This is a genomic window from Streptomyces sp. NK15101 (assembly GCF_020400725.1).
GTDB lineage: Bacteria > Actinomycetota > Actinomycetes > Streptomycetales > Streptomycetaceae > Streptomyces.
On the sequence record NZ_JAINVG010000048.1, the window covers coordinates 1 to 57,013 of the forward strand.

48 protein-coding genes, 1 tRNA gene and 2 pseudogenes are annotated in these 57,013 nt (G+C 72.4%); 25 read left to right on the forward strand and 26 right to left on the reverse strand.

Translation table 11 applies throughout. The annotated features are described in order from the left end of the window. The 4 genes and pseudogenes from K7G60_RS24000 to K7G60_RS24015 all read left to right on the forward strand — a co-directional run. Nucleotides 1–1,125, forward strand: a pseudogene (locus tag K7G60_RS24000) (tachylectin-related carbohydrate-binding protein); the annotation flags it as partial. 96 nt (nucleotides 1,126–1,221) lie between these two features. Then, a complete protein-coding gene (locus K7G60_RS24005) occupies nucleotides 1,222–2,865 on the forward strand; it encodes a penicillin-binding transpeptidase domain-containing protein (protein ID WP_225803007.1) in 1,644 nt (547 codons plus the stop codon). Between the two features lie 57 nt (nucleotides 2,866–2,922). After that, complete coding sequence (locus K7G60_RS24010; protein WP_225803008.1) at nucleotides 2,923–3,420, forward strand: YbaK/EbsC family protein; 498 nt, start codon at nucleotides 2,923–2,925, stop codon at nucleotides 3,418–3,420. Further along, a complete protein-coding gene (locus K7G60_RS24015) occupies nucleotides 3,417–4,268 on the forward strand; it encodes an EamA family transporter (protein ID WP_225803009.1) in 852 nt (283 codons plus the stop codon). Before K7G60_RS24010 ends, K7G60_RS24015 begins: the two co-directional genes overlap by 4 nt. Before the next feature lie 10 nt (nucleotides 4,269–4,278). Here K7G60_RS24015 and K7G60_RS24020 read toward each other — a convergent pair whose 3' ends face one another. Then, entirely contained in the window at nucleotides 4,279–5,061 is a 783-nt protein-coding gene (locus K7G60_RS24020; RefSeq protein WP_225803010.1) for an SDR family NAD(P)-dependent oxidoreductase, read from the reverse strand. 95 nt (nucleotides 5,062–5,156) lie between these two features. On the opposite strand from K7G60_RS24020, the gene K7G60_RS24025 reads away from it, so the two are divergent. Continuing rightward, a complete protein-coding gene (locus K7G60_RS24025; protein WP_225803011.1) occupies nucleotides 5,157–5,774 on the forward strand; it encodes a LysE family translocator in 618 nt (205 codons plus the stop codon). A 9-nt stretch (nucleotides 5,775–5,783) separates the two neighbouring features. Here the strand turns inward: K7G60_RS24025 and K7G60_RS24030 are convergent, their stop codons facing one another. From K7G60_RS24030 to K7G60_RS24055, 6 genes are all read right to left on the reverse strand, one after another. After that, nucleotides 5,784–6,290 carry a YbaK/EbsC family protein gene (locus K7G60_RS24030; protein ID WP_225803012.1) on the reverse strand — a complete coding sequence of 169 codons (507 nt, stop codon included), beginning with the start codon at nucleotides 6,288–6,290 and terminating at the stop codon, nucleotides 5,784–5,786. A 111-nt stretch (nucleotides 6,291–6,401) separates the two neighbouring features. After that, the gene (locus K7G60_RS24035) at nucleotides 6,402–7,607 is read right to left on the reverse strand and encodes a serine hydrolase domain-containing protein (protein WP_374115669.1); all 1,206 of its coding nucleotides are present in this window, start codon (nucleotides 7,605–7,607) and stop codon (nucleotides 6,402–6,404) included. Nucleotides 7,608–7,663: 56 nt separating this feature from the next. Beyond that, nucleotides 7,664–8,164 carry a hypothetical protein gene (locus K7G60_RS24040; RefSeq protein WP_225803013.1) on the reverse strand — a complete coding sequence of 167 codons (501 nt, stop codon included), beginning with the start codon at nucleotides 8,162–8,164 and terminating at the stop codon, nucleotides 7,664–7,666. Nucleotides 8,165–8,303: 139 nt separating this feature from the next. Then, complete coding sequence (locus tag K7G60_RS24045; protein ID WP_225803014.1) at nucleotides 8,304–9,044, reverse strand: energy-coupling factor ABC transporter ATP-binding protein; 741 nt, start codon at nucleotides 9,042–9,044, stop codon at nucleotides 8,304–8,306. Next, complete coding sequence (cbiQ, locus tag K7G60_RS24050) at nucleotides 9,041–9,802, reverse strand: cobalt ECF transporter T component CbiQ (protein ID WP_225803015.1); 762 nt, start codon at nucleotides 9,800–9,802, stop codon at nucleotides 9,041–9,043. Before cbiQ ends, K7G60_RS24045 begins: the two co-directional genes overlap by 4 nt. Nucleotide 9,803: 1 nt before the next feature. Further along, nucleotides 9,804–10,829: an energy-coupling factor ABC transporter permease gene (locus K7G60_RS24055; protein ID WP_225803016.1), complete on the reverse strand. Its 1,026-nt coding sequence runs from the start codon at nucleotides 10,827–10,829 to the stop codon at nucleotides 9,804–9,806. A gap of 244 nt (nucleotides 10,830–11,073) precedes the next feature. On the opposite strand from K7G60_RS24055, the gene K7G60_RS24060 reads away from it, so the two are divergent. Further along, nucleotides 11,074–11,436, forward strand: a complete 363-nt coding sequence (locus K7G60_RS24060) for an SsgA family sporulation/cell division regulator (protein ID WP_225803017.1) — start codon at nucleotides 11,074–11,076, stop codon at nucleotides 11,434–11,436. Nucleotides 11,437–11,463: 27 nt separating this feature from the next. On the opposite strand, the gene K7G60_RS24065 is transcribed toward K7G60_RS24060, so the two are convergent. Then, entirely contained in the window at nucleotides 11,464–13,623 is a 2,160-nt protein-coding gene (locus K7G60_RS24065) for an MMPL family transporter (RefSeq protein WP_225803018.1), read from the reverse strand. Nucleotides 13,624–13,728: 105 nt separating this feature from the next. Further along, nucleotides 13,729–14,301 carry a TetR/AcrR family transcriptional regulator gene (locus K7G60_RS24070; RefSeq protein ID WP_225803019.1) on the reverse strand — a complete coding sequence of 191 codons (573 nt, stop codon included), beginning with the start codon at nucleotides 14,299–14,301 and terminating at the stop codon, nucleotides 13,729–13,731. Between the two features lie 161 nt (nucleotides 14,302–14,462). Between K7G60_RS24070 and K7G60_RS24075 the strand changes: the two genes are divergently transcribed. After that, entirely contained in the window at nucleotides 14,463–17,768 is a 3,306-nt protein-coding gene (locus K7G60_RS24075; RefSeq protein WP_225803020.1) for a S41 family peptidase, read from the forward strand. Here K7G60_RS24075 and K7G60_RS24080 read toward each other — a convergent pair. Next, nucleotides 17,765–18,265 (reverse strand): GNAT family N-acetyltransferase, encoded by a 501-nt coding sequence (locus K7G60_RS24080; RefSeq protein WP_225803021.1) that lies wholly within the window; start codon nucleotides 18,263–18,265, stop codon nucleotides 17,765–17,767. The genes K7G60_RS24075 and K7G60_RS24080 overlap by 4 nt on opposite strands. 115 nt (nucleotides 18,266–18,380) lie before the next feature. Between K7G60_RS24080 and K7G60_RS24085 the strand changes: the two genes are divergently transcribed. Then, nucleotides 18,381–20,531 (forward strand): FG-GAP-like repeat-containing protein, encoded by a 2,151-nt coding sequence (locus K7G60_RS24085; RefSeq protein ID WP_225803022.1) that lies wholly within the window; start codon nucleotides 18,381–18,383, stop codon nucleotides 20,529–20,531. A 55-nt stretch (nucleotides 20,532–20,586) separates the two neighbouring features. On the opposite strand, the gene K7G60_RS24090 is transcribed toward K7G60_RS24085, so the two are convergent. From K7G60_RS24090 to K7G60_RS24105, 4 genes are all read right to left on the reverse strand, one after another. Further along, nucleotides 20,587–20,772, reverse strand: a complete 186-nt coding sequence (locus K7G60_RS24090; protein WP_225803023.1) for a hypothetical protein — start codon at nucleotides 20,770–20,772, stop codon at nucleotides 20,587–20,589. Nucleotides 20,773–20,882: 110 nt separating this feature from the next. Beyond that, nucleotides 20,883–21,773 (reverse strand): SDR family oxidoreductase, encoded by an 891-nt coding sequence (locus tag K7G60_RS24095; protein ID WP_225803024.1) that lies wholly within the window; start codon nucleotides 21,771–21,773, stop codon nucleotides 20,883–20,885. After that, complete coding sequence (locus tag K7G60_RS24100; protein ID WP_374115670.1) at nucleotides 21,770–22,693, reverse strand: alpha/beta fold hydrolase; 924 nt, start codon at nucleotides 22,691–22,693, stop codon at nucleotides 21,770–21,772. Before K7G60_RS24100 ends, K7G60_RS24095 begins: the two co-directional genes overlap by 4 nt. Beyond that, nucleotides 22,690–24,213 (reverse strand): NAD(P)/FAD-dependent oxidoreductase, encoded by a 1,524-nt coding sequence (locus K7G60_RS24105; protein ID WP_225803025.1) that lies wholly within the window; start codon nucleotides 24,211–24,213, stop codon nucleotides 22,690–22,692. Before K7G60_RS24105 ends, K7G60_RS24100 begins: the two co-directional genes overlap by 4 nt. A gap of 234 nt (nucleotides 24,214–24,447) precedes the next feature. On the opposite strand from K7G60_RS24105, the gene K7G60_RS24110 reads away from it, so the two are divergent. The 6 genes from K7G60_RS24110 to K7G60_RS24135 all read left to right on the forward strand — a co-directional run bounded on the left by K7G60_RS24110 (nucleotide 24,448) and on the right by K7G60_RS24135 (nucleotide 29,877). Continuing rightward, nucleotides 24,448–25,068 (forward strand): MerR family transcriptional regulator, encoded by a 621-nt coding sequence (locus K7G60_RS24110; RefSeq protein ID WP_225803050.1) that lies wholly within the window; start codon nucleotides 24,448–24,450, stop codon nucleotides 25,066–25,068. A 189-nt stretch (nucleotides 25,069–25,257) separates the two neighbouring features. Further along, entirely contained in the window at nucleotides 25,258–25,848 is a 591-nt protein-coding gene (locus tag K7G60_RS24115) for a hypothetical protein (RefSeq protein WP_225803026.1), read from the forward strand. Nucleotides 25,849–25,851: 3 nt separating this feature from the next. After that, nucleotides 25,852–27,195, forward strand: coding sequence for a peptidoglycan-binding domain-containing protein (locus K7G60_RS24120; protein WP_225803027.1), 1,344 nt, complete (start codon nucleotides 25,852–25,854; stop codon nucleotides 27,193–27,195). Further along, nucleotides 27,192–27,908, forward strand: coding sequence for an ABC transporter ATP-binding protein (locus K7G60_RS24125; RefSeq protein ID WP_225803028.1), 717 nt, complete (start codon nucleotides 27,192–27,194; stop codon nucleotides 27,906–27,908). The genes K7G60_RS24120 and K7G60_RS24125 overlap by 4 nt, the downstream gene beginning before the upstream one ends. Further along, entirely contained in the window at nucleotides 27,905–29,137 is a 1,233-nt protein-coding gene (locus tag K7G60_RS24130; RefSeq protein ID WP_225803029.1) for an ABC transporter permease, read from the forward strand. Before K7G60_RS24125 ends, K7G60_RS24130 begins: the two co-directional genes overlap by 4 nt. Before the next feature lie 374 nt (nucleotides 29,138–29,511). Beyond that, complete coding sequence (locus K7G60_RS24135; RefSeq protein WP_225803030.1) at nucleotides 29,512–29,877, forward strand: SH3 domain-containing protein; 366 nt, start codon at nucleotides 29,512–29,514, stop codon at nucleotides 29,875–29,877. Here the strand turns inward: K7G60_RS24135 and K7G60_RS24140 are convergent. Together K7G60_RS24140 and K7G60_RS24145 are read right to left on the reverse strand one after the other, a co-directional pair. Beyond that, entirely contained in the window at nucleotides 29,853–31,550 is a 1,698-nt protein-coding gene (locus tag K7G60_RS24140) for a cell wall metabolism sensor histidine kinase WalK (RefSeq protein WP_225803031.1), read from the reverse strand. The genes K7G60_RS24135 and K7G60_RS24140 overlap by 25 nt on opposite strands. Further along, nucleotides 31,547–32,248, reverse strand: coding sequence for a response regulator transcription factor (locus K7G60_RS24145; RefSeq protein ID WP_225803032.1), 702 nt, complete (start codon nucleotides 32,246–32,248; stop codon nucleotides 31,547–31,549). Before K7G60_RS24145 ends, K7G60_RS24140 begins: the two co-directional genes overlap by 4 nt. 197 nt (nucleotides 32,249–32,445) lie before the next feature. On the opposite strand from K7G60_RS24145, the gene K7G60_RS24150 reads away from it, so the two are divergent. Next, entirely contained in the window at nucleotides 32,446–33,981 is a 1,536-nt protein-coding gene (locus K7G60_RS24150) for a recombinase family protein (protein WP_225803033.1), read from the forward strand. A gap of 281 nt (nucleotides 33,982–34,262) precedes the next feature. On the opposite strand, the gene K7G60_RS24155 is transcribed toward K7G60_RS24150, so the two are convergent. Beyond that, entirely contained in the window at nucleotides 34,263–35,066 is an 804-nt protein-coding gene (locus K7G60_RS24155) for an exodeoxyribonuclease III (RefSeq protein WP_225803034.1), read from the reverse strand. A 50-nt stretch (nucleotides 35,067–35,116) separates the two neighbouring features. Between K7G60_RS24155 and K7G60_RS24160 the strand changes: the two genes are divergently transcribed. Together K7G60_RS24160 and K7G60_RS24165 are read left to right on the forward strand one after the other, a co-directional pair. After that, entirely contained in the window at nucleotides 35,117–35,596 is a 480-nt protein-coding gene (locus K7G60_RS24160) for a GNAT family N-acetyltransferase (RefSeq protein ID WP_225803035.1), read from the forward strand. 140 nt (nucleotides 35,597–35,736) lie between these two features. Further along, nucleotides 35,737–37,065 carry a hypothetical protein gene (locus tag K7G60_RS24165; RefSeq protein ID WP_225803036.1) on the forward strand — a complete coding sequence of 443 codons (1,329 nt, stop codon included), beginning with the start codon at nucleotides 35,737–35,739 and terminating at the stop codon, nucleotides 37,063–37,065. 140 nt (nucleotides 37,066–37,205) lie between these two features. Here K7G60_RS24165 and K7G60_RS24170 read toward each other — a convergent pair. The 7 genes from K7G60_RS24170 to galU form a co-directional block, all read right to left on the reverse strand. Then, nucleotides 37,206–37,279 (reverse strand) — tRNA-Ala (locus tag K7G60_RS24170). Between the two features lie 96 nt (nucleotides 37,280–37,375). Beyond that, nucleotides 37,376–38,410, reverse strand: coding sequence for a gephyrin-like molybdotransferase receptor GlpR (gene glpR, locus K7G60_RS24175; protein WP_225803037.1), 1,035 nt, complete (start codon nucleotides 38,408–38,410; stop codon nucleotides 37,376–37,378). A gap of 137 nt (nucleotides 38,411–38,547) precedes the next feature. Then, entirely contained in the window at nucleotides 38,548–39,141 is a 594-nt protein-coding gene (locus K7G60_RS24180) for a GNAT family N-acetyltransferase (RefSeq protein ID WP_225803051.1), read from the reverse strand. Nucleotides 39,142–39,155: 14 nt separating this feature from the next. Continuing rightward, a complete protein-coding gene (locus K7G60_RS24185) occupies nucleotides 39,156–39,722 on the reverse strand; it encodes a molybdenum cofactor biosynthesis protein B (protein ID WP_225803038.1) in 567 nt (188 codons plus the stop codon). After that, nucleotides 39,719–40,204, reverse strand: a complete 486-nt coding sequence (moaC, locus tag K7G60_RS24190) for a cyclic pyranopterin monophosphate synthase MoaC (protein ID WP_030690225.1) — start codon at nucleotides 40,202–40,204, stop codon at nucleotides 39,719–39,721. The genes K7G60_RS24185 and moaC overlap by 4 nt, the downstream gene beginning before the upstream one ends. Nucleotides 40,205–40,265: 61 nt before the next feature. Next, nucleotides 40,266–41,633 carry a gephyrin-like molybdotransferase Glp gene (glp, locus tag K7G60_RS24195; RefSeq protein ID WP_374115671.1) on the reverse strand — a complete coding sequence of 456 codons (1,368 nt, stop codon included), beginning with the start codon at nucleotides 41,631–41,633 and terminating at the stop codon, nucleotides 40,266–40,268. Nucleotides 41,634–41,637: 4 nt separating this feature from the next. Next, nucleotides 41,638–42,549 carry a UTP--glucose-1-phosphate uridylyltransferase GalU gene (gene galU, locus K7G60_RS24200; protein ID WP_225803039.1) on the reverse strand — a complete coding sequence of 304 codons (912 nt, stop codon included), beginning with the start codon at nucleotides 42,547–42,549 and terminating at the stop codon, nucleotides 41,638–41,640. 104 nt (nucleotides 42,550–42,653) lie between these two features. Here galU and K7G60_RS24205 point away from each other — a divergent pair, with 104 nt between their 5' ends. Next, entirely contained in the window at nucleotides 42,654–43,247 is a 594-nt protein-coding gene (locus K7G60_RS24205) for a 5-formyltetrahydrofolate cyclo-ligase (protein ID WP_225803040.1), read from the forward strand. Here K7G60_RS24205 and K7G60_RS24210 read toward each other — a convergent pair whose 3' ends face one another. Beyond that, entirely contained in the window at nucleotides 43,248–46,013 is a 2,766-nt protein-coding gene (locus K7G60_RS24210) for a penicillin acylase family protein (RefSeq protein WP_225803041.1), read from the reverse strand. Between the two features lie 214 nt (nucleotides 46,014–46,227). On the opposite strand from K7G60_RS24210, the gene K7G60_RS24215 reads away from it, so the two are divergent. The 4 genes and pseudogenes from K7G60_RS24215 to K7G60_RS24230 all read left to right on the forward strand — a co-directional run. Then, nucleotides 46,228–47,790, forward strand: a complete 1,563-nt coding sequence (locus tag K7G60_RS24215; protein WP_225803053.1) for a potassium/proton antiporter — start codon at nucleotides 46,228–46,230, stop codon at nucleotides 47,788–47,790. A 258-nt stretch (nucleotides 47,791–48,048) separates the two neighbouring features. After that, complete coding sequence (locus tag K7G60_RS24220; RefSeq protein WP_225803042.1) at nucleotides 48,049–49,329, forward strand: MFS transporter; 1,281 nt, start codon at nucleotides 48,049–48,051, stop codon at nucleotides 49,327–49,329. A 68-nt stretch (nucleotides 49,330–49,397) separates the two neighbouring features. Next, a complete protein-coding gene (locus K7G60_RS24225; protein ID WP_225803043.1) occupies nucleotides 49,398–49,736 on the forward strand; it encodes an FmdB family zinc ribbon protein in 339 nt (112 codons plus the stop codon). A gap of 81 nt (nucleotides 49,737–49,817) precedes the next feature. Then, nucleotides 49,818–50,606, forward strand: a pseudogene (locus tag K7G60_RS24230) (S-methyl-5'-thioadenosine phosphorylase); the annotation flags it as partial. A 54-nt stretch (nucleotides 50,607–50,660) separates the two neighbouring features. On the opposite strand, the gene icmF reads toward K7G60_RS24230, so the two are convergent. Continuing rightward, a complete protein-coding gene (icmF, locus tag K7G60_RS24235; protein WP_225803044.1) occupies nucleotides 50,661–53,891 on the reverse strand; it encodes a fused isobutyryl-CoA mutase/GTPase IcmF in 3,231 nt (1,076 codons plus the stop codon). Nucleotides 53,892–54,210: 319 nt separating this feature from the next. Here icmF and K7G60_RS24240 point away from each other — a divergent pair, with 319 nt between their 5' ends. From K7G60_RS24240 to K7G60_RS24250, 3 genes are all read left to right on the forward strand, one after another. Then, nucleotides 54,211–55,176, forward strand: coding sequence for a MetQ/NlpA family ABC transporter substrate-binding protein (locus K7G60_RS24240; protein WP_225803045.1), 966 nt, complete (start codon nucleotides 54,211–54,213; stop codon nucleotides 55,174–55,176). Nucleotides 55,177–55,247: 71 nt separating this feature from the next. Further along, nucleotides 55,248–56,267 carry a methionine ABC transporter ATP-binding protein gene (locus tag K7G60_RS24245; protein WP_225803046.1) on the forward strand — a complete coding sequence of 340 codons (1,020 nt, stop codon included), beginning with the start codon at nucleotides 55,248–55,250 and terminating at the stop codon, nucleotides 56,265–56,267. Then, entirely contained in the window at nucleotides 56,264–56,926 is a 663-nt protein-coding gene (locus tag K7G60_RS24250) for a methionine ABC transporter permease (RefSeq protein ID WP_225803047.1), read from the forward strand. Before K7G60_RS24245 ends, K7G60_RS24250 begins: the two co-directional genes overlap by 4 nt. The last annotated feature ends 87 nt before the right edge of the window (nucleotides 56,927–57,013 follow it).

Here is a 57,013-nt window from a genome sequence, read left to right on the forward strand (position 1 = left end):
ACCGCCACGCTGCCGGCGGGCGTCAAGGGGCCGGTGACCGCCTCCTTCGAGCTGGACACCTGGCTGAAGGAGGGCGAGGCGGGCAGCTCGCCGGTGAGCGAGGACGTGATCCGCTCCACCTGCTCGGTCAACGGCGTCTCGTACGGGGAGTGCGCTTGGCACATGCCCTACTTCCCGCCCGAGCTGAACGATCCGCCCACCAGCCCCTCCCTCGACCTTCCCGCGGTGCCGGCCGCCGAGACCCTCACCTACACCGTCACCCTGGACGCCGACCGGACCGCTGCGGTCCTGGGCAGCCTGGAGGCCAAGGTCCGGCTGTGGGACAGCACGGGCGCGTCCGTGGCCCAGGGCAGGCTCGGCCTCGACTTCGTCCCCGGGACGCCCCCCGCGAGCCGGCGCGGCGCCCTGCACGCGCGGGACAGGGACGGCGTGCTGTGGCGGTACGAGGGCACCGGCGACGTCACCCGGCCGTTCGCGACGCGCAAGCGCGTCGGCGGCGGCTGGAACGGCTACACCGCCGTCGTCCCGCTCACGAGCCCCACGGCCGACGGCCGGGGCGACCTCGTCGCCCGCGACAAGGCGGGTGTCCTCTGGTACTACCAGGGCACCGGCAAGCCCGACGCCCCGTTCGCGCCGCGGCAGCGGATCGGCGGCGGCTGGAACAGCTATACGGCCCTCGTCGGCGTCGGCGACGGCAGTCTGGTCGCCCGGGACAGGGACGGCGTGCTGTGGCGGTACAAGAGGGAGTACAACACCCTGTACGGACCGCGCCAGCGCGTCGGCGGCGGCTGGAACACGTACACCGCCCTGACCATGTCGGGCGCCCACGACGGGGCCCTGGGCCGCGACAAGGACGGCGTGCTGTGGAAGTACAACTACTGGGGCTCCTACCCCTCCCCGCCCTTCCAGCAGCGCCAGCGCGTCGGCGGCGGCTGGAACACGTACACGGCGGTCGCGGGCACCGCCGAACTCGGCCGTGACGAGTACCCCGACCTCGTCGCACGGGACAGGGACGGCAAGCTCTGGCTCTACCAGGGCGTGCGCAACCCCCTGTCCGGCCTCGTCCCCGGCTCCTCCCGCTCCCTCGTCGGCGGCGGCTGGAACACCTACGACCTGATGTTCTGAGCGGCCCGCGTCTGACAGATGTGGCGGAAGTGACTCGACACGCCCCGACGGCCGCTGATTCACTCGTGGGTCCACCTGGGGAGGGGAGGCGCAGTCATGCGCAGTGGGGCCAAGGTCGCGATCGTCGGGGGCGTGTTCGTCGTCGTGGCGAGCGGCGTCGGGTACGGGGGCTACAACCTCTGGAACGGGATCACGGGCGGCGACTCGGGCGTCGGCACCTACGACGAGGCCGCGCCGAGAACCGGGCCCCTCACCGCCGACGAGGTCACGACGGCCGCGAAGGACTTCCTGGCCGCCTGGGCCGCCGGGGAGCCGGAACGGGCGGCCCAGCTGACGAACGACCCGGTCGCGGCGGGCCCGGCGGTCGCCGGCTACCGGGAGGGCGCGAAGGTCTCGAAGGCGGTCATCACCCCGGGGGCGGCCGTCGGGACGAAGGTGCCGTTCACCGTGAAGGCGACGGTCACCTACGAGGACGTGTCCAAGGACTGGTCGTACGCCTCCGAGCTGACCGTGGTGCGCGGACAGACCACCGGCCGCCCGCTCGTGAAGTGGCAGCCGGCCGTGCTCCACCCGCGGCTGACGACGGCCGGGACCCTGCGGACGGGCGTCTCGAAGACCGCGTCCGTGAAGGCCGTCGACCGGAACGGCGTGGAGCTGACGGCGGAGAAGTACCCCTCGCTCGGGCCGGTCCTGAACGAGCTGCGCAGCCGGTACGCGTCGAAGGCGGGCGGCACGGCCGGCGTCGAGACCTGGATCGACTCGGGCAGCGAGGCCATCGCCGACACTCCTCTGCTCGTCCTGCGGAAGGGGAAGGCCGGCACCCTGGAGACCACCATCGACGCGGGCGTCCAGGCGGCGGCCGAGAAGGCGGTGAAGGGCTTCGGCTCGGCCTCGGTGGCCGCGATCGAGCCGTCGACGGGGGCGATACGGGCGGTCGCCAACAGCCCCGGCAAGGAGTTCAACACCGCGCTCCAGGGCCAGCAGGCCCCCGGTTCGACGATGAAGATCGTCACGGCGACGATGATGATGCAGCACGGCCTGGCGACGCCCGACACCCGGGTCGAGTGTCCTCCCGACGTCATGTCGAGGAGCAGGACCTTCCAGAACCTCGACAGGTTCAGCATCACCGACGGCACCCTCACCGAGGCCTTCAGCCGCTCCTGCAACACCGCCTTCATCAAGGCGATCAGCAAGCTCAGCGACAAGGGCGTCGCGGACACCGCCCTCGGCGCGACCGCCCGCGACTCCTTCGGCATCGGCCAGGAGTGGAACATCGGCGTCCCGGCCTCGGACGGCTCCGTGCCCGAGTCCGCGGGCGCCGAGACCCCTGCCTCGTACATCGGCCAGGGCAGGATCACGATGAGCGCCCTGAACGTCGCCTCGCTCTCCGCGACCGCCAAGAACGGCGGCTTCCTCCAGCCGTACCTGGTGGCGAAGGAGCTCGACGACCGTGAGTTCGCCACGGCGGACCGGCTCTCGCCCGAGGTCGCCGACGGCCTGCGGCGGATGATGAGGGCGGCGGCGACGAGTCCGCGCGGCACCGCCACGGACGCGATGGCCGGCGTCCCCTCCCCCAAGGGCGCCAAGACCGGCTCCGCCGAGCTCGACGGCCAGTCCACCTCCAACAGCTGGTTCACCGGCTACTCCGGCGACCTCGCCGCCGCCGCCGTCGTCCAGGCGGGCGGTCACGGCGCCGACGCGGCGGGCCCGGTGGTCGCGCAGGTCCTGAAGGCCGGGTGACCGAAGACGCCGGAACCCGGTCGCGTGGCCCGTACACCGACCGCTAGCGTGCGGGCCATGACGACCGACGAGGACACCGCTTCCGCCGCCCACCCCCAGTTCGCCTCCGCCCTCCGGGAGTCGGGGCTCGACGTCGAGGTCCGGCGGTTCCCGGACGAGACCCGGACCGCGCAGCAGGCCGCCGAGGCCATCGGCTGCGAGGTCGCGGAGATCGTGAAGTCGCTGATCTTCGCGGCCGACGGGGTGCCGGTCCTCGTCCTGGTCGACGGCGCCTCCAGGGTGGACGTCGAGCGGGTGCGGCAGGAGTTGGGCGCGGCGAGGGTGACCCGGGCGGACGCGAAGGCGGTCCGGGAGACGACGGGGTACGCGATCGGGGGCGTGCCGCCGTTCGGGCACCGGACCAGGACGCGGGTCCTCGCCGACCGGGGGATCCTCGACCACGCGGTGGTGTGGGCGGCGGCGGGCACCCCGCACACGGTCTTCGCGATGGACCCGAAGGAACTGGTCGCGCACGCCGGCGGCACGCTGGTGGACGTCCGCGAGCCCGCCGCGTGACGCCGCTCGTCACGCTCGCGGTCCTCGTCGCGGCCGTCACGCACGCCGGCTGGAACGCGATCGCGCACGGCATCAAGGAGCAGTTGCTCTCCTTCACGCTGATCTCCGGCGGCGGGGCGCTGATCGGCATGGCCGTGGCCTGCTTCGTGCCGCTGCCGGCGGCGGGGGCCTGGCCGTACCTGATCGCGTCCGCGCTGCTGCACATCGGCTACTACGCCCTGCTGATGCGCTCGTTCAGCCTCGGCGACTTCGGCCAGATGTACCCGATCGCGCGCGGGACGGCCCCGCTGGTCGTGACCGTCCTCGCGGCGGTCTTCGTCCACGAGGTGCCGGACGGGTGGCAGCTGCTCGGGGTGGCGGTGGCCTGCGCGGGCCTGACGGGCCTCGCCCTGTGGGGCATCCGCGGCAAGGACGCCCGCCCGCACTGGCCCGCACTGCTCGCGGCGGGCGCTACGGGCCTGTCGATCGCCCTGTACACGGTCGTCGACGGCGTCGGCGTCCGCGCCTCCGGCACACCGCTCGGCTACATCGCGTGGCTGATGGTCCTGGAGGGCCTCGCGATCCCGGCGTACGCCCTCTGGACCCGCCGCGCGGCGCTCCTCCCCCAGCTCCGCCCGTACGCGGCCCGGGGCCTCCTCGGCGCGGCCCTCTCGGTCGCGGCGTACGCCCTCGTCCTCTGGGCCCAGACGAAGGCCCCCCTGGCCCCGATCGCCGCCCTGCGCGAGTCCTCCATCATCGTGGGCGCGGCCATCGGCGCCCTCTTCTTCAAGGAGCGCTTCGGCGTCCCGAGGATCGCGGCGGCGGGCCTGATGGTGGTGGGGATCGGGCTGATGCTGCACGCGGGGTGAGCGGGCGGCCTCAGTCGCCCAGCACCTCCCCGAAGTGGGTGTTCACCGCCAGCAGGCCGCCGTCCACGCGGAGCGTCGTGCCCGTGATCCAGGAGGCGTCCGTGGAGGCCAGGAAGGCCACCGCCGCCGCCACGTCCTCCGGGGTGCCGACCCGGCCCAGGGGGTAGACGCGGGTGGCCAGGGCCGCGAGGTCGGCTTCCCGGCCCGCCCAGGCGGTCGTCGCGACGGTGCCCGGGTTGATCTGGTTGACCCGCACCCCGCGCGGCGCCGCGTCGCCGGCCAGGGTGCGGGTGAGGGACGCGAGGCCCGCCTTGGCCGCGCTGTACGCGTGGCCGCCGAAGTCCGCCTCCGCGTTGACCGAGCCGATCGTGACGATCGCCCCGCGCCCGCCGGCCGCCGCGAGGTGCGGCATGGCCGCCCGGGAGCAGCGGACGGCGCCCATCAGGGTGACGTCCAGCTGGCCGGCCCAGCTCTCGTCGGGCTCGTCCTCGAAGCGGTCCCGGTCGGGGGCGACGGGGGCGAGGGCGTTGTTGACGAGGACGTCGAGGCGGCCGAAGGCCTTCACCGCGTACGCGACGGCCGCGTCGACCGACGCCCGGTCGCCGACGTCGCAGCGCAGCGCCTCCGCCCCGGGCAGCTCCCCGGCCGTCCTGCGGGCCGCTTCCTCGTCGACGTCCGTGACGAGGACCCGCGCTCCCTCCGCCGTGAGCCGCCGGGCGGTGGCCGCTCCGATGCCGCGCGCCGCGCCCGTGACCAGTACCGCGTACCCGTCGAAACGCTCCCTGAGGTCCATGGGACGATCCCAGCATCCCGGGAAACCCTCCCGCAACGCCCTGGTGATCGCCTAACGTCGCAGGTCCTGTGTCACCTGAGCGAGAAGACGGGAAAATGGGCCAGCTCATAGCCGTAGCGGTCATCACGGTCCTGGCTGTCGTCAGCCCCGGCGCGGACTTCGCGATGACCGTCCGGAACAGCTGTCTGTACGGGCGGACGGCGGGCGTCCTCGCGGCGGTCGGGATCGCGGCGGGCGTGCTCGTCCACGTCGCGTACACCATGCTGGGCGTGGGTCTCCTGGTGTCGCGTTCGCCGGTGCTGTTCACCGCGATGAAGCTGATCGGCGCCGCGTACCTGGTCTACATCGGGTACAGGACCTTCGTCACCAGGTCCCGGGTGGACATCGACCTGTCGGACGGCACCGGCCTGTCGAGGGCGGGGGCGCTGCGCACCGGCTTCCTGACGAACGCGCTCAACCCGAAGACCATGCTCTTCGTGCTGAGCACCTACACCCAGGTCGTCAGCGCCGACACCCCCGTCCTCCAGCAGGCCGGCTACGGCCTGTTCATGTCGTTCGCGCACCTGGCGTGGTTCGGTCTCGCCGCGGTCCTCTTCTCCCACCGGCCCCTGCGCGCCCGGCTGTTGCGGAAGCAGGCCGTGCTCAACAAGGTCGTCGGGACGGTGCTCGTCGGGCTCGGGATGGTCCTGGCGCTCACGCCGGCCGTCGCCTGATCCCGCCGGTCAGCCGGTGGACACGCGCTCGACGCGCGGTTCGGCGATCGCCCGGTAGTCCTCGGCGGAGAGGGCGATCGAGCGGTCGAGCCGGGCCGCGTTGAAGAAGAACTCCGGCTGCGCCAACAGGGCGGGGTCCACGACGAGTTCGAGGCGCTCGTCGAAGGCGAAGGGGAGGATGGTGCCGCTCGGGGAGCCCGCGAGCTCCTCGGCGGTCTCCGGGGAGGCGAAGGAGACGTACGTGCCGCCGTACAGCGCCTTCACCGCGGCGAGGTCGACGCGCCGGTCGCCCGGTACGACGACGAGCGCGAAGCGCTTCTCCTTCTTGCCGATCTTCACCATGGCGATGATGCACTTGGCCGCCCGGTCGAGCGCGTGGCCCCGCAGCGCGCTGACCGCCTCGGTGGCGCCCTCGGGGGCGTGCTCGATCACCCGGTAGGCCGCGCCGCGCTCGTCGAGGAGGGCGAGCAGCTTCTCGTACGTGTCCCCGGCGATGTCCGTGGCGTCCGTGGTCATGCGGTTCCTCCGGCTTGCAAGTGGTCCGTTGCTCGGGCGAGTTGACCCTACGCCCGTCGCCGGGGCGCCGGGACGGCACGACACCCGGGCCGCCGGTCGCGGGCCGCCGCCTCAGGCCTCCGTCACCGAGCGGACCGCGCGCACCAGCGCCTGGGCGCGCGGGTCGGCCGTGACCGTCTTGCGCATGCCGTTGGTGACGTACCCGAAGGCGATCCCCGCGTCCGGGTCGGCGAATCCGAGGGAGCCGCCGCGGCCGGGGTGGCCGAAGGAGGACGGGCCGAGGAGCGGGGAGGCCGGGCCGTGCAGCATGTGGCCGAGTCCGAAGCGCGTGCCTACGAGCAGCACCTTGTCCAGGCCCGCGGACTCCTCGGCGCGGGCGAGGGCGAGGGTGGCGGGGGCGAAGAGGCGTCCGGTGCCGTCGACGGGGCCGAGGGTGGCGGCGTAGAAGCGGGAGAGGGCGCGGGCGGTGGCGACGCCGGCCGAGCCGGGGAGTTCGGCGGCCCGGTAGACGGGGTCGTTCTCGTCGGGCCCGGGGTCGATGACCCCGAAGGCGCGCCGGGTGAGGGAGTCCGGGTTCAGGTAGGCCTCGGTGACGGAGCGCTTGGGACGGAGCTTGAGCGCGCCGCCGCCCGGCGGATCGAGCTCCTCGACGGGGCCGAGCCGGCCGACGCGGTGGGTCTCGGCGTCGGGCAGGCCGATCCACAGGTCGAGGCCGAGGGGGTCGGCGATCTCCTCGGCGACCCAGCGGCCGATGGTGCGGCCGGTGACGCGGTGGACCAGGCCGGAGAGCAGCCAGCTGAAGGTGTGGGCGTGGTAGCCGTGGGCGGTGCCGGGCTCCCAGACGGGCGCCTGGGCGGCTATCGCGCCGGTCGCCGTCGGCAGGTCGACGGCCTCGGCGAGGCTGAGGGGCCGGTCGAGGACGGGCACCCCGGCCCGGTGCGCGAGGAGCTGCCGTACGGTCACCCGGTCCTTGCCGTGCGCCTTGAAGTCGGGCCAGTACGAGGAGACGGGGGCGTCCAGGTCGAGCAGTCCGTGCTGGTGCAGGAGGAGGGGGACGGCGGCGGCGACGCCCTTGGTGGCCGAGCGGACGACCTGGGCGGTGTCGGCGGTCCACGGGTCCGTGCCGTCGGCGTCACGGCTGCCGGCCCACAGGTCGACGACCTTCACGCCGTCCCGGTGGACGGCGACGGCCGCGCCGCGCTCGCCCCGCTGTTCGAAGTTGCGCAGGAACGCGTCCCTGACCGGCTCCCAGCCCGCCGCCACCGTGCCCTGGACGTCCACCTGACCCACACTCTCCTTCGTACGACCGGTTCCCATGGTGCAACGCGAGGGGGGACGGTCGGATTCCGGGGTCAGGTGGACGCCGGGGGAGGTCAGGCGAGGTGGATCGTGAACGTCCTCACGCCCGGTCCGTTCGGCTCGGAGTGGACCGAGCCACGAGCCTTGTCGTACCTCCCGGTGCCGCCGGTGATCGCGTTGTCGAAGGGCCCCTGGTCGAGGTAGTTGAAGTACATCCCCTGCACGGTGAGCTCGCCGCCCGGGAGGACGTAGGTCGCGACGCACTGCTCCGCTTCGTCGGCGCCGCCCCGGGTGGTGGTGCAGGTGACGTGGCTCTCACCGATCTTGGTGTGCGTCTCGTCCGAGAAGTACGAGAGGTCCGAGCGGGCGACGACCCGATCGCCCGGCGAGACGCTGCCTTCGACGACGGGGAAGCGGTGCAGCTCCCGCACCACGGCCCGGAGTGTGATGGTCCGGGCCTTGTCCCTGGCGTGGGCGGAACCGGTGTCCGTCGCGGCGGCGCCCGCGACGGGGGCACAGGCGAGAAGGGCGACCAGCGTGGCCGTGCCGAGGCAGGCGGCTCTGATGGGGCGCATAGTGCGTCTCCTGAGGGTGGTGTTCACGAAGGGGATCGAACGACGAACTGTCATCCGATTCCCTTCATAACCTCGGCGCCGCCACCACTCCGAGCGTCCCGGCACGACCCACCGGCATGTCCAGCCGGTCGGACCAAAGTCAGGCCACGGAGCTCGGTACGAAGCCGAAGGGCAGCTCCAGGCGGTGCCGGGCCATCAGCTCCTCGTCGGCGAGGATCCCGGCGGTCGGCCCGTCGGCGGCGATGACGCCCTCGCTGAGGATCACCGAGCGGGGGCAGAGTTCCAGGGCGTACGGCAGGTCGTGGGTGACCATCAGGACGGTGACGTCCAGGGAGCGGAGGATGTCGGCGAGTTCGCGGCGCGAGGCCGGGTCCAGGTTGGAGGACGGCTCGTCGAGGACGAGGATCTCCGGCTCCATGGCGAGGACGGTCGCGACGGCGACCCGGCGTCGCTGCCCGAAGGAGAGGTGGTGCGGGGGCCGGTCGGCGAACTCCTCCATGCCGACCCTCGCGAGCGCCTTCCGCACGACCGCGTCGAGCTCGGCGCCGCGCAGGCCCGCCGCGGCCGGGCCGAAGGCCACGTCCTCGCGGACGGTCGGCATGAACAGCTGGTCGTCGGGGTCCTGGAAGACGATGCCGACCTTGCGGCGGATCTCGGCCATGTGCTTCCTGCCGACGGGCAGCCCGGCGACGGTGACGGTGCCCGCGCCGCCGGTGAGGATGCCGTTGAGGTGGAGGACGAGGGTGGTCTTGCCGGCGCCGTTGGGGCCGAGCAGGGCGACCCGTTCGCCGCGCCCGACGGTCAGGTCCACGCCGAAGAGGGCCTGGTGGCCGTCGGGGTAGGCGTACGCGAGGCCGCGCACTTCCAGCGAGGCGGTCATAGGGTCCATCCCAGGAGGCAGATCAGGAGTGCGGTGAGCGGCAGGGCGGCGGCGTACGTCCACTGGGCGCGGGTGGCGGTCGCCTCGTCGATGACCGGCATGGTGCCCGTGTAGCCGCGGCTGACCATGGCGAGGTGGACGCGTTCGCCGCGCTCGTACGAGCGGATGAAGAGCGCGCCGGCGGACTTGGCGAGGACGCCCCAGTGGCGGACGCCCTTCGCCTCGAAGCCGCGCGAGCGGCGGGCGACGGACATGCGGCGCATCTCGTCGGTGATGACGTCGCCGTAGCGGATCATGAACGAGGCGATCTGGACGAGCAGCGGCGGCAGCTTGAGGCGCTGGAGGCCGAGGACGAGGGCCCGCAGTTCGGTGGTGGAGGCGAGGAGCACGGAGGCGGCGACGCCGAGGGTGCCCTTGGCGAGGACGTTCCAGGCGCCCCACAGGCCGGGGACGCTCAGCGAGAGGCCGAGGACCGTCGTCCGCTCGCCGGGGACCACGAAGGGCATGAGCAGCGCGAAGGCGACGAACGGGATCTCGATGAGCAGCCGCTTCAGCAGGAAGCCGGCCGGGACGCGGGCCCTCGCCGCGACGCCCGCGAGGAGCGCGGCGTAGAGGGCGAAGGCCCAGACGGCCTCGCGGGGCGTCGAGACGACGACCACGACGAAGCCGAGGACGGCGGCGAGCTTGGTGTGCGGGGGCAGCTCGTGGACGGGCGAGTGCCCGTGCCGGTAGAGCTTGTGGGCGTGCCCCGCTCCCATGTCAGGCCTCCAGGGCGGCGGTCTTGCGGCGGCGGACGACCCAGAAGGCGCCGCTGCCGACGGCGAGGGTCGCGCCGACGCCTATCGCGCCGGCGAGACCGCCGGAGAGGCGGGGGGCCTCGATGCCCTTGACGCCGTAGTCGGCGAGCGGGGAGTCCGCGGCGGCGTGCTCCTCGACGTTCTTGTCGATGCCCTGGTCGGCGGCGACCTTCTCCAGGCCGTCGGGGCTGGCGGAGGCGTAGAAGGAGACGAAGCCGGCGAGGACGAGGGCGGTGACGACGCCGCCGATCCACAGCTTCTTCGGGGAGCCGCCGGCGGCCGGGGCGGCGGCGGGGGCGGCGTCGACGAGTTCGCCGTCGACGCGGAGCTTGAGCGGCGCGGTCAGGCCGCGGGCGCCGTGCACCAGGTCGGGGCGGACGGCGACGACGGCGCCGACGGTGAGCATGGTGATGACGGCCTCGCCGATGCCGATGAGGACGTGCACGCCGAGCATGGCCGTGAGGACCTTGGAGAGGGGGACGTCGGTGGTGCCGCCGATCGCGTAGACGAGGGTGAAGGCGGCGGCCGCGGCCGGGACGGAGACGAGCGCGGCGACGAACGAGGCCACGGTCACCGAGCGGCGCGTGCGCGGCAGGACGAGGACCAGGCCGCGGAAGAGGGCGTAGGCGACGACGACGGTGACGACGCCCATGACCGTGATGTTCACGCCGAGGGCGGTGAGGCCGCCGTCGGCGAAGAGGATCCCCTGCATGAGCAGGACGACGGCCATGCACAGGACGCCGGTCCAGGGTCCGACGAGGATCGCGGCGAGCGCACCGCCGAGGAGATGGCCGCTGGTGCCGGCGGCGACCGGGAAGTTCAGCATCTGCACGGCGAAGATGAAGGCCGCGACGAGGCCGGCGAGGGGCGCGGTCCGCTCGTCCAGTTCGCGGCGGGCTCCGCGCAGGCCGGCGGCGACGGCGCCGGCGGCGACGACACCGGCGGCGGCCGATACGGGGGCGTTGATGAATCCGTCGGGTACATGCACGTCCGAAATGATAGAGCGCTCTTGCGAAGAGGTTGCAAGAGCGCATCGGTCACAGAATCGGGGCGCACGGACGCGACCGCCCCCGCACACGCCGGCGGCCGGGGCGGCGCACGGTCCCGCACGCGCCGACGGCGGGGCGGCGCGTGACCCCGCCCACACCTGCCGTCGTCCCGGCATGCGCCGCGCGCCCGCCGGGAAGGAGTGGGACATTGGTAGACAAGAGGACAAAAGGTGAGGAGTCACCATGGCCGCCGTAGACGAACACGTGATCGACGACCATGCCAAGGGGCGGATCATCAGCGACGCCCCCCTCTCCCGCCCCGTTCCCGTGGCCCTGCGCTACGACCCCGACCACTCCCCCGGGACCGTCCGCTTCGTCTTCCCGGACGCCGTCGAGTGGTCCTTCCCGCGCACCGTCCTGGAGACGGGGATGCGCACCCCGACCCGCCGCGGCGACATCGGCGTCTGGCCGTGCGGCCGGGTGCAGACGGTCGTCGAGCTCCACCGGGACGACGGGGTCACGGTCGTGCAGTTCGACACCAACGCCCTGCTGCGCTTCCTGAAGCACACGTACGCCGCCGGCACGTCGTCGATGACGACACGCTGACGGCGCACGTACGGAGCCGGCCGGGGATCAGGCCTTCACGAGGTCCGGCCTCACCGCGCCGGGCCCGCCCGCGGGCTCGGCGAGCGCCTCGCCCTCCACGTCCACGTTCGGCAGGAGCCGGTCCAGCCACTTCGGCAGCCACCAGGCCTTGTGGCCGAGGAGCGCCAGGACGGCCGGGACGATCGCCATGCGGACCACGAAGGCGTCGAAGAGGACGGCGGCGGCCAGGCCGAAGCCGATCATCTTGACCATCTGGTCGTCCATGCCGATGAAGCCGGAGAAGACCGCGATCATGATCACCGCGGCGGCGGTGACCACCCGGGCGCTGTGCCGGAAGCCGGTCACGATCGCCTCGCCGGGCCGCTGCCCGTGCACGTACGCCTCGCGCATCCGGGTGACGAGGAAGACCTCGTAGTCCATCGCGAGGCCGAAGACGACGCCCACCATGAAGATCGGCATCATCGACATGATCGGGCCGGTCTGCTCGACGCCGAAGAGACTGCCGAGCCAGCCCCACTGGAAGACCGCGACGACCGCGCCGAGGGCCGCGACCACCGAGAGCAGGAAGCCGAGGGCCGCCTTCAGGGGGACGAGGACCGAGCGGAAGACGAGGGTCAGGAGGACGAAGGCGAGGCCGACGACGAGCGCCAGGTACGGCACGAGCGCGTCGTTCATCTTCTGCGAGAAGTCGATGTTCATCGCGGTGGCGCCGGTGACGAGGACGTCGTCGCCCGTGGCGTCGCGGATGTCGTGGACCAGGTCCTCGGTGGCGGTCGAGGACGGTCGGTCCTTCGGGACCACGGTGATCATCGCGGCGTCGCCGGCCTTGTTCGGGGTCGCCGGGGTGACCGCCGCCCAGCCGTCGAGGCCCTTGATCGTGGAGACCGCCCGGTCGGCGGTCGCCCTGTCGCCGTCCACGACGACGAGCAGCGGGCCGTTGAAGCCGGGGCCGAAGCCGTCGGACAGCGTGTCGTACGCCCGGCGCTCGGAGGTGGAGGTGGGCTTCGCGCCGTCGTCCGGCAGGCCCATCTCCAGGGAGGCGGCGGGCACGGCGATCGCGCCGAGGCCGAGGACGCCGACGATCAGCACCATCAGCGGGCGGCGGATGACGAAGCGGGCCCAGCGGGTGCCGCCGTTGGGCTTGTCGCTCACCTCGGCGGTGCCCTTGCGCTGCTTGCGGCCGACGACCTTGTCGCCCGCGAAGCCGAGCAGCGCCGGGATGAGCGTGAGCGCGATGAGGACCGCGATCACGACCGTGGCGGCGGCGGCGAGGCCCATCTTCGTCAGCATCGGGATGTTGACGACGGCCAGGCCGACCAGGGCGATGACGACGGTGAGTCCGGCGAAGACGACGGCGGAGCCGGCGGTGCCGACGGCCCGGCCCGCGGCCTCCTCCTTCTCACGGCCCTCGGCGAGCTCCGCGCGGTAGCGGGAGACGATGAAGAGGGCGTAGTCGATGCCGACGGCGAGGCCGATCATCGACGCGAGCGTGGAGGTCGTGGTGCCGAGGTCCAGGACGTTCGCGAGCGCGGTGATCGACGAGACGCCGATGCCGACGCCGATGACCGCGGTGAGCAGCGGGAGCCCGGCCGCGACGAGCGAGCCGAAGGTGATGACGAGCACGATGCCCGCGAGGACGATGCCGATGGCCTCGCTCGCGCCCTGCTCGGGCATGGTCTGGAGCGCGTCGCCGCCGATCTCGACGGTCAGCCCCTTGCCCTGCGCGTCGTGGCCGACGTCCTTGAGGGCCTCGCGGGTCTCGTCGGTCAGCTCCATGGCGTTGACCTTGTAGGAGACCGAGACGTAGGCGGTGGAGCCGTCCTGCGAGACGGCGTGCGCGGTGTACGGGTCGGTGACCTGGACGATCTGGTCCGAGCCGGACTTGAGCGCGGCGACGGTCTCCTCGACGACGGTCTTGTGGGCCGGGTCGGTCATCTTCTCGCCCGCGGGGGCCTTGAAGACGACGCGGGCGGTGGCCCCGTCGGCTCCGGCGCCCGGGAAGCGCTCTTCGAGCAGGTCGAAGGCGCGCTGTGCCTCGGTGCCGGGGATCGAGAAGGAGCTGGAGGTGGCGGTGGGCGCGGTGGCGGCACCGATGCCGGCGATCGCGAGGAGCGCCACCCAGAGGAGGGCGACGAGCCGTCGGCGCCGGAAGGCGGTGCGGCCCAGCTTGTAGAGGAACGTGGCCACGGGGGCGTACTCCCGGTGTGGGGTGGGACAGGGCATGGGGAGCCGGCCCGACGGCGTGAGCGGTTCGTCGTCAGGTGGAGCGGGTGGAACTGGTGCTGCCGGAGGTCAGACGCCGAGTGAGGGGAGCACGACGGCGTCGACGTAGGCGCCGAGGAAGGCGCGGTCGACCGGCTGGTCGTCGATCAGCGGCCGGGCGATGAACGCGCCGATCAGCATGTGCGGGATGAGCTTGAGCGCCGGGTTGCCGGCGTCGACCTCGCCCCTGCGGATCGCCCGGTTCAGCACTTCGTCGAAGCCGTTCATCTCGGGTTCGATGAGCAGCTCGCGCAGTGCCCGGTGCAGTTCGGGGTTGGTGTGGATGGCATGGGCCAGGCCCCGCATCAGCGCGGAGTCCTTCTCCATCTGGCAGTCGTCGGTCCTCGCCACCATCTCCTGGAAGTCGCCGCGCAGGGAGCCGGTGTCGATCTCGGCGAGATGGGACGGCTTGTTCGCGCGCAGCGCCCGGGCGACCAGCTCGGGCTTGCTCCCCCACTGGCGGTAGAGGGTGGCCTTGCTGGAGTGGGTGCGGGCGGCGACGGCGTCCATGGTGAGGGCGTCGTAGCCGACCTCGCGGAGGAGGTCGAGCACGGCTGCGTACAGCTCGGACTCCCGCTCGGGAGTGAGTCTGCTGCGGGCCATGCGGGACCTCCGGACCGAACGAAACGGTTTCGTACAGTACGAAGATACCCCCGCCCTCAGCGAAACGAAACCGTTTCGTACGTGTCCTGGACCACACGACGGACCCAGGACGCACACCCGTACGAGTTGCCGCACCCCGTCCGCGCGGAAAGCATGAGGAGGTGAGTGACGACGTCGCGTATCTCCGTTTTCCGCACCTCCACGACGACCTGCTGTGCTTCGCCGCCGAGGACGACCTGTGGATCGCCCCGCTCGTCCCCGAGGGCCGGAGCCCCGGCCGGGCCTGGCGCCTCACCGTCGACCGGACGCGGGTCGGCCACCCGCGCTTCTCGCCGGACGGACGGCACATCGCGTACACGAACTGGCGCAGCCTGGACCCCGAGATCCATCTCGTCCCCATAGAGGGCGGCACCGCCCGGCGGCTCACCTACTGGGGCTCCACCGACACCCGGGTCTGCGGCTGGACGCCCCCCGACAAGGACGGCCGCTCCGACATCCTCGCCGTCTCCTCGCACGGACAGCCCTTCTCGTACTACTCCTGGGCCTACACCGTGCCCACCGACGGCTCCCCCGGCCTCCGCCAGCCCTGGGGCCCCGTCTCGGACATCGCCCTCACCGACGACCCCGCCGTCTGCGGAACCGGCACCGAGCGCCGCACCCTCCTCCTCACCGGCAAGCCGCCGCACGAACCGGCCGCCTGGAAGCGGTACCTGGGCGGCGCCACCGGCCGCCTCTGGCTCCACGGCGAACGGCTGCTGCCCGACCTCGGCGGCCACCTCGACTGCGCCATGGTCGTCGACGGCCGGATCGCCTTCCTCTCCGACCACGAGGGCATCGGCAACCTCTACTCCTGCCTGCCCGACGGCACCGACCTGCGCCGCCACACCGACCACGACGACTTCTACGCCCGGCACGCCTCCAGCGACGGACGCCGGGTCGTCTACCAGTGCGCGGGCGAACTGTGGATCGTCGACGCCCTCACCGCCGACTCCCGTCCCCGCAGGCTGGAGGTGCGGCTCGGCGGCCAGCGCGTCGGCCGCCGCCCCTACCAGGTGCCGGCCGCCCACCACGTCGACGCCGTCTCCGTCGACGAGACCGGCCGGGCCTCCGCCGTCTCCGTGCGCGGCAGCCTCTACTGGCTCACCCACCGCGACGGCCCCGCCCGCACCATCGTCGACACCCCCGGCGTCCGCGTCCGGCTCCCCGAGATGCTCGGCAGCGGCGGCCAGGTCGCGTACGTCACCGACGCCGAGGGCGAGGACGCGATCGAGGTCGCCTACCTCCCGCGCGCCAGCGGCGACCGGCCGCCCCGCAGGCTCGCCTCGGGCGAGCTCGGCCGGGTCGAGGAGCTCGTCTCCGACCCCGACGGCGAGCGGCTCGCCCTCGCCTCCCACGACGGCCGGCTCCTCCTCCTGGACGCGACGGAGGAGTCCAACGGCGAGGTCACCGAGCTGATCAGGTCCGTCAACGGACCTGTCCGCGACCTCGCCTTCTCCCCCGACGGCGACTGGCTGACCTGGTCCCACCCGGGCATCGGCCGCTCCCTGCGCTCCATCAAGATGGCCCGGATCTCCGGCCCCGGCGCCCGCACCGTCGTCGACGTCACCAACGGGCGCTTCGAGGACGAGAACCCGGTCTTCACCCGCGACGGCCGCTACCTCGCCTTCCTCTCCTGGCGCGGCTTCGACCCCGTGTACGACGTGCACACCGGCGACCTGTCCTTCCCGCTCGGCTGCCGCCCCTACCTCGTCCCGCTCTCCTCCGCCACGCCCTCCCCCTTCGCGCTCCTCCCCGACGGGCGGCCGGCGGCCGGCGGCCTCGACCCCGCCGACGACGACACCGAGACCGGCGACGGCACGGTCACCGTCGAGATCGAGGGACTCCCCGACCGGGTCACGCCCTTCCCGGTCGCCGCCTCCAAGTACTCGGCGCTGCACCCGGTCAGCGGCGGCGGCCTGGTCTGGCTGCGCTGGCCCATCTCGGGCGCGCTCGGCGAGACCTTCGCCAACCCCGCCGACACCTCCGGCAAGCCCACCCTGGAGCACTTCTCCATCACCAAGGCCCGCAGGAGCGAACTCGCCAAGGACCTCGACTGGTTCGCCGTCAGCGGCGACGGCACCCGGCTCGTCCTCGCCGACGAGGGCGAACTGCGGGCCGTGCCCGCCACCGAGCCCGGGGACGGCGACTCCACCGTCTACCTGGACCTGCGGCGCATCCTGCACGAGATCGACCCCGGCGCCGAATGGCGGCAGGCCTTCGACGAGGCCGGCCGGATCGTCCGCGCCTACTTCTGGGAGCCCGGCATGGGCGGGGTCGACTGGACGGCCGTCCTCGACCAGTACCGTCCCCTCGTCGAACGGGTCGCCTCCCCCGACGAGTTCGCCGACCTGCTCCGCGAGGTGATGGGCGAACTCGGCACCTCGCACGCGTACGTCACCCCCGCCCGCCGCAACGAGGGACCACCGCACTACCAGCGGCCCATGGGCCTCCTCGGGGCCAACCTCGTGCCCCGCGAGGCCGGCTGGACCGTGAAGCGGATCCTGCCCGGCGAGTCCTCCGACTCCAAGGCCCGCTCCCCGCTCGCCGGCACCGGCATCCGCGAGGGCGCCGTCCTCACCCACGTCGACGGCCGGCCCGTCGACCCGGTCACCGGCCCGTACCCGCTGCTCTCCGGCACCGGCGGCACCACCGTCGAGCTCACCTTCGTCCCCGCCGAGGGCGAGGGGCGCGCCCGCCGCGTCGCCGTCGTCCCGCTCATCGACGAACGCCCCCTGCGCTACCAGGACTGGGTCGCCAAGCGCCGTGAGGTCGTCCGCGAGGTCAGCGGCGGCCGCTGCGGCTACCTCCACATCCCCGACATGGGCGGCTCCGGCTGGGCCCAGTTCAACCGCGACCTGCGCATGGAGGTCTCCCGGCCGGCCCTCATCGTCGACGTGCGCGGCAACGCCGGCGGCAACATCAGCGAACTCGTCATCGAGAAGCTGACCCGCCGGATCCTCGGCTGGGACCTCACCCGGAACGCCCAGCCCGTCAGTTACGCCTCCAACGCCCCGCGCGGCCCCGTCGTCGCCCTCGCCGACGAGGCCACCTCGTCCGACGGCGACATGATCACCGCCGCCTTCAAGCTCCTCGGGCTCGGCCCCGTCGTCGGGCAGCGCACGTGGGGCGGGGTCGTCGGCATGACCGGCCGCCACCGGCTCGGCGACGGCACCCAGATCACGGTGCCGATGAACGCGGCCTGGTTCCCCGAGTACGGCTGGTCCCTGGAGAACCACGGCGTCGAACCCGACCTCGCGATCCTCCGCACCCCCCTCGACTGGGCCGAGGGCCGGCACGCCCAGCTCGACGACGCGGTCCACGTCGCCCTCGCCCTCCTGGACGAGACCCCGGCGGCGAGCCCCCCGGGCTACGAGTCCCTCCCGGACCGCTCCCGCCCGAAACTGCCGCCGAGGCCGGAGAACGGCTAGGAGACCGGAGCCAGTTCCAGCTCGTACGCCGTGCCCGGTTCGCCGTCGTCGAGCGTCACCCCGCCCACGGCCCCGAACCCGGCGCGGGCGAGCACGGCGCTCGACGCGTCGTTGCCCAGGGTCACGACGGCGGTGAGCCGGCTCAGCCCGTACTCCTCGACGGCCAGCCGGCACACCTCCCGCACCCCCCGGGTCGCGAGCCCCCGTCCGGTCGCCTTCTCGGCGAGGCGGTAGCCGAGCTCGGCGCTGCCCGCGACGGGGTCCACCTCGACGAGGTTGACCCGACCGACGATCTCCCCGCCCTCGGCGACGAGCACATGGAAGTGGATCTCCCCCGCCTCCTGCGCCTCGATCAGCTCCCGGAGCCTGTCGTCGAACTCCTCGAAGTACGCGTCGCCCCGGTCGGGCACCCGGGCGGCGAAGAATCCCCGGTTCTCCCGCTCGAAGGCGAGCAGGGCGGGGGCGTGATCGGGTCGGAGACGCTCAAGTACGGCCATGGCGATCACCGTACGAAGATCCGCCACCGGACGCGTACAACTTTTCGGCCTGCCGCAGGTCTGAACAGGTGCGGCGCGGAGTGCGCCAGTGTTCAGGAGAAAGAGGAATCCGAACGTGCCCCGTGCTCGCTCGACGCGCCGGTGGCTGGTCGCCGCCGTCTCCACCGTCCTCGCCGTCACCCTCGGCGCGGGCGCCCTCGCCGTCCCGGCGAGCGCCGCCCCCGTGGCAGGGACGGCGGCCGTCACGGCGGACGCCGACGTGGCCCCGTTCGCCTTCCCCAGGGGCCACACGCTGGTCGACGCCGGTGTGAAGGGCTTCCTCACCCAGTCCGCGGACGGCAGCATCAGGCGCTTCGCCTGGTACGGACAGGACTCGGGGTCCGGCTACGACGGCTACTACACCCGTCTGCGGTCGACGCGGACCGACGACTACCTGGTGCTCGTCGGCCACTACCAGGTCACCGTCCGGGACCTGACGACCATGTCGAGCTTCCAGGTCCCCCTCGACGGCACGACGGAGTACATCGGGTCCGCGGCGAACGCCGTGTTCACGACCAGGGGCACGGTGTTGCGCGAGCACACCGCGGAGGGAGGCACGGTGACCGTGACCGGCCTCCCGGCCGGCGCCACGAACTTCGTGCTGCTGCCGGCCACCCCCGGCGAGGCCCGGGTGCACTTCGCCGCGGACGGTCTGGGGAAGTGGGGCACGATCGACCTCGCCACCGGCGCGTTCAAGGAGGTCGTCCTCGCCCCCGAGGTCCCGAAGGACGCCGTCGTCAAGGCCGTCTCCGAGACGCACATCGCCCTGGCGAAGGACACCGACGGCTCCCAGCCGACGATCTTCCTCGTGGACCGCTCCACCGGCGCCGTCCAGAGGATCCCGGTCGAGAGCACCTGGGGCGACCACTTCCAGGTCGGTCTGGTCGGCGGCTGGGTCGTGTACGGCGAAACGGGCGGCCTGTACTACGGCCCGGGACCGCTGTACGCCCTCACCGCCTACAACCCGGTCACCCACGCCAAGGTGAAGCTCCTCGACCACCTCACCTCGACCGCCGCCGCCCCCGACGGCAGCCTGTACGTGCGCGGCGGCAGCCTCACCCAGGGCGAGGGGATGTACCGGATCACGGCGACGGGGAACGACACCCCCGCCGTGACCCTGGTGGCGACCACGGGCGAACCCACCGCCCTGACGATCACCGGCGACGACGTCCCCGCCACGGTCGACCTCGACAAGAACGCGGGCCACACGAAGTTCACCTGGAACCTGTCCCGAACCGGTGCGGAGGTGACGCTCACCGTGCGCCACACCCGGACCGGACAGACCCAGACGCTCTACGACTACCCCCAGTCCAAGGCGAGCACGACCTTCGACTGGCAGGGCGAATACAACGGCGACTACACCTGGAAGCTGACGGCCCGACCGCTCAACGGCCTCGGCCCGACCGCCACCGCGACCGGCGGCTTCAGGGCCGTCCGCACCCCCAAGCCCCACGACTTCGACGACAACGGCGCCCCGGACGTCCTCCTCCGAGACGGCTCCGGTCGGCTGTGGCGCGCGGACACCGCGTACTCCACGCAACTCCAGGCCCGCCCCCGGCAGCAGATCGGCACCGGCTGGCAGATCTACGACCGGATCGAGGCCACCGGCGACCTCGCCGGTTCCACGGTCGGTGACCTCGTCGCCCGGGACACCGCCGGCGTCCTCTGGCTGTACCAGGGCAACGGGCGCGGCGGCTTCGGCACCCGGACGAAGATCGGCGCCGGGTGGAACGCCTACACCCAGCTCGCCGGCGGCAGCGACCTGACCGGCGACGGCCGCGCGGACCTGGTCGCCACCGACAAGGCGGGCGACCTGTACCTGTACAAGGGCACGGGCGGCGCCACCGCACCCTTCGCACCCCGGAAGAAGATCGGCTACGGCTGGGGCACCTACAACCAGCTGACCGCCGTCGGCGACATCGCGGGCGGACCTGCCGGAGACCTGGTCGCCCGGGACGCGGCCGGCGTCCTCTGGCTCTACCTCGGCAAGGGCGACGGCACCTTCGCCGCCCGGACCAGGATCGGCGGCGGCTGGAACACGTACCAGCACCTCGTCGGCGTCGGTGACGCGAACCGGGACGGCCGCCCCGACCTGGTCGGCTTCGGCCCTCAGAGGGAGGACTACCTCTACCGAGGCACCGGCGACTGGGAGGCCCCGTTCCTCGGCCGGGAACTCGCGGGCCTGACCATCGCCATCGGCGGCGGCCCGTACAACAGCATCGCCTGACGCGCGAAGGCGCACCCGGTCTCCCGGGTGCGCCTCCTCCAAGGACGGGACGACGTCAGGCGTCGCGGCCCTGGTCCATGCGCTCCTGGGCCTCCTGGCGGCCCCGGCGGGCCTCCTCCTCGGAGCGGCCGCGCCCCTTGGAGGCGCGCTCGGAAGCCTCGTCCTTCGCCTTGCCGGCGGCCTGCCGCGCCTGCTCCTTGAGCTGCTGCGCCTTGTCCTTGATCTGGTCCTGCATACCCATCGAAGTTCACTCCTAGAAGGGTGAGGGAGGGCCGGGGGCGGGGTGCCCCTCCGGCCTCGACCAGCCTCGCACGAGCGAACATTCCACGCATTTCGATCGTTTACGGAGGGTTACCGCGCGGAGGAGCCCTCCGCGCGCGCCCGCTCGTCGGCCGCGCCGCCCGCGCCCACCAGGCCCTTGGAGACCGAGCTCAGGCGCGGCTCGAAGCGCCGCATCTCCCGCTTCCCCACCGTGGCGATCACGCCCGGCAGATAGCCGCGGACCGACTGCATCCCGCGCAGCCACCACTGCGCGTACACATGGGCCGAGCGCCGCTCGATGCCCGCAACGATCCGGTCCACGGCCGGGCCCAGGGGGTACGTGCGGTTCGAGGGCCACGGCAGCCGCTGCCGCAGCTCCTTCATCACGTCGTCCTGGTCCGCGCCCCGCACCATGTCCGTGTCGGTCCAGGACAGATAGCCGACGCCGACCTTCACGCCCTTGTACGCGACCTCGGCGCGCAGGCTGTGCGCGAAGGCCTCGACGCCCGACTTCGAGGCGCAGTACGCCGTCATCATCGGGGCGGGCGTGATCGCGGCGAGCGAGGCGATCTGGAGGAAGTACCCGCGCGACTCCATGAGGACGGGCAGGAAGGCCCGGCCGGTGACGGCGCCGCCGATGAGGTTGACCTCGATGACCCGCCGCCAGGCGACCGGGTCGGAGTCGACGAACGGACCGCCCGCCGCCACACCGGCGTTGGCGACGACGATGTCGACCTTCCCGAACCGCTCCTTCACCTCCGCCGCGACCCGGGCCATCGCCTCGTGGTCGGTGACGTCGGCGTGCCACCAGTCGGCCTCCGTGTGCAGCCGCCCGGCGACCTCCTTGAGCTGCTCCGGCTCCAGGCCGACGAGCGCGATCTTCGCACCGCGCGCGGAGAGCTTGCGGGCGAGGAGCTCCCCGACTCCGCGGGCCCCGCCGGTGACGACCGCGACCTGCCCTTCCAGGCTCGTCCTGCTCATGCCCCTGCCTCCTCGTTCTCCTTGACTCCCAGGTAAGTGAGGGTCAGTTCGCGGATCTGCGCGGTGACGGCCTCCGGGGCCTCCACCGGTGTCATGTGGCCCATGCCGGCCAGCTCGACGAACCCCGTGCAGTGCGGCAGCGCCTCCGCCATCGCGCGGGAGTGGACGGGCGGGGTGAGCCGGTCGGCGGTGCCGACGAGCACGGCCGCCGGCACCCGGAGCTCCCTCAGTCCCGCTTCGAGGTCGAGCCCCGCCAGGACCTGCGACCAGCCGTACCGGGCGCCGCGCGGGCAGGCGTGCACGATCCGCGCGCAGGCCTCGACCCGTTCCGGCGCCGAACCCGGTCCCATCGTCGCGTACTTCAGGATCCTCTTCGACACGGCGTTGACCGGGCCGAGCGGCGCCTTCGCGCCGAGGACGGCCGCCGTCAGCCGGCTCCGCAGCCCGCCGGGCCCGAGCGGTACGACGGTGGCCTCCGCGGTCAGCCGCGAGGGGCCGGTGGAGCAGAGCAGGACGGCGGCGGCGTGCTGCCGGAAGCCGGGCCGGCCGGCGGCCGCCATGAGCGTCATGCCGCCCATGGAGTGGCCGGCCAGGACGGCCCGCTCGCCGGGACCGAGGGTGGCCGCGAGCACCGCCTCCAGGTCGTCGGCGAGCGCCGTCGTCGAGTAGCCCGAGCCGCCGGTCGCGGCGGGCGCCGGGGACCGGCCGTGGCCGCGCTGGTCGTAGGCGACGACCCGGTGGTCGGCGGCGAGGGACCGTATCTGCTCGGCCCAGAAGGCGATCGAGCAGGTCCAGCCGTGGGACAGGACCACGGCGGGCGCGCCCTCGGGGCCGTACACCTCGACGTGGATCGGGGAGCCGTCGGCGGAGACGGCGGTGAGCGCGCGGGACTCGGGCAGCGGGGTCAGGTGGCGGCTCACTGGGCGGCCTCCTTCTTCTTCGAGGGGCGACGGACGGCGGGCGCGGTCCTGGGGGCGCGGATCACCTCGTACTCGGAGAGGTCGACCTGCCGGGTCTCGCGCCGGAACTCGGCCGTGGTGCCCGGCCACAGGGTGGTGTTGCGGCCGCTGGCGTCGAGGTACCAGCTGTTGCAGCCGCCGGCCTTCCACACGGTCCGCTCCATCCGGGCCTGGACCTTGCGGTTCCAGGCGTTGACGGCGGAGGGGCGGACGGCGAGGGCGGAGCGGCCTCCCAGGACGTTCAGTTGGCGGAGGTAGTCGGCCATGTAGTTCAGCTGGGACTCGATCATGAGGATCATGGAGGAGTTCCCGAGGCCGGTGTTCGGTCCGATGATCATCATGAGGTTGGGGAACCCGCCGGCGGTGGCCCCGCGCAGCACTTGGACGCCGTCCTTCCAGGACTCGGCCAGGGTGTGCCCCTCGGCGCCGACGACGCGCTCGGCGATCGGGATGTCGGTGACGTGGAAGCCCGTGCCGAAGACGATCGCGTCGACCTCGGTCTCGGTGCCGTCGGCGGCGATCACGGTGGAGCCGCGGACCTCGCGCAGCCCGGAGGCGACGACGTCCACGTTGGGCTGGGCGAGCGCGGGGTAGTACGTGTTGGACAGCAGGATGCGCTTGCAGCCGATGCGGTACGAGGGCGTCAGCCTGGCCCGCAGCTCCGGGTCCTTGATGGACCGGGCGATGTTGGCCTTGGCGAGCTTCTCGACCAGGCCCAGCTCGTTCGGGTGCTTGGTGAAGGCGCCGACCTGGAGCTCGCGGATGCCCCAGAGGATGCCCCGGCGCAGGGTCGCCGTGGCGGGGAGCGCCCGGTGCAGCCGGCGCTCGAAGCCGCTGATCGCGCGGTCCATGCGGGGCATGACCCACGGGGGCGTGCGCTGGAAGAGCGTGAGCCTGCCGACCTCGCGCTGGATCTCGGGCACGATCTGGATGGCGGAGGCGCCGGTGCCGACCATGGCGACGCGCTTGCCGCGGAGGTCGTAGTCGTGGTCCCAGCGAGCCGAGTGGAAGACCTTGCCGGGGAAGTCGGCGAGGCCCGGGATGTCGGGGATCTTCGGGTCGGAGAGCGGTCCGCCGGCGGAGACGAGGACCTCGGCGCTGAAGGTGCCGCCGCTGGTCTCGATCTCCCAGCGCAGCGCCTCCGCGTCCCACCGCGCCTTCAGCATCTCGTGGTTCAGGCGCAGGTGCGGGCGGATCCCGAAGGTGTCGGTGACGTGCTCCAGGTAGGCGCGGATGTGGCGCTGCCCGGAGAAGGTCCTGGGCCAGTCCGGGTTGGGCGCGAAGGAGAAGGAGTAGAGGTGGGAGGGGACGTCACAGGCGCAGCCGGGGTAGCTGTTGTCGCGCCAGGCGCCGCCCACGGAGTCGGCCCGCTCCAGGACGACGAAGTCGGTGATCCCCTCGCGGCGCAGCCGGACGGCGGCCCCGATGCCGCCGAACCCCGCTCCGATCACCGCCACCCTGACGTGCTCGTGCTTCGCCATGCCGCCTCCCGTGCGCCCGGCCAAGATTCCGCCAGCAATCACTGGCACGGTTGGACTGTAGAGCAGCTCCATACCGAGCGGTAGGGGTACGACGAGGGAAAGTTACCGGCGGTACAACATAGGCTTGCGGCTGTGGCAGAAGGATCACGTCCCGAGACGGGCGCACGGCACGACCCGCGCGAGGCGACGAGCGGCGGCGCGGGTGACGGCGCGCCCGCGCCCCGCGAGTACCGCATGGACGAACTCGCCGCCGCCGCCGGCATCACCGTGCGGACCCTGCGCTTCTACCGCGAGCGCGGACTGATCCCGCCGCCCCGCCGCGAGGGCCGGATCGCCTGGTACGACGACAACCACCTGGCCCGGCTGCGCACCATCGCCGCCCTCCTGGAGCGCGGCCACACCCTCAACGGCATCGCCGACCTCACCACCGCCTTCGAGAGCGGCCGGGGCGTCCGCGAGGTCCTCGCCCTGCCCGCCCCCTCCGAGGAGGAGCCGGTCCGCCTCACCCCCGAGGAGCTCGCCGACCACTTCGCCGGGGAGGTCACCGCCGAGAACCTCGCCGCCGCGCTCGACCTCGGCTACCTCGTCACCGACGGCGAGGAGATCATCCACATCAGCCGCCGGCTGCTCGACGTCTCCGCCGCCCTGGTCCGGGAGGGCGTCCCGCTCGCCGAGGTCCTCAAGGCGGGCGCCCGCGTCCGCGAGCACGCCGACGCCCTCGCCGGACTCTTCACCGAGCTCCTGCGCGCCCACACGTCCGAGGACGACCTCAGCAGGCTGCGCCCGCTCGCCAAGAGCGTGGTGGAGGCCGAGCTGTCGATGGCGCTCGACCGACGGCTGCGCGAGACTCCCTGACCCACCCGAGAGGGACCCCCGCCCCAACCGGGAACGGCGCCGGCCCACCCGGGAACGGCACCCGGCCCACCGGGGAACGGCCTCATGATCGCCTGACAGGTTCTTCAACAGTTCTTCATGACCTCCGCCCTACGGTCGGTCCACCCGCCGCACCCGCGGACGGGCCCGACCGGAGGAACGGGAGAACCGATGAGGACGAACCGGGTGCTGCTGGCCGCCGCGGCGGCGGTCACGGCGTTCGCGCTGACCGGCTGCGGCGGGGACGGGGGCGACGAGACCGGGAAGATCCCGACGGCCGGCGACGGCACCTCTTCCGCCGGCACGGGCAAGGGCACGGCCGGCGGAGGGAACGGCAAGGACGAGGTCGCCGTCTACATCGAGGGCGTGCGCGCCTATGTGAAGTGCCTGCGCGAGAACGGCATCGACGCCCCGGACCCCGACGCGAACGGCCAGGTCGAGCTGGGCGACGCCGGGGCCCTCAAGAAGAACCCGACCTTCGTCAAGGCCCAGCAGAAGTGCTCCTCGCTCCACCCGCCGGTCCCCGCCGAGATCGAGCGCAGGCTCGCCCCCAAGCTCACCCCGGAGCAGATCAAGAAGCAGTTCGAGTACGCCGACTGCATGCAGAAGAACGGCGCCCCCGACTTCCCCGACCCCGAGCCCGACGGCAACGTGTACGGGGACGTCCAGTGGGACTCCAGCACGGCGGCCGCCAAGAGGGCCGCCCGCACCTGCGCGCCGATCATCGGCAACCCCGTCGAGCAGGGCCCGGGCAAGGGCTGAGCGATGAGCGGGATGTTCACGGACAGGGACGAGGCCGGGGCCGGAGGCGCGGAGGTGGAGCCGGAGCAGGAGGGGACGGCTCCCCCGCGCGCCCCGGGCCGGCGGCGGAGCCGTACCGTCCTCGTCGCCGCCGCCGTCGCCGTGGTCGCGGCGATCGCCGTGGTCGGCGCGCTCGGCCTCGGCGGCGGTGGGGGCGAAGGCCCCGCCGCCCCGCCGAGGGCGGGCTCCACGGTCGCGGTCGCGAAGGAGACCCTCGTCGAACGGACTACGGTGGAAGGCCAGTTGGGGTACGGGACGGAGATACCGCTGCCGGCCAAGGCGTCCGGCACCGTCACCTGGCTCCCGGAGGCGGGCACGGTCGCCGAGCGCGGGGACACCCTGCTGCGCGTGGACGACCGGCCGGTGGTCCTGCTCTACGGCGCCCTGCCGATGTACCGCGAGCTGGGCATGACGACCGGGACCGCCACCCCGGACACCGGGACCTCGACTCCCCCGGCGCCGGGAGGCGCCGGGGGCAAGGGCGACGGCACGAAGGGCGGTACGGACGGCGGCACGGGCACGGGCACGGAGGGCGGCACGGGCACGGAGGGCGGCACGGGCACGGGCACGGCCCAGCCCCCCGCGCCCCCGCCCCCCGCGCCCCCGCAGCCCCTCCGCGGCATGGACGTCCTCCAGTTCGAGTCCAACCTCGCCGCGCTCGGCTACACCGGCTTCACCGTCGACGAGAAGTTCACCTCCGGCACCGAACGGGCCGTCAAGCGCTGGCAGAAGGCCCTGGGCCTGCCCGAGACCGGCCGGGTCGGCCTCGGGGACGTCGTGTACGCCTCCGGCCGGATCCGGCTCGGCCAGGCGAGCGTCCGGCTGGGCGCGGCGGCCGGCGAGAACGTCCTCGGATACACGGGAACCTCCCGCAAGGTGGTCGTCAACGCCTCGGCGCAGGAGGCCTCCTGGGCCGTGCGCGGCACCGAGGTCACGGTCGGCCTGCCCGACGGCACCCCCGTGAAGGGCGAGGTCGCCTCGGTCGGCAAGCAGGCGACCGCGCCCGGGGGCGAGGGCGGGGCCGGCGGCGCGGCGCCCACGATCCCGGTCACGATCACCATCGCCGACCAGCGTTCCCTGGGCCGCCTGGAGAGCGGCCCGGTCTCCGTCGAGTACGTGGGCAGGAAGCGCGAGAACGTCCTGACCGTCCCGGTGGCCGCCCTGGTGGCGCTCGCCGAGGGCGGACACGGCCTGGAGACCGAGGACGGCCGGTTCGTCACCGCCCGCACGGGCCTCTTCGCCGAGGGCAAGGTGGAGGTCAGCGGCCCGGCGCTGCGCGCGGGCCTGAAGGTGAGGATCCCGCAGTGAGCACGGGCACGGCCACCGACGCCGTGGTGGAGTTCCGGGCGGTCTCGAAGACGTACCCCGGCGGCGTGACCGCGGTCCGGGACGTGAGCCTGCGCGTCCGGCGGGGCGAACTCGTCGCGATCGTGGGCCCGTCGGGCTCCGGCAAGTCCAGCATGCTGAACCTGATGGGCAGCCTGGACCGGCCTTCGGCGGGGCACGTCCTGGTCGACGGTCACGACGTGGCGGAGCTGACGGACCGGGAGGTGTCGGCGCTGCGGGCCACCCGGATCGGCTTCGTCTTCCAGCAGTTCCACCTGGCGGTCGGCGTCCCGGTCCTGGACTCGGTCGCGGACGGCCTGCTGTACGCCGGGGTCCCGCTGCGGCGCCGCCGGGCGCGGGCGGCGGCGGCGCTCACCCGGGTCGGGCTCGGTCACCGCGTCCACCACCTGCCGCACCAGCTCTCCGGCGGCGAGCGTCAACGGGTCGCCGTGGCACGGGCGGTGGTCGGCGGGCCGGCGGTGCTGCTGGCGGACGAGCCGACGGGAAACCTGGACTCCGCGTCGGGGGCGGCCGTCCTGTCGCTCCTGCGGGAGCTGCACGCCTCGGGCACGACCGTCGTCGTCATCACCCACGACCGGGAGATCGCGGCCGCCCTCCCCCGCCGCATCGAGATGCGCGACGGCCGGGTGGTGGCGGACCACTCCACGGAACCCGCGATCGGAGCGCACGGATGATCCCCGCCCCCCGAGGGAGAAGGAGCACGCGGAACGAGCGGGACGCGCTCCGCCCGGCCCGGCTGCGGCCCGCCGACGTCGTCCGGCTCGGCGGCACCGGCCTGCGCACCCGCCCGCTGCGGGTGTTCCTCTCCGCGCTCGGCATCGCGATCGGCGTGGCCGCCATGATCGCCGTGGTCGGCATCTCCGGCTCGGGCCAGGCGGAGGTGGACCGCCGGCTCGACGCGCTCGGCACCAACCTGCTGCGGGTCGCGCCCGGAGCCACCCTGGGCGGGGGGAAGACGAAGCTCCCGGCCGAGGCGGTGCGGATGATCGACCGCATCCCGCCGGTGCGCGAGGTCGCCGCCACCGGCGCGACCGAAGCGAAGATCTACCGCAACGAACGGATCGCGGTCGGCCGCACCGGCTCCCTCGCCGTCCTGGCGGCTGACGACGGCCTCCTCCCGGCCGTCGGCGGCCGGGTGCGGCGGGGCCGCTGGCTGGACGCGGCGACCGAGCGCTATCCGGCGGTCGTGCTCGGCGCGACGGCGGCCCAGCGGCTCGACGTGTACACCCCGGGCACCCGGGTCTGGATCGGCGGCCGCTGGTTCTCCCTGGTCGGCGTCCTCGATCCCGTACCGCTCGCCCCGGAGCTGGACGCCGCGGCGCTCGTCGGCTGGCCGGCGGCCCGGACGTACCTGCGGTTCGACGGCCATCCCTCGACCGTGTACGTCCGCACCGAGGACAGCGCCGTCGCGGCGGTACGGGGGGTGCTGGCGGCGACGGCGAACCCGGCGAAGCCCGGGGAGGTGCAGGTCTCGCGCCCGTCGGACGCGCTGGCGGCCCGCGAGGCGACCGAGTCGGCGCTGACCGGGCTGCTGCTCGGCCTCGGCGGGGTCGCGCTCCTGGTGGGCGGGGTCGGCGTCGGCAACACGATGGTGATCTCCGTGCTCGAACGGCGCCCGGAGATCGGGCTGCGCCGGGCCCTCGGCGCGACCCGGGGCCAGATCCGCACCCAGTTCGTCACGGAGTCCCTGCTCCTGTCGGTGATCGGCGGGTTCGGCGGGACCGTCCTCGGGACGGTGATCACCGCCGCGTACGCGCTGAGCCGGGGGTGGCCGACGGTCGTCCCGGTGTGGGCGACGGCGGCCGGGGTGGGGGCGACGCTGGTGATCGGGATGCTCGCCGGGCTCTATCCGGCGGTCCGGGCGAGCCGTCTGGAACCGACGGTGGCCCTGGCCGGCACCTGACGCACGCACCCCCCGGGAAGCGGCCAACCTGGTCCGGGCACCGTCCCGGGCCGGACTGGCCGCTTCCCGGTGCTGCCCGGTCCGCCGGAACCGGGAAATCCGGCGGACCGGAAGTACGTCGCCCCGCTCTCCGTTCCCCGTCACGGCTCCGGAATCCGGGCGACCGGAGGAATCCGGCGTGTCACGGCGGCGCGCGCAACAGTCCGGAAACAATTCCCCGGCCCCACCGGAAAAGCATCGCCGAAAAGCAGCCGTCGCCGCGGCCGCCCATTGAACGAATTCTCTCCGTCGGGCAATTCTTTCTCCGCACTCGAACGAACCGGCCCGCCCGGCGCAGCGCCGGGCGGGAACGACCAAGAGTTCAGGAGAGATTGATGCGTCTTCGGACGAAACTCGCCGCGGTGGCCGTCGGTGCCGTCGCGGCCACCGGCGGCCTTGTCCTGCCGACCACGGCGGCGGTGGCCGCACCGGAAGGTGCGGCCGCCTGCTACAGCCCCGGCTGGTCGAACAAGGACGGCCGTGCCGGCAGCACGAACACGAACTACGTGAACATCCGCACCGGCCCGACGACCGAGTGCGTCTCGCTCGGCCAGGCGCAGGCGAGCCACAGCCTCACCCTGCACTGCTGGGTGTCCGGCCAGGACGGCACGTGGTCGCACGTCCGGGACAACAGCACCGGCGTCTCGGGCTGGATCAAGGACAGCCTGCTGAACGGTTACGGGTCCAACGTTCCCTGCTGATCCCGCGTCCCGCTGCCGGCCCCGCCCCGCGGGGCCGGCAGCACCACCGTGAACACGGAGCCCACGCCCACCTCGGACGTCACCTCGACGGCCCCGTGATGGTCCGCCACGATCTGCCGGGCGATCGAGAGCCCGAGCCCGCTGCCGCCGGTGGCCCGGCCGCGCGACGCGTCGGCCCGCCAGAAGCGGTCGAAGAGGCGGGGCAGGTCGGCGGCCGGGATGCCGCTGCCGGTGTCCCTGACCGCGATCCGCACCATCTCGTCCCGCTCCTCCAGTTCGAGCCGCACCCCGCCCCCCGGGGCCGTGTGCCGCACCGCGTTGTCGACGAGGTTCCCCAGGGCCTGGCGCAGCCGGTCCGGGTCCCCGTGCAGCCGTACGGTGCCGGGTCCGGCGCCCATGACCTCCAGGGCGACCCCGGCCGCCGCGGCCCGGGCGCTGTGCGCGGTCCGGCAGGCCTCGACCAGTTCGCGGGCGTCCAGCGACCTGCGGTGGTACGTGAGCGCGCCGGCCTCCGCGAGGGCCAGGTCCTGGAGGTCGTCCACGATCCGCTGCTGGAGCAGCACCTCCTCGTGGAGCGAGTCGAGCAGTTCGGCGTCGGCCTCCAGGACCCCGTCCTGGAGGGCCTCCAGGTAGCCGCGCAGGTTGGCGAGCGGGGTGCGCAGCTCGTGGGCGATGTCCCCGACGAGCCGGCGCTGCCGCTCCTCGCTGTCCTGGAGGGAGTCGGCCATCCGGTTGAAGGACCGGCCGAGCTCCCCGATCTCGTCCTTGCCGGAGGCGGGCACCCTGCGCCCCAGGTCGCCCTCGCCGAGCCCCCGGGAGGCTGCCGTGAGGGCGCGCACGGGGCGCAGCACGGCCCGGCTGAGGAGCAGCGCGCAGGCGAGCGCGGCGGCGGCGACCCCGGCGGCGACGAGCGCGGTCGGGCCGACGGCCAGGGTCTGCCCGGCGTCGTCGACGGCGCCGAGGCGGACGGTGAGCGGCTGGGGGCCGACGGCGGCGGTGCGCTCGGTGAAGACCCGCTGGAGGCAACGGTGCAGCGCGGGGGGCTGGGTGGCGCGGCACACGGCGGTGGCGGCGTAGTTCTCCCTCTCCACGGCGTTCGACACGCTCCCGGCGCGGGCGCAGGAGGCCGAACCGGCGGGGGCTCCGGGCGCCTTGCCGCCGTCCCCGAGGACGGGCACGCCGTACTTGCCGGGCCGGACGGTGACGGTGTGCCCGGCGCGGGTGAGGCAGGCGGCGTACGTCACGCCCGCCGCGTACTCGTGGATCATGGTGCCGGTGACCTTGGCGAGCGAGCCGGGGTCGAAGCTCTCGGGCAGGTCCAGCCGGGGCCGGGGGTCGACGAGCAGCGGGGGCGCGGTGCCGCCGGGGCGCGGGTCGCGGCCGAGGAGCGCGTCGGAGTCGGCGATCTGGCCCTGGCTGCCGGTGCCGATGCGGATGCGCTGTCCGGTCTCCCGGCTGAGGCCGCGGACCGTGGCGGCGACCCCGTCCCAGGTGCCGTGGGTCGAGCCGTAGGCGTGGAGTTCGCCGGTGATCCGGGCGACGGACTGGCGGTCGGCGGCGGCGGACTCGCGGAGCTGGCCGGTGACCTGCCGCAGGGTCAGCCAGGCGGTGGCGGCGGTGGCGGCCACGGCGACGAGGAGGACGAGCGCGAAGACCCGCAGCCTGAAGCTCACCGCCCGGCCCCCTCCGAGAGCCGGTAGCCCCGCCCGTACACGGTCTCCAGGTGCCGGGGCCGGGCCGGATCGGCCTCCATCTTCAGCCGGAGGTTGCGGACGTGGACGTCGACCGTGCGCTCCAGGACGTCGCTGTCGAAGCCGAAGACCCGCTCGATGATCTGCGCCCGGGTGAAGACCCGGCCCGGCTCGCGGGCGAGGACCTCCAGGAGGGAGAACTCCTTCGAGGTGAGGGCCACCGGCCGGCCGGCGACCCGGACCTCGAAGCGGGCGGTGTCGAGCTCGACCGCGCCGACGCGCAGCAGCTCGTCCCGGGCGGCGGCGCCGGTCGCCCGGGACCGGCGGAGCAGGGCGCGGACCCGGGCGGTGAGCTCGCGCGGGCTGTACGGCTTGGTGAGGTAGTCGTCGGCGCCGAGGTCCAGGCCGAGGAGCATGTCCTCCTCGGTGCTGCGGGCGGTGAGCAGCAGGATCGGGACGTCGGATCCCTCGGAGCGCAGAATGCGGCACACGTCGAGGCCGTCGACGAAAGGCAGCATCACGTCGAGAACGACGAGATCCGGCCGTACGGAACGCACCCGTTCCAATGCGGAACGCCCATCGGCGACGACCTGGACGGCATTTCCCTCCCGCTCCAGATAGATCCGAATCAGCCGTGACTGCTTTTCGTCGTCCTCGGCGACGAGAATGCGCGCGTTCACCAAATCCCCCCACCCGGATCCGTCAATTCACAGCACGGTACCGCGCGGGACCGGTGGACCGGCCTACAAGTCGTAGACGGCGGTCACGGGGGCGTGGTCGCTCCAGGGTCCTCGTGGGCGGAGACCGGCGATCTGATAGTCGACCCATGGCGCGATCGACTTGGAGATGCAGTTAGCCCAAGGAGGGAACAATCCATATGATTAATATTAATAACGCTCATTCAGGGTTACGGGCACTCATCGCGGTACGACTGAGCGTCAGATCCGACGAATCGACGTCGCCCAAACGCCAGCGGGAAGCCTGCGAGGCGGAGGCCAAGCACCTTGGAGCCGAGGTCGTCGGCCACGCGGAGGACCTGGATGTCTCCGCCACCCGGACCACTCCGTTCGAACGGCCGGAACTGGGCGACTGGCTTGCCGGGCCCGACGACTTCGACGTGATCGTCTGGTGGCGGCTCGACCGCGCCGTCCGCTCCATGGGAGACATGGCCGAACTGACCCGCTGGGCCAAGCGCCACGGCAAACGTCTGGTCTTCGCGGAGGGCCCGGGAGGCAGTTCCCTGGAACTGGACATGACCTCGATCATGTCCGAATTGATCACCATGCTTCTGGCCTTCGCCGCGCAGATGGAAGAGCAGGCCATCAAGGAGCGCATCACGAGCGCCAACGCGGCGCTGCGGGCGATGGGGCGGTACTCCGGAGGGCTCCCGCCGTACGGATACACACCCGTGCAGCGTCCAGCCGGCGAGGGATGGACCCTGGCCCAAGACCCGCAGCGCGTCGAAGCCGTCGAAACGATGATCCGGATGCTGTTGGACGGCAACGCTCCGAACGCCATCGCGCTCCACCTGAACAGCGAAGGCATCCTGACACCCCGCGACTGGAACGACGTCCGGCAAGGGCGAACCCCGAAGGGGCGCAAGTGGGTCGGCCAGACCGTCAAACGCGTGCTCCTGTCCCCGTCGCTCCTCGGCCACCAGATCCACGCGGGCTCCGTCGTACGGGACGGCAACGGCCTGCCGGTGAGCATCACCCCCGGCCCGATCCTGACGCGAGACCGGTTCGAGCAGATCAAGAACGCGCTGGGTGAACGCCCCAAGGGGGCCGCAGGAAACCGCAAGGACACCGGCGCACTCCTGCTCGGCGTTCTGCACTGCGCCTCCTGCAAGGGCCGCATGTACCGGGTACCCGCACACGACTACTCGGTCTACGTCTGCCGGGCCCGCACCAAAGGACTCCTCTGCGATGCCCCCGCAGCCGTCAAGACCGACTGGGTGGAGGAGTACACAGAGCGAGAGTTCCTGAAGGAGCGGGGAGGGTTCCCCGTACTGGAACGGGTGACATACCCGGGTTACGACCCCCGTCCCGAACTGGAGGAGATCACCACTGAACTCCGCGAGCTGTACGCCGTCCGCAACTCACGACGATCGCGTGTCGGCCTCGCCATCTGGCAGGAGCAGGTGGACGCACTGGAGGGCCGCGCCGAGGTCCTGGAAGCGACTCCGGTGCAGAAGGAACGCACAGAGCTGGTTTCCACGGGCAAGACCTACGCCGATCACTGGAGGGTCGGCGACTCCAGGGAACGACGGTCCATGCTGCTCGACACGGGAACCCGCCTGGAGTGCGCGAAGGGCCGGCGAGGGGGACGCCCCGCGGACATGAAGCGCCGCGCGCTGGAACGCTTGTCGATCAACTTTCCCCGGCCGGGAGAACAGCAACGACAGACGGCGTGAGTGCCGCTCACAGCGACAGGGCGATGACGCTGCCGGTGGCGGATGCACCCTCGTCCTCACGGGCAAGGCGAGCGGCAGGAGCACGGACCGCCCGGAGTCGTCGGCAGCCCTGGCCCTCGCGTAAACGCCGGAAGCGCCCCGCCCCAGCCCTGGGGCCCAGAACGGGCCGAGGGTGGGGCCTTCCGGGTCCCGCCCGGCAGCCTGAAGCGCGCTCAACGCCCCGCATGCGGCTCGCCCTGCGGCGGACAGGACAGACGGACGGGACTTCCGGCAGCCGCTCCCTACAGGTCGAACACGGCCGTCACCGGCGCGTGATCACTCCACCGCTCCGCATGGCTCGCCGCCCGCTCCACGTACGCCTTCACGCACCGCTCGGCCAGGCGCGGCGTACCGACGATCAGATCGATCCTCCAACCGGTGTCGTTGTCGAAGGCGCGCCCGCGGTAGGACCACCAGGAGTAGGGCCCCTCCTGGTCGGGGTGGAGCGCCCGCACGACGTCCACGTACCCTCCGTCGCCCTCGTCGAGCACCCGGGAGAGCCACTCTCGCTCCTCGGGCAGGAACCCGGCGTTCTTCTTGTTGGCCTTCCAGTTCTTGAGGTCGGCCTCACGGTGGGCGATGTTCCAGTCGCCGCAGACGACGACCTCGCGCCCGTCGGCGGCGGCGCGGGTCCTGAGCTCCTTCAGGTACGGCAGGAACTCGCTCATGAACCGGTACTTCTCGTCCTGACGCTCGGTGCCGACCTCGCCGGAGGGCAGGTAGAGGCTGGCGACGGTCACGCCGGGCAGGTCGGCCTCGACGTACCGGCCGCTGGAGTCGAACTCGGCGGAGCCGAAGCCGATCCGCACGGCGTCGGGCTCGCGGCGCGTGTAGAGGGAGACGCCGGCGCGGCCCTTGGCCGCGGCGGGGGCGTGGACGGTGAACCAGCCCTCGGGGCTTCCCACGCCCTCGGGCAGCTGCGCCTCCTCGGCGCGCACCTCCTGGAGGCAGACGGCGTCGGCGGAGGTGCCGGCCAGCCACTCGACGAAGCCCTTCTTGGCGGCGGCGCGGAGGCCATTGACATTCACGCTGGTCACAGTGAGCATCCCGGGAGAATACCGACACCCGGCCGCCGCATACATGTACGATTCATCGTATGAACATCCAGCCCACGCCCTATGACCATCCCGACGCCGTCAAGCTCAACGACGCGGTCCAGGCCGAGTACGCCGTCCGCTACGGCGACGAGGGCGACGCCACACCGCTGGACGCCGGCATGTTCGTCCCGCCCCGCGGCCTCTACCTCCTCGCGTACGACCCCGAGGGCCTGCCGGTGGCCACGGGCGGCTGGCGCACCCAGGACGAGAACGGCGAGGGCTACGCTGACGGCGACGCCGAGCTCAAGCGCATGTACGTGATACCCGAGGCCCGCGGCCTGGGCCTGGCCCGCCGCATCCTCGCGGCCCTCGAAGCCGACGCCCGCGCCGCCGGCCGCACCCGCATGGTCCTGGAGACGGGCACCGCCCAGCCGGAGGCCATCGCCCTCTACACCTCCAGCGGCTACGAGCCCTGCGCCAGGTTCGGCCACTACCGCGACCACCCGAACAGCCGCTGCTTCGCGAAGCCCCTGGTCTGAGGCCCATCTCCCCGCACCCCGGCGGAAATTCGCGCGGCCTATGCCGTGTCCGTGCGATAGAACACGTGGAGCCGCGAAGGTCCGGACCGCAGACGGCCGGGCGGACGGCGACACCTCGTACACATCCCTGGGGGGACCACATGTTCAGAGCACGGGCGGCACTGGCCGCCGTGGGCGCCGCCGCGTTCCTGGCGGCGGGTGTTCCGGCGGCGCATGCCGTGGAGGGCCAGGCTCCCACCGTCCGATGGGCGTCGAGCGTCTCGGAGGACCTCGGCACGCTTCAGGTCTCGATCGGCTCCGACAGCGCCGTGACGGACATCAGGGCGCACATCGTGTCCACGGTCACCCAGCAGGAGGTGGCCGTTGTGGAGCACGACGCCTTCGTGCTCGCCTCCGGCGCCACGGACGACGGCGTGTGGCGCACCGCACGACCGCTGTCCCTGCCCGCCTGGGGCAGTTACTCCGTGCGCGTCGAGGCCACGGACGCCGACGGCGACCGCACCACCGAGGACTCCGCGGGCACCCTGGCCTACTACGTCCAGGCGGTGTTCGAGGACGTGCGGACGGACCGCGCCGAGGTCGGCACCGACGACCGCCAGGTGCGCGTGGACGGCGTCCTGAAGGGGCGCCGTCCGGACACGCGGGAGCTCGAGCCGCTGGCGGACCACCCGGTGGACATCGACGTGGACTACTGGACCGAGGCCACTCCCCGCACCGACGCGGAGGGACGTTTCTCCAGCACGGTCACCGTGAACTACGCCACACAGATCCAGGCCGTCTTCCGGCACGCGGCCGAGCACCCCTACGTGCTGTACGGCGAGTCCTCCGCGATGCCCGTCGGCATCCGGCAGGTGGCCACCCGCTGGGTCGTCCAGAGCCCGGCGGACGGCCTGACGATCGACCTGGGGCAGTCGGTCACCCTCACGGCGACGCTGGAACGCGAGACCCCGCAGGGCTGGGCGCCGTTCGCGGGCCAGAGCGGCGGGATCCTCTTCGAGCCCTCGGCCGGCGGGCAGTCGGACGGCGTCGGCGGCTTCACCACGGGCGAGGACGGCCGGATCACGCTCACCTACACGCCGCGCGAGGCCGGCACCTTCCTGCTGACCACGCGCAGCGAAGACCCGTTCGTCGCCCCCGCCCAGACCAGCAGCCCCCAGGTCACCGTGCTGCGCTCCTCGGTCTTCACCCGTTTCTCCGCGATCCGCACGGAGGACCGCGGCGTGCGGGTCGAGGGCGGGATGGACTTCCCCGACGGCTGGACGCCGGGCACCGTGGCGGTGCGCGTCCAGTACTCCCGTGACGGCGGGACCTGGACGGACGTGACCACCGTCGAGGCCTACTGGTCGGGCCGGGACCACGGCTTCTCGGCCGACGTCGCCGACGCGAAGCCCGGCTGGTTCCGCGCCCGGTTCGACGCCACCGGCCCCTTCCGCGCGGCCACCTCGGACGCCGTGAAGCCCGCCCGCTGACGGACCCCCGGCTTCCGGGCCACCCGCCCGGAAGCCGGGGCCGCCCGCCCGGAAGCCGGGGCCGCCCGCCCGGAAGCCGGGGCCGCCCGGAAACGCGAGATCCCGCCCGGTCTTTCGACCGGGCGGGATCTCTTTGTCTGTGGACCTGTGGGGATTTGAACCCCAGACCCCCTCGATGCGAACGAGGTGCGCTACCAGACTGCGCCACAGGCCCTTGCGACGTGTGAAACATTAGCATCCCGATCGGGAAGAACAAAAATCGCTTCCGTCCCAGGTCAGCCGGGGGCCGTCGCGGACCCCCGGCCGGGGGTCATTCGTTGGCCGCCCGCGGACGGTCCTCGTCCGCGTACTGGTCGAAGAGCGGGGTGCGGCCGTGGTCGCGGCCGCGGCGGGGCTGACCGGTGCGCTGGCGGGGCGCCGGGGGCGGGGTGGGGGCCGGGTCGGCCGCCGTGGAGGAGCGGGCCGCGCTCCAGGTCTCCGGGTCCGTGATGTCGATGCCGCTCGTGGCGCGCGGGGCGACCGGGGCGGTGACGTAGGTGGGGAGCGGCACCGGGACCGGGTCCCAGCTGTCGCCGCGGGCCGGCCCGCGCTCGCGCTGCTGGTCCACCCACTCCGCGTGGTCGGTCTGTTCGACCAGGGCGCGCCGGTCCGCCTCCTGCGGGGAGACCGCCGGGGCCACCGGGGCCGGGTCGGCCTCCGGCTCCGGGGTGGGGACCGGGCGGCGGCTCTCGCGCAGCCGGGCGGCGGCCGCCTCGGCGCGGCGCCGGTCCATCACGTACACGAAGCGCCGCCGCTCCTGGATCCGCAGGTGCACGATGTACGCGCTGAGGAGCAGCGCCGGGACCGCCGGGGCCCACAGGAAGGCGACGCCGCCGACGGCCGCGACGACCGCGCCGAGGGTGAAGCCGGCGAAGAGGAGCGTGGTGGTCCGGCGGCGCCGGGCGAGGACCTTGCCCCGGCGGGCGCGCTCGGCGGCGCCGGGGGCGGGCCGGGCCGGCGCGGGGCCGGGTGCCGGCTCCGGGCCGGGTTCCGGGAGCTCCAGGCGCGCTTCCGTCCTGGCCGCGGGCGCGGAGAAGGCCCGGACGTCGACCGAGCTCAGATGCTCGGTCTCCGCGTCCGGGTCCACGTCGGGCGTCGGTCCCTCCGCCGTACGGTCCCGCTCCCTGAGCTCCTTGGCGTACCGGCGCTCCATGCCCGCCCGTCCGGAAAGCAGCCGGATGGCGGTGCTGAAGCGTTCCGTCGGACGGGCTTCGTTCAGCTCGTCCTGCCTGCGGAGCCACATCGGCACCAAGTAGGCGGCCCAGGCCCCGACGATGACTGCGTAGATGAGGCCGCTGCTGCTCACGTCTCACACGGTAGAGGGGTTCCGTAACACGCATCGGCCAATTGGCCCGGTGTGTCGCACGATCTGGCTGATATCACTGAACTTTTTTGTGATTCTTCAGATCGATTGACCGCCAACTGGCGATTAAATTCGAACACTTATTGCATTCTCGCGTGATGCCAGCGTCTCAGGAGCCCTTCCGGCACCTCCTCCGCCGTCAGCGCGAAGACCAGATGATCCCGCCACGCGCCGTCGATGTGGAGATACCGGGGCCGCAGGCCCTCCTCGCGGAAACCGAGCTTCTCCACCACCCGGCGCGAGGGCCCGTTCTCCGGACGGATGCACACCTCCATGCGGTGCAGGCCCACCACGCGGAAGCAGTGGTCGACGGCGAGCGCGACCGCCGTCGGCATCACCCCGCGCCCGGCCACCTCCCTGTCCACCCAGTACCCCACGTGCCCCGAGCACATCGAGCCCCAGGTGATCCCCGCCACCGTCAACTGGCCGACGAGCCGCCCCCGGTACTCGATCACGAACGGCAGCATCCGGCCTGCGTTCGCCTCCGACCGCAGGTGGCGCACCATCTGACGGTACGTGGGCCGCTGCGCGACCGGAGCGCCCGGAAGCGCCGGCGGAACCGTCGCCTCCCAGGGCCGCAGCCACTCGCGGTTGCGCCGGTTCACCTCGCGCCAGGCCGCCTGGTCGCGCATCTTTATCGGTCGGAGCAGCACCTCGCCGTCGACGAGGACCACCGGCCAGGACGGGATCACGACGTTCTCGGGTGGTCGCCGCCGCGGATCTGGTCGACGGCATGGCGCAGGAGCGGCTCCAGGACGGCGAGCCCGTCGCGCACCCCGCCCGGGGATCCCGGCAGGTTCACGATCAGCGTGCCGCCCGCGACCCCGGCCAGACCGCGCGAGAGCGCCGCCGTCGGGACCTTGTCGCGGCCGTGGGCGCGGATCGCCTCCGGGATGCCCGGGATCTCCCGCTCCAGGACCCGGCGGGTCGCCTCGGGGGTCTCGTCGGTGGGCGAGATGCCCGTGCCGCCGGTGGTGACGATCAGGTCGTACCCGGCGGCGACCCCCGCCCGCAGGGCGGCCTCCACGGGCGCCCCGTCCGGGACGACCCGCGGGCCGTCCACGGCGAAGCGCATCCGGGTCAGGCCCTCGGCGATCAGCGGACCGCCCTTGTCCTCGTACACCCCGGCCGACGCCCGGTTGGAGGCGGTGACGACGAGGGCGCGGTAGGCCGCCGCGGGGACCTCCCCGGGCCCGCCGGGCGCCGTTTCGTGCTCGTGCTCGTGCGCTCCCGAGACGCGGCCCGCGCGCGTCACGCCTCGGCCCTCGTCCAGTGACCCGACTTGCCGCCCGTCTTCTCCTCCACCCGTACGTCGGAGATGACCGCGCCCTTGTCGACCGCCTTGATCATGTCGACGACGGTCAGGGCCGCCACCGAGACCGCCGTGAGGGCCTCCATCTCCACGCCCGTGCGGTCCGTGGTCTTCACCGTCGCCAGGATCTCGACCGCCTCGTCCGTGACCGCCAGGTCCAGCGTGACGCCCGAGACGGCCAGCGGGTGGCAGAGCGGGATGAGGTCGGGGGTCTTCTTGGCGCCCATGATCCCGGCGATGCGGGCGGTGGCGAGCGCGTCGCCCTTCGGGACGCCCTCGCCGCGCAGCAGCTCGATCACGCGCGGCGAGACGAGGACCCGGCCGCTGGCGCGGGCGGTGCGGGACGTGACGTCCTTCGCCGATACGTCGACCATGCGGGCCGCGCCCGCCTCGTCGATGTGGGTGAGACCTTGCTGCGTGCTCATGGCCGTGACACTCCCGGTCGCTGTGTGAAGGACGACACACCGTACCCCCACCTTCGCCCCCTCAGCCGAGGAGGACCACTTCCAGCTCGGTGCCCGGCTCCACTCTCTCCGTCCCCTCCGGGACCACGAGCAGGCAGTCCGCGTGCGCGAGGGCCGCGATCAGGTGGGAGCCGGCACCGCCCACGGGTGTGACGGTGCCCGCCTCCCGGTCGTACGTGCCGCGCAGGAACTGGCGGCGGCCGGCCGGGGACGACAGGGCCTTCTCCGCGTCGAGCACCGCCCGCACCCGGGGCCGGTGCAGGTCCTCGACGCCCATCAGCGCGCGGATCGCGGGGCGCACGAACAGCTCGAAGGAGACGTACGACGAGACCGGGTTGCCCGGGAGGGCGAGCAGCGGGATCTGTTCGGCGCCGACCGCGCCGAAGCCCTGCGGCTTGCCCGGCTGCATGGCCAGCTTGCGGAAGTCGACCTGCCCGTCGGCGGTCAGCGCCTCCTTCACCACGTCGTACGCGCCGACGCTCACCCCGCCGGTGGTCACGATCAGGTCGGCCCGGATGAGCTGGTCCTCGATGGTGGCGCGCAGCGACTCCGCGTCGTCGGCGACGGCCCCCACCCGGTAGGCCAGGGCGCCGGCGTCCCGCGCGGCGGCGGCGAGCGCGAAGCTGTTGGAGTCGTGGATCTGGCCCTCGCCCAGCGGCTCGCCGGGCTGGACGAGCTCGCTGCCGGTGGAGAGGACGACGACCCGGGGGCGGGGGCGGACCTTCACGGTGCCCCGGCCGATCGCGGCGAGCAGGCCGACCTGCGGCGGCCCGAGGACCGTGCCCGCCGCCAGGGCGAGCTCCCCGGCCCGCACGTCGCTGCCCGCCCTGCGGACGTGGGCGCCGGCCTCGGCGGCCCGGTGGACCCTGACCTCGCCGCCGGCTGCCTCGGGGGCGGTGCTCGCGGCGGTCATGCCGGTGGCCGCGCCTCCGCCCGTACCGCCGTCGGTCCACTCGACGGGGACGACGGCCTCGGCACCGGGTGGCAGCGGGGCGCCGGTCATGATCCGGGCGGCCTGGCCGGGGCCGACCTCCGGCAGTCCGCCGGCGCCCGCGGCGACGTCGCCGACGACGGTGAGGACGGCGGGGAACTCCTCGGTGGCGCCGGTGACATCCGCGACCCGGACCGCGTACCCGTCCATGGAGCTGTTGTCGAAGGGGGGCAGCGCGACCGGCACCGTGACGTCCTCGACGAGGACGCAGCCCTGGGCGTCGAGGAGTTGCAGCTCGATCGGTTCGAGCGGGGCGACCGTCGCGAGGATGTCGGCGAGGTGCTCGTCCACCGACCACAGGCCGCGGGCCGGGCCCGCGCAGGGGTCCGCCGCGCCGTGCCCGTGGTCGTGCTCGTCGTGGTCGCCGGGGGACGGCGACGGTGCCGCGCTGCTGCTCAAGGTGCTACATCTCCTCGCTGACGTATCTCCGGAGCCAGGCCCGGAAGTCCGGTCCCAGATCTTCACGTTCGCACGCGAGTCTGACAATGGCACGCAGATAGTCCCCGCGGTCGCCGGTGTCATAGCGGCGCCCCTTGAAGACGACGCCGTGGACCGGGCCGCCGATCTTCTCGTCCGAGGCGAGTTTCTGCAGCGCGTCGGTCAGCTGGATCTCGCCGCCGCGGCCCGGCTCGGTCTCCCGCAGCGTGTCGAAGACGGCCGGATCCAGCACGTAACGGCCGATGATCGCGTAATTGCTGGGCGCCTCGCCCGGGTCCGGCTTCTCGACCAGGTCCGTCACCTGCACGACGTCCGGGTCGGCGGTCGCCTCGACCGCCGCGCAGCCGTAGAGGTGGATCTGCGAGGGCTCGACCTCCATGAGGGCGATGACGCTGCCGCCCTCCCGCTCCTGGACCTCCACCATCCGCGCGAGCAGCGGGTCGCGCGGGTCGATCAGGTCGTCGCCGAGGAGCACCGCGAAGGGCTGGTCGCCGACGTGCGGGGCGGCGCAGAGCACGGCGTGGCCGAGGCCGCGCGGGGCGCCCTGGCGGACGTAGTGCATGGTGGCCAGGTCGCTGGACTCCTGGACCTTGGAGAGGCGTTCGTCGTCGCCCTTGCGGAGGAGGGCCTCCTCCAGCTCGTAGTTCCGGTCGAAGTGGTCCTCCAGGGGCCGCTTGTTCCGGCCGGTGATCATCAGGACGTCGGAGAGGCCGGCCGCGACGGCCTCCTCGACGACGTACTGGATGGCCGGCTTGTCGACGACCGGCAGCATCTCCTTCGGGGTCGCCTTGGTCGCCGGCAGGAAGCGGGTGCCGAGACCGGCGGCGGGGATGACAGCCTTGCTGATCCGACCGAGCCTGGGGAACGACTGATTCATGCGGTGCACCTTAGCCGTTCGGAATGAGAGGAAGATGTGCCTTCGGTTAACTTCCTTCACATAAAGACACTTACAAGAATTTCGTACATGTACATGAGGCCGCGATGACACCTGAGATGTCCGAAAAGACCCTGCTGCGCAGTCGACTTCTGGGCGCCCGCGCCGCACTGGCCCCCGTCGTCCTCGAGGACGCGGCCGAATCCCTCGCCCGGCACGGACTGGAACTGGCCGAACTCTCCGGGGCGGCCACCGTCGCCGCCTATGTGTCGGTGGGCCGCGAACCGGGCACGCGCGCGCTGCTCGACGCCCTCCACGCGCGCGGGGTGCGGGTCCTGCTCCCGGTCCTGCTGCCCGACAACGACCTGGACTGGGCGGCGTACGAGGGACGCGAGGCGCTGCTGAAGGCCGGGCGCGGTCTCCTGGAGCCCACCGGGCCCCGTCTTGGCCCCGACGCGGTGTGCACCGCCGACACCGTCCTGCTGCCCGGCCTCGCCGTCGACGGGCGCGGAATGCGGCTGGGGCGGGGCGGCGGCTCGTACGACCGGGTCCTCGCCCGGCTCGCACGCGCGGGCGTGGATCCGGCCCTGGTGGTGCTCCTCTACGCGGACGAGGTGGTCACGCGGGTCCCGGAGGAACCGCACGACCACCCCGTGCACGCGGTGGTGACCCCGGAGGGGGTCACCCGCTTCGGCCCCTGATCAGGGCCTCAGCGTGAGCGTCTCCTTCGCCGTCGCGTCGACCGCCGCCTTGCCGTAGGCCCAGTCGTACAGCTCGCCCTTCGCCCAGGCGTCCGTCTGGTCCGTGTAGTTCGAGTGGAAGGCGTGGCCGGAGGCACCGGTCAGGTTGATCCACCGGGACTTGTCCCAGTCGCCGACGTTGACGACCATCCGCATCGACGGCACCCAGATGACCTCGTAGCCGCCGGCCGCGTTCCAGCCGGTGGCGTCGACGGCCGCCTCGCCGCCGCCCAGGTTCCACGGGCCGCGGTTGAGGAGTTGCTGCACGACGCCGGGCCCGGCGGTGCCGAGGGTCTGGTTCTTCAGGGTCAGCTGGTGCAGCCGGCCCCAGCTCCAGGTGGAGACGTCCTTGCCGAGCTTGGCGGTCAGCTCCCAGCGGGCGTCCTTCATGGCGCGGGCGAGCAGCTGGTCGCGCGTCTCGGTGGCCGGGTCGAGCCGGTTGCCGGGGGTGGCCCACCACTCGCTCTTCTCCTGCTTGAGGAGCGGACGGACCACCTCGTACCAGCGGTCGCCGCCGTCCGGCTGCGCCGAGTCGGGGTCGCGCTCGCCGCACTCGCGGACGAGCTTGTTCTGCTCGTCGACCGGACCGGTGGCCTCGGCCGGGCGGACGCTGATGCAGTCGCCCTCGGCGCGCAGCTCCTTGGGCAGCTTGTTGCCGAAGGCGAGCTTGAGGACGTTGCGCCAGACCGCGTTGAAGTAGGCGGCGGCGGCCGAGTCGGGCTCCTGGGTGTAGTCCCAGCCCTCCAGGAGCTTCTGTGCCTCGCGGACGTACGGGTCGGAGATGTCGATCTTCAGCAGCAGCGGGTTGAGCAGCGTCGCGATCTCGCTGCGGTTGTCCGTCTGCATGGTCCGCATGTCGTCCGGCGAGATCTTGCCGCCGTCCCTGGTCTTCGACTCGATGAGGTCGTTGATCCGCTGGCTGCGCGAGCCGTAGCCCCAGTCCTCGGTGAGCAGCTCGGGGTAGGTCTTCCGGTCGATGACGGCCTGGTTGGCGGTGACGATGTAGCCGCGCGCCGGGTTGAGCTCGTAGGGCAGCTTCTCGAAGGGGATGTAGCCCTTCCACTTGTACGAGGAGTCCCAGCCGGGCGCGGGCAGGGTGCCGTCGCCCTTGGTGCGCTGCGGGATCTTGCCCGGCGACTGGTAGCCGATGTTGCCGTCGGTGTCGGCGTAGATCAGGTTCTGGGACGGGACCTCGAACTTCCTGGCGGCGGCCCGGAAGGCGGTGAAGTCCTTGGCCCGGTCGATCGCGAAGATCGCGTCCATCGACTTGCCCGGCTGGAGGGCGGTCCACTGGAGGGAGACGCCGTAGCCGGTGCCGCGGTCGGGGGCGGCGTTGCCGACGGGGGCCTTCTGGCCGACCGTCTCCAGCTCGGAGGAGCGGTCGGAGACGAGCGGTCCGTGCTCGGTGGAGCGGACGGTGATCTTGCGGTCGGCGCCGCCGGCGACCTTGATGGTCTCCTCGCGGCTGGTGAACGGCTTGACCTTGCCGTCGACGAGGTAGCCGTCGGGGCCGATCTTCTCCAGGTAGAGGTCGGTCACGTCGGCGCCGAGGTTGGTGAGGCCCCAGGCGATCTTGTCGTTGTGGCCGATGATCACGCCGGGCATGCCGGAGAAGGTGTAGCCGGCGACGTCGTAGCGGCAGGTGGCCGAGACCGAGCGGCAGTGCAGGCCCATCTGGTACCAGAGGGACGGCAGCTGGGGCGCGAGGTGCGGGTCGTTGGCGAGCAGCGGCTTGCCGGAGGTGGTGAGCCGCCCGGAGACGACCCAGGAGTTCGAGCCGATGCCGTTGCCGTTGGGGCCGAGCAGGGCGGGGACGGTGTCGAGGACCTCGGAGAGCGCGCCGAGCTGGGAGGACACTCCGCCGGAGGAGCCGGAGCCGCCGGAGGAGCCGGGGCCCGTGCCCGGGGCGTCCCCGGTGGTCGTCCCGTCGCCCTCGGTCGCGTCGGCCTTCGGGTCGAACTCGCCGGTGGAGTCGTCGACCGCGCCCTTGTCCACGATCGGCTGGTGGAGCGCGTACGGGTACTCCGGGTACAGCTGCTTGATCTGCTTCGCGTTCAGCCGGCTCGTCATCAGCGAGCGGTCGATCTCGTCCTGCATGTTGCCGCGCAGGTCCCAGGCCATGGCCTTGAGCCAGGCCACCGAGTCGACCGGGGTCCACGGCTCGATCGTGTAGTCGTTGGTGAGGGCCAGCGCCGCGTACTCCACCGAGACGTCGGCCGGGGCGCGGTCCTTCAGATAGGCGTTGACGCCCTCCGCGTACGCCTGGAGGTACTTCTTCGTCTCCGGCGACAGGACCTTGTCGTACTCCTCCTGCGCGACCCGGCGCCAGCCGAGGGTGCGCAGGAAGGCGTCGGTGTCGACCTGGCTCTCGCCGAACATCTCGGAGAGCCGGCCCGCGGTCACGTGCCGGCGGACGTCCATCTCGTAGAACCGGTCCTGCGCCTGGACGTAGCCCTGGGCGCGGAAGAGGTCCGCCTCGTTGTCGGCGTAGATCTGCGGGACGCCGTTCGCGTCCCGCTTCACCTCGACGTCGGCGGAGAGCTTGTCGAGGCGGATCTCGCCGGTCGTCTGCGGGAACGAGGCCCGGACGGTGCTGACCCCCCAGTACCCGCCGAAGCCGATGCCCGCGACCAGTGCGAGGACCAGGACGAGGAGGAGCAGGCGGGCTCGCCGCCCTTTCTTCTTGGCGGTCTTCTTGCCGGGGGGCGCGGTCGTGTTGGAGGGCATCGCTGTCCTTCGAGGGGCAGGGTGGTCCTGGAGTACGGGAGCAACCTTAGGCGCAGCGTCCGGACGGCCCGGACGCGGTGTCAGGAAGAGAACCGTACTGGTGAACGAGGGAACGCAAAGGGAGCGTCAAGAAAGCGTTAAAGATTAGGTAAGGTAACGAAGTACCGGCCGCTGGCGGAACGATCCAGCCGCGCATGAGGGGAAGGAACGGCCACTGACTGTCCACCAGCTCAACGAACTCCTGCTCGTCTGCTCCCTCGTCCTGCTCGTGGCCGTCGCGGCCGTGCGGATCTCCTCCCGGAGCGGGCTCCCCAGCCTGCTGCTCTACCTGGGCATCGGTGTCGCCATCGGACAGGACGGCATCGGCAACGTCGCCTTCGACAACGCGGAACTGACGCAGGTCATCGGCTACGCCGCGCTCGTCGTGATCCTCGCCGAGGGCGGTCTCGGCACGAAGTGGAAGGAGATCAAGCCGGCGCTGCCCGCCGCGGTCGTCCTCTCCACCCTCGGCGTCGCCGTCAGCGTCGGCATCACCGCCGCCGGCGCCCACTACCTCGTCGGCCTCGACTGGCGGCAGGCGCTGATCATCGGCGCCGTCGTCTCCTCCACCGACGCCGCCGCGGTCTTCTCCGTCCTGCGCAAGGTGCCCCTCCCCTCACGGGTCACCGGTGTCCTGGAGGCCGAGTCCGGCTTCAACGACGCCCCCGTCGTCATCCTCGTCGTCGCCTTCTCCACCGCCGGCCCCGTCGAGCACTGGTACTTCCTGATCGGCGAGATAGCCCTCGAACTCGCCATCGGCGTCGCCGTCGGCCTCGCGGTCGGCTTCCTCGGCGCGTACGGGCTGCGGCACGTCGCCCTGCCCGCCTCCGGCCTGTACCCGATCGCCGTCATGGCCATCGCCGTGGTCGCGTACGCCGCCGGCGCCATGGCCCACGGCTCCGGCTTCCTCGCCGTCTACCTTGCCTCGATGATCCTCGGCAACGCCAAGCTGCCCCACGCCCCCGCGAACCGCGGCTTCGCCGAGGGACTCGGCTGGATCGCGCAGATCGGCATGTTCGTCCTGCTCGGCCTGCTCGTCACCCCGCACGAGCTCGTCCACGACTTCTGGCCCGCCGTCGTCATCGGCCTCGTCCTGACGGTGGTCGCGCGGCCCACGGAGGTCCTGGTCAGCCTGCTGCCCTTCCGGATCCCCTGGCAGGAGCAGGCCCTGATGTCCTGGGCCGGCCTGCGCGGCGCCGTCCCCATCATCCTCGCCACCATCCCGATGGTGTCCGAGATCGAGGGCAGCGAGCGGATCTTCAACATCGTCTTCGTCCTCGTCGTCGTCTACACCCTCGTCCAGGGCCCGACGCTGCCCTGGCTGGCGAAGGCCCTCAAGCTGGGCGACCCCGCCGGGGCCGCCGACCTCGGCGTCGAGTCCGCCCCGCTGGAACGGCTGCGCGGACACCTGCTCTCCGTGGCCATCCCGGAGGGCTCCCGGATGCACGGCGTCGAGGTCGCCGAGCTGCGCCTCCCGGCCGGAGCCGCGGTCACCCTCGTCGTACGCGAGGACACCAGCTTCGTGCCGGGGCCCGCCACCGTCCTGCGGCACGGCGACGAACTGCTCGTCGTCGCCACCGACCCGGTGCGGGACGCCACCGAGCGACGCCTGCGGGCCGTCGGCCAGGGCGGCAAGCTCGCCGGCTGGCTCGGCACCGGCGGCGCGACGGCGGCCTCGACGCCGACCGTCACGGGACGCTTCCACCTGCCGGGCGGCGACCGCCACAAGGAACCCTAGGGTTGATCCCAGGCATCGATTCGGGTGCGGGAGCGTTTTCCCAGGCAGGAAGACGCTCTTCCCTGTACCATGAAGGCACACCTGATCGAACCAACTCTGCCTGACGCAGAGCTGGCGCGACCGTATGGCGGCCGTGGCGCCCCTCCGCAGTGGGGCCGGCCCGGTATCTACCGCAGTAACGCGCATGAGGACAGCTCTCGGCGACACCCGCACCACCGTGCAGGGGGCGCGCTACCAGGCGGCGGAAAGGCAAGGACCGTGGCGTCCACGGTCATCACGGACAAGCGGCCCGGCTACGGGCAACTGCTGCGCACACCCGGCGCGCTGTCCTTCCTGCTCCCCGGCTTCGCCGCACGGCAGCCCTTCGCGATGCTGACCATCGGCATCGTCCTGCTCGTGCAGCACACCACCGGGTCCTTCGGCAGCGCCGGCGCGGTCGCCGCCGTCACCGGCGTCTCCATGGCGCTCTTCGCCCCCCAGAGCGGCAAGCTCGCCGACCGCTTCGGCCAGCGCGCCGTCCTGGTCCCCGGCGTCCTCGTCCACGCCGCCGCCGTCTCCCTGCTCGTCGCCCTCGCCCTGGTCGGCGCCCCGCTCTGGGCGCTGTTCCTGGCCGCCGTCCCCGCCGGCGCCTCCGTGCCCCAGGTCGGGCCGATGGTCCGGGCCCGCTGGGCAGCCAAGCTGGACGGCACCCCGCTGATGCCGACGGCCGCCGCCTTCGAGTCCGTCACGGACGAGTTCACCTTCGTCGTCGGCCCCGTCCTCGCCACCGCCCTGTGCACCGGCGTCCACCCGGCGGCCGGCCTGATCGCCGAGGCCGCCCTCACCCTGGTCGGCGGCCTGTTCTTCGCCGCGCAGCGCGCCACCCAGCCCGCCCACGGCCTGTCCGCCGCGGCCGGCCGGCACGGCGGCGAACCCCACCGCTCGGCGCTCTCCGTCCCCGGCGTCCGCGTCCTCGTCGTCGCCTTCCTCGGCATCGGCTCCGTCTTCGGCGGCATGCAGGTCTCCCTCACCGCCTTCACCGAGGAGATCGGCAACCCCGGCGCCAACGGCCTGCTGTACGGGATCTTCGCCGCCGGCAACATGCTCGCGGGCATCGCCATGGGCGCCGTCGCCTGGAAGACCGGCCCCCGCCGCCGCCTGATCCTGGGCTACGCGGGCCTCACCGTCGCCGCCTCCCTGCTGTGGACCGCGCACTCGGTGCTGCTCCTCGGCGCCCTGGGCCTGGTCGTCGGCCTGTGCATCGCCCCCGCCCTGATCACCGGCTACACCATCGTCGAGACCCTGATCCCGGCCTCGGCCCGCACCGAGGCCTTCACCTGGCTCACCGGCGCCGTCGCGCTCGGCCAGGCCGCGGCCGTCACGGTCGCCGGCCGCCTCGCCGACGCACACGGCGCGAGCACCGGATTCCTGGTGCCGATGGCGGGCACGGCCCTCGCCCTGGCCACGCTGCTCGCCCTGCGCTCGCGGTTGCGGCCCCGCGAGGCGAGCCGGGTCGCGGCACGTGGTATCGGTCACCGCGTGCCCGTGGCGGTGGACTGATCCCACGGAATGCGTCAGTATGGATCGTCGTTAGCACTCGATGAGTGTGAGTGCCAGGAGGAAGTCAAGTGCCGACCTACCAGTACCAGTGCACCGAGTGCGGCGAAGGCCTCGAGGCGGTGCAGAAGTTCACCGATGACGCCCTGACCGAGTGCCCCAGCTGCCAGGGACGCCTGAAGAAGGTGTTCTCGGCCGTCGGCATCGTCTTCAAGGGCTCCGGCTTCTACCGGAACGACAGCCGCGGCTCGTCGTCCAGCAGCTCGCCGGCCTCGTCGAAGTCCTCGACCTCTTCGTCCGCCGCGTCCTCGTCGTCCTCTTCGTCGTCCTCCTCGGACGCGAAGCCGGCCGCGTCGGCCGCTTCCTCCTCCTCGGCGTCCTCGTCGAGCACCGGAAGCTCGGCTGCCTGACCGTTCTTTCCCGAGGGCCCCCGCCGCCGTGCGCGACGGGGGCCCTCGGCGTTTCCGCGCGCCCTGCGTAGGGTGACCGGCATGGCCAACCATGACGTGTACGCGGACATCGGCGTGATCGGCGGCTCCGGGTTCTACTCGTTCCTGGAGGACGTCACCGAGGTGCCCGTCGACACCCCGTACGGCAGCCCCAGCGACTCCCTCTTCCTCGGCGAGATCGCCGGCCGGCGGGTCGCCTTCCTCCCCCGGCACGGCCGCCGCCACACCGTCCCGCCGCACCGGATCGACTACCGCGCCAACCTCTGGGCGCTGCGCTCCGTGGGCGTGCGGCAGGTCCTCGGGCCCTGCGCCGTCGGCGGACTGCGCGAGGAGTACGGACCCGGCACGCTCGTCGTGCCCGACCAGCTGGTCGACCGCACGAAGAACCGGGCCCAGACCTACTTCGACGGGGAGCCGCGGGCCGACGGGGCCGTGCCGAACGTCGTCCACGTGACCTTCGCCGACCCCTACTGCCCGGACGGGCGGCGGGTCGCGGTCAAGGCCGCCCGGGGACGGGGCTGGGAACCCGTCGACGGCGGCACGATGGTCGTCGTCGAGGGGCCCCGCTTCTCCACCCGCGCCGAGTCGCGGTGGCACGCCGCCGCCGGCTGGTCCGTCGTCGGCATGACCGGGCACCCCGAGGCCGTCCTCGCCCGCGAGCTGGGCCTCTGCTACACCTCGCTCGCGCTCGTCACCGACCTGGACGCGGGCGCCGAGACCGGCGACGGCGTCTCCCACACCGAGGTGCTGAGGGTCTTCGGCGAGAACGTGGGACGGCTGCGGGAGGTGCTCTTCGACGCGGTGGGCGCGCTGCCGGCGACGGTGGACCGCCGGCGGAACACCGCCGCGCCGGACCGCCGCGCCCGCGCAGGACGCGGGACCGCCTCAGACGTTGCGGCGGTACTGGCCGCCGACCTCGAAGAACGCCTCGGTGATCTGCTGGAGGGTGCAGACCCTGGCGGCGTCCATGAGGACGGCGAAGGCGTTCTCGCCGTTGACCGCGGCCTCCTTGAGGGCGGCCAGCGCCGCGTGGGCCCGGTCGTGGTGGCGGGCCTGGAAGTCCTGCACCCGCTCCAGCTGGGACCGCTTCTCCTGCTCGGTGGCGCGGGCGAGTTCGACGGTGCCGGGTTCGGCGGTGTCCGCGTGCGGGTTGCGGAAGGTGTTGACGCCGATGATGGGCAGGGTGCCGTCGTGCTTGCGCTGCTCGTACAGCATCGACTCGTCCTGGATGCGGCCGCGCTGGTAACCGGTCTCCATCGCGCCGAGCACACCGCCGCGCTCGCTGATGCGCTCGAACTCCTGGAGCACGGCCTCTTCGACCAGGTCGGTGAGCTCGTCGATGATGAACGACCCCTGCAGGGGGTTCTCGTTCATCGCCAGGCCCCACTCCCTGTTGATGATCAGCTGGATGGCCAGGGCGCGGCGAACCGATTCCTCGGTGGGGGTGGTGACGGCCTCGTCGTAGGCGTTGGTGTGCAGGCTGTTGCAGTTGTCGTAGATGGCGATGAGCGCCTGCAGGGTGGTGCGGATGTCGTTGAAGTCCATCTCCTGCGCGTGCAGGGAGCGTCCGGAGGTCTGGACGTGGTACTTCAGCTTCTGGGAGCGCTCGTTGGCCCCGTACTTCTCCTTCATCGCCACCGCCCAGATGCGGCGGGCGACGCGGCCGAGGACGGAGTACTCGGGGTCCATGCCGTTGGAGAAGAAGAACGACAGGTTCGGGGCGAAGTCGTCGACGTCCATGCCGCGGGCCAGGTAGGTCTCGACGTACGTGAAGCCGTTGGCGAGCGTGAAGGCGAGCTGGCTGATCGGGTTCGCGCCGGCCTCGGCGATGTGGTAGCCGGAGATGGACACCGAGTAGAAGTTGCGGACCTTGTTCGCGATGAACCACTCCTGGATGTCGGCCATCATCCGCAGCGAGAACTCGGTGGAGAACAGGCAGGTGTTCTGGCCCTGGTCCTCCTTGAGGATGTCGGCCTGGACCGTGCCGCGCACGGTGGCCAGGGCGTGGGCGCGGAGCCCGTCCACCTCGTCGGCGGAGGGCTCGCGGCCCTCGGCGGCGCGGAACTTGTCGAGCTGCTGCTCGATGGCCGTGTTGAGGAAGAACGCGAGCACCGTCGGGGCCGGGCCGTTGATCGTCATGGAGACCGAGGTCGTCGGCGCGATCAGGTCGAAGCCGTCGTAGAGCGTCTTCATGTCGTCGAGCGTCGCCACGGAGACGCCGGAGGTGCCGACCTTGCCGTAGATGTCGGGGCGCTCGCCGGGGTCGCGGCCGTACAGCGTGACCGAGTCGAAGGCGGTGGAGAGCCGGGTGGCCGGCTGGCCCTCGGACAGCAGCTTGAACCGCCGGTTGGTGCGGAACGGGTCGCCCTCGCCGGCGAACATCCGCGCGGGGTCCTCGCCGTCGCGCTTGAAGGGGAACACCCCGGCGGTGAAGGGGAAGTGGCCGGGCAGGTTCTCGCCGCGCCAGAAGCGGACCAGCTCGCCGTGGTCGGTGAACCGGGGCAGCGCCACGCGCGGGATCTTGTTGCCCGACAGCGACTCGCGGGTCAGCTTGGTGCGGATCTCCTTGTCCCGGATCTTCACGACCTGCTCGTCGCCGGAGTACGACTCCACGACGGCCGGCCACTTCTCGATCTGGTCCGCCACCTCGTGCGGGAGCCGCTTGCGGGCGTCCGCGAGCAGCGCGTCCACGCCGGCGTCGTCGTGCTCGGCCTGGACCAGCTCGGCCTTGACCGCGTCCAGGCGCTGCACCCGCCGGGCCGCCTCGGCGAGCCGCTCGGTCTCCGCGTGGTACGAGCGCACCGTCTCGCTGATCTCGGTGAGGTAGCGCACCCGGTCGGCGGGCACGACCTGCCGGATCCCGGAGGAGTGGCGCACGTCGACCGGCGCCAGCGTGCCCGGGGAGAGCGTGAGCCCCTTCTCGGCGAGGGCGGCCTTGAGGTGCTGGTGGAGCGCGGTGACCCCGTCGTCGTTGAAGGTGGCCGCCGAGGTGCCGTAGACCGGCATGTCCTCGGGCTTCTTGTCGAACGCCTCGCGGTTGCGGACCAGCTGGCGGGCCACGTCGCGCAGCGCGTCCTTGGCGCCGCGCCGCTCGAACTTGTTGATGGCCACGACGTCGGCGAAGTCGAGCATGTCGATCTTCTCGAGCTGCGAGGCGGCGCCGAACTCCGGCGTCATCACGTACAGCGAGGTGTCGACGAACGGCACGATCGCCGCGTCGCCCTGGCCGATGCCCGGCGTCTCCACGATCACCAGGTCGAACCCGGCGGCCTTGACGACGTCGATGACGTCGGCCAGGTGCTCGGGCAGCTCGTGGCTGCCGCGCGTGGCCAGGCTGCGGAAGAAGACCCGGTCCCCGTCGAGGGAGTTCATCCTGATCCGGTCGCCGAGCAGCGCGCCGCCGCCGCGGCGACGCGTCGGGTCGACCGCGATCACCGCGATGCGCAGCTTGTCCTGCTGGTCGACGCGGAGCCGGCGGACGAGCTCGTCGGTCAGCGACGACTTCCCGGAGCCGCCGGTGCCGGTGATGCCGAGGACGGGCGTGACGCGTGCCGCCGCGGCGGTGCGCAGCCGGTCCAGGAAGTCGGGGGACAGCTTGCCGAGCTCGGCGCCGGTGATGGCGCGGGCGACCGCGAACCGGTCTCCCGCGAGGACCGCGGCCGCGTCGGCCGGCCCGCCTTCCCAGAGGTCGAAGTCGCAGTCCTCGATCACCGAGTTGATCATCCCGGCGAGGCCCATCCGCTGGCCGTCCTCGGGGGAGAAGATGGTGACCCCGCTGTTGCGGAGCCTGGTGATCTCCTCGGGCACGATGACGCCGCCCCCGCCGCCCACCACGCGGATGTGGTCCGCGCCGCGCTCGCGCAGCGACTGGACCAGGTACTCGAAGTACTCCACGTGCCCGCCCTGGTAGGACGAGACCGCCACGCCGTGGACGTCCTCCTCGAGCGCCGCGTCCACCACTTCCTGCACGGACCGGTTGTGCCCGAGGTGGATCACCTCGGCGCCTTGGGACTGGAAGATCCGCCGCATGATGTTGATCGAGGCGTCGTGTCCGTCGAAGAGCGCCGAGGCGGTGACCAGACGGACGGGGTGCACGGGCCGGTGCAGAGCGGTCATGTGGACCTTCCCGGGGAGGTAAGTGGGACCCCACAGATAGTAGGACGTCCTACTAGTTTTGCAGAAGGCCGAGACTCGTGTGACCGGGTGCACATCGCCGCTGTGATGCTCGTCTCCTCCGGGCGGGGGATTCATGGGGATTTGCAACGTCCTCTGTTGCCGGTGCGTGAACGGGGAAACGTTCATGCAATCCAAGGAAATATTCGGCTTGAATCTTAGATAGATAGAAATTGCCGCCTTAACGCCTTCGTATCTAAAGTCTGGCGCACGGCCTGCCCACCCACAGTCGGCCGTGCACTCCACCACGAGAGGACCCCAGATGACGAACGCGCCCAACAAGGCCGAATCCGCCACCCCCGACCTCCCGGACAGGCCGGCCCAGAGGAGAACCGGCCTGATCACGGGCCTCGCCGTGGCCGCCGTGGCCGTCGTGGTGGCCGGGGCGCTGGTGATATCCGGCCTCACGCGTGACGGCTCGGACGCCGGCGCGTCCGGACGCGTCACGGTGAAGATCGGCACCACCGACGCGAGCTCGGACACCTGGCCCGTGCTGAAGAGGCTCGCCGCCGAGGAGGGCATCGACATCGAGCCGGTCAACTTCACCGACTACACCCGGCCCAACCCGGCACTGTCGCAGAAGCAGACCGATCTCAACCTGTTCCAGCACCTCTTCTACCTGGCGAACTACAACGTGGCGAATCACGACACCCTGACCCCCATCGGGTCGACGGTCGTCGTGCCGCTGAGCCTCTACTCCAAGAAGCACACGTCGCTCGGGGAGATCCCGAAGGGCGGCCGGGTGGCGATCCCCAACGACGCGGTCAACCAGGCCCGGGCGCTGCTGGTGCTCCAGCAGGCCGGCCTGCTGAAGCTGAAGGGCGGCGGGACGGCGCTGTCGACGCCGGCCGACGTGGACACCGCGGCGTCGAAGGTCGCGGTGACGCCCGTCGACGCCTCCCAGACCGTGGCCTCCCTGCCCTCCGTCGACGGCGCGGTGATCAACAACAACTTCGCGCTGGACGCCCGGCTGGACCCGTCGAAGGCCCTCTACGGCGACGATCCGTCGAAGCCGGCGGCCGACCCGTACATCAACGTCTTCGTCGCCCGCGAGGCCGACAAGGACAACCCCGTCTACCTGAAGATCGCCAAGCTCTACCACGACGTGTCGGTGACCGAGGCGGAGCGCGCCGAATCCAAGGGAACGGCGGTGATCGTGGACCGTCCGAAGGCCGATCTCGAGCAGATCGTCTCCTCCCTGGAGGAGACGGTGCGCGCGGCGCGGTGACCTCCGAGCAAGGGGCGTCCGCCGCCGGACGCCCCTCCCGCACCGCACCGCTCGACTCCAGGCAAGGACCCATGGCACCCCTCATAGAATTCCGCGACGTCGGAAAGACCTTCCGTTCCGGATCGACCACCGTCTCCGCGCTCGACTCGATCGACCTGTCGATCGACGCGGGAGAGATCTTCGCGATCATCGGGCACTCCGGAGCGGGGAAGAGCACGCTGGTACGGCTGATCAACGGGCTCGAGCACGCCACCTCGGGCACGGTCACCGTCGACGGCGTGGTCGTCACCGAACAGACCGAGAAGGACGTCCGCCGGATCCGCGCACGGATCGGCATGGTCTTCCAGCAGTTCAACCTCTTCCGCTCCCGGACGGTGTTCGGCAACGTCGCGTACCCCCTGAAGCTCGCGGGACGGCCCAAGGGCGAGCAACGGGCCCGGGTCGCCGAACTGCTGGCGTTCGTCGGCCTCACCGACAAGGCATGGGCGTATCCCGACCAGCTCAGCGGTGGCCAGAAGCAGCGGGTCGGCATCGCGCGGGCACTGGCCGGCAACCCCGCCATCCTGCTGGCGGACGAGTCGACCAGTGCGCTCGACCCCGAGACCACCCAGGACGTCCTGCGACTGCTCAAGCGCGTCAACTCCGAACTCGGCGTGACCGTCGTCGTCACCCACGAGATGGACGTGGTCCGGAGCATCGCCGACCGGGTCGCGGTACTCGACTCCGGCAGGCTCGTCGAGGTCGGCACGGTCTTCGACGTCTTCTCCGCGCCTCGGACCGACACCAGCCGGCGATTCGTGGAGACGGTTCTGCGGAACCGCCCCGACGGCGAGGACATCGCCCGGCTCCGGAAGCGGCACGAAGGTCCCCTCGTGTCCGTCACGGTCGACGGCGACGCCGTGATGGGCCACGTCCTGACGGAGGCGGTACGGCAGCACGACCTCCGGTTCGAGATCGTGCACGGCGGGATCGACACCTTGCGGGGCCGCTCGTTCGGCAGCGTCACCCTCGCGCTGTCCGGAGCGGAGCAGGACGTCGACAAGGCGGTGGCCCGACTCCGCACGGTCGCCACGGTGGAGGTGCTCGCGTGAACAGGGACTGGGAAACCCTCTGGCCGGTCTTCACCACCTCCATCGGACAGACCCTCTGGATGGTCGCCGCGACGATGCTCCTCGGAGGCCTCCTCGGCCTGCTGCTGGGCATCCTGCTCTACACGACGCGCCGCGGTGGCCTGCTGGAGAACAGGCTCGTCCACACGGCGCTGAACCTTCTGGTCAACTTCGTCAGGCCCATCCCGTTCATCGTCTTCATCACCGCCATAGGCCCGTTGACCCTGAGCGTGGTCGGCACCACCATCGGCACCGGCGCCGCGACCTTCGCCCTGATCATCGCGGCCACCTTCGGCATCTCCCGCATCGTCGAACAGAACCTGGTCACCGTCGACCCCGGGGTGATCGAGGCGGCCCGCTCCATGGGCGCCGGCCCCGGGCGCATCGTCACCACCCTGCTCATCCCCGAAGCCCTGGGCCCGCTCATCCTCGGCTACACCTTCGTGTTCGTCGGCGTGATCGACATGACCGCCATCGCAGGAGCGGTCGGCGGGGGCGGACTGGGCGACTTCGCCATCGCGTACGGCTACCAGCGCTTCGACTGGACGGTGACCTGGGTCGCCGTACTCACCATCGTGTTCCTCGTGCAGGCGGCGCAGTTCCTGGGCAACTCGCTGGCGCGGCGAACACTGCGCCGGTGAGGCGGCGTCACACGGCGGGCAGCGCGGAGGCCCGTCGCCGGCCACCCCGGTGGGTGGTGGTGACGGGCCTTGAGCGGGGGCCGTTTA

Excerpts from the sequence above, each read along its gene's own strand:
- K7G60_RS24005 (WP_225803007.1), top strand. The coding sequence starts at position 1,222 with ATGCGCAGTGGGGCCAAGGTCGCGATCGTCGGGGGCGTGTTCGTCGTC.
- K7G60_RS24010 (WP_225803008.1), top strand. The coding sequence starts at position 2,923 with ATGACGACCGACGAGGACACCGCTTCCGCCGCCCACCCCCAGTTCGCC.
- K7G60_RS24020 (WP_225803010.1), bottom strand. The coding sequence starts at position 5,061 with ATGGACCTCAGGGAGCGTTTCGACGGGTACGCGGTACTGGTCACGGGC.
- K7G60_RS24025 (WP_225803011.1), top strand. The coding sequence starts at position 5,157 with ATGGGCCAGCTCATAGCCGTAGCGGTCATCACGGTCCTGGCTGTCGTC.
- K7G60_RS24030 (WP_225803012.1), bottom strand. The coding sequence starts at position 6,290 with ATGACCACGGACGCCACGGACATCGCCGGGGACACGTACGAGAAGCTG.
- K7G60_RS24035 (WP_374115669.1), bottom strand. The coding sequence starts at position 7,607 with ATGGGAACCGGTCGTACGAAGGAGAGTGTGGGTCAGGTGGACGTCCAG.
- K7G60_RS24040 (WP_225803013.1), bottom strand. The coding sequence starts at position 8,164 with ATGCGCCCCATCAGAGCCGCCTGCCTCGGCACGGCCACGCTGGTCGCC.
- K7G60_RS24045 (WP_225803014.1), bottom strand. The coding sequence starts at position 9,044 with ATGACCGCCTCGCTGGAAGTGCGCGGCCTCGCGTACGCCTACCCCGAC.
- cbiQ (WP_225803015.1), bottom strand. The coding sequence starts at position 9,802 with ATGGGAGCGGGGCACGCCCACAAGCTCTACCGGCACGGGCACTCGCCC.
- K7G60_RS24060 (WP_225803017.1), top strand. The coding sequence starts at position 11,074 with ATGGCCGCCGTAGACGAACACGTGATCGACGACCATGCCAAGGGGCGG.
- K7G60_RS24070 (WP_225803019.1), bottom strand. The coding sequence starts at position 14,301 with ATGGCCCGCAGCAGACTCACTCCCGAGCGGGAGTCCGAGCTGTACGCA.
- K7G60_RS24080 (WP_225803021.1), bottom strand. The coding sequence starts at position 18,265 with ATGGCCGTACTTGAGCGTCTCCGACCCGATCACGCCCCCGCCCTGCTC.
- K7G60_RS24090 (WP_225803023.1), bottom strand. The coding sequence starts at position 20,772 with ATGGGTATGCAGGACCAGATCAAGGACAAGGCGCAGCAGCTCAAGGAG.
- K7G60_RS24095 (WP_225803024.1), bottom strand. The coding sequence starts at position 21,773 with ATGAGCAGGACGAGCCTGGAAGGGCAGGTCGCGGTCGTCACCGGCGGG.
- K7G60_RS24105 (WP_225803025.1), bottom strand. The coding sequence starts at position 24,213 with ATGGCGAAGCACGAGCACGTCAGGGTGGCGGTGATCGGAGCGGGGTTC.
- K7G60_RS24110 (WP_225803050.1), top strand. The coding sequence starts at position 24,448 with ATGGACGAACTCGCCGCCGCCGCCGGCATCACCGTGCGGACCCTGCGC.
- K7G60_RS24115 (WP_225803026.1), top strand. The coding sequence starts at position 25,258 with ATGAGGACGAACCGGGTGCTGCTGGCCGCCGCGGCGGCGGTCACGGCG.
- K7G60_RS24120 (WP_225803027.1), top strand. The coding sequence starts at position 25,852 with ATGAGCGGGATGTTCACGGACAGGGACGAGGCCGGGGCCGGAGGCGCG.
- K7G60_RS24130 (WP_225803029.1), top strand. The coding sequence starts at position 27,905 with ATGATCCCCGCCCCCCGAGGGAGAAGGAGCACGCGGAACGAGCGGGAC.
- K7G60_RS24135 (WP_225803030.1), top strand. The coding sequence starts at position 29,512 with ATGCGTCTTCGGACGAAACTCGCCGCGGTGGCCGTCGGTGCCGTCGCG.
- K7G60_RS24150 (WP_225803033.1), top strand. The coding sequence starts at position 32,446 with ATGATTAATATTAATAACGCTCATTCAGGGTTACGGGCACTCATCGCG.
- K7G60_RS24155 (WP_225803034.1), bottom strand. The coding sequence starts at position 35,066 with ATGCTCACTGTGACCAGCGTGAATGTCAATGGCCTCCGCGCCGCCGCC.
- K7G60_RS24160 (WP_225803035.1), top strand. The coding sequence starts at position 35,117 with ATGAACATCCAGCCCACGCCCTATGACCATCCCGACGCCGTCAAGCTC.
- K7G60_RS24165 (WP_225803036.1), top strand. The coding sequence starts at position 35,737 with ATGTTCAGAGCACGGGCGGCACTGGCCGCCGTGGGCGCCGCCGCGTTC.
- moaC (WP_030690225.1), bottom strand. The coding sequence starts at position 40,204 with ATGAGCACGCAGCAAGGTCTCACCCACATCGACGAGGCGGGCGCGGCC.
- galU (WP_225803039.1), bottom strand. The coding sequence starts at position 42,549 with ATGAATCAGTCGTTCCCCAGGCTCGGTCGGATCAGCAAGGCTGTCATC.
- K7G60_RS24205 (WP_225803040.1), top strand. The coding sequence starts at position 42,654 with ATGACACCTGAGATGTCCGAAAAGACCCTGCTGCGCAGTCGACTTCTG.
- K7G60_RS24210 (WP_225803041.1), bottom strand. The coding sequence starts at position 46,013 with ATGCCCTCCAACACGACCGCGCCCCCCGGCAAGAAGACCGCCAAGAAG.
- icmF (WP_225803044.1), bottom strand. The coding sequence starts at position 53,891 with ATGACCGCTCTGCACCGGCCCGTGCACCCCGTCCGTCTGGTCACCGCC.
- K7G60_RS24240 (WP_225803045.1), top strand. The coding sequence starts at position 54,211 with ATGACGAACGCGCCCAACAAGGCCGAATCCGCCACCCCCGACCTCCCG.
- K7G60_RS24245 (WP_225803046.1), top strand. The coding sequence starts at position 55,248 with ATGGCACCCCTCATAGAATTCCGCGACGTCGGAAAGACCTTCCGTTCC.